The organism is Ruegeria sp. S263 (assembly GCF_056780525.1).
Genome location: NZ_CM165558.1, coordinates 1,197,700 through 1,253,512, shown reverse-complemented (window position 1 = coordinate 1,253,512; position 55,813 = coordinate 1,197,700). Strand labels below are relative to the sequence as shown.

Annotated in this window: 56 protein-coding genes and 1 pseudogene (2 of these 57 running past the window's edge); 20 read left to right on the top strand and 37 right to left on the bottom strand. The window is 58.8% G+C overall.

Annotation, left to right across the window (positions count from 1 at the left end):
* The 6 genes from ACT2B1_RS06250 to pdeM form a co-directional block, all read left to right on the top strand.
* On the top strand, positions 1-220 hold the end of the coding sequence (locus ACT2B1_RS06250; RefSeq protein WP_481668776.1) for a tetratricopeptide repeat protein. It extends 305 nt beyond the left edge of the window; the window shows 220 of its 525 coding nt (coding positions 306-525); its start codon lies off the left edge, out of view; the stop codon is at positions 218-220.
* 28 nt (positions 221-248) lie between these two features.
* Positions 249-1,100 (top strand): tetratricopeptide repeat protein, encoded by an 852-nt coding sequence (locus tag ACT2B1_RS06245; RefSeq protein WP_481668775.1) that lies wholly within the window; start codon positions 249-251, stop codon positions 1,098-1,100.
* 3 nt (positions 1,101-1,103) lie between these two features.
* Positions 1,104-1,649 (top strand): prepilin peptidase, encoded by a 546-nt coding sequence (locus ACT2B1_RS06240; protein WP_481668774.1) that lies wholly within the window; start codon positions 1,104-1,106, stop codon positions 1,647-1,649.
* Between the two features lie 118 nt (positions 1,650-1,767).
* On the top strand, positions 1,768-3,075 hold the full coding sequence (locus ACT2B1_RS06235) for an ATPase (protein ID WP_171125702.1): 1,308 nt from the start codon (positions 1,768-1,770) through the stop codon (positions 3,073-3,075).
* A 40-nt stretch (positions 3,076-3,115) separates the two neighbouring features.
* Positions 3,116-5,527, top strand: a complete 2,412-nt coding sequence (locus tag ACT2B1_RS06230) for a ligase-associated DNA damage response DEXH box helicase (RefSeq protein WP_171241094.1) — start codon at positions 3,116-3,118, stop codon at positions 5,525-5,527.
* A gap of 42 nt (positions 5,528-5,569) precedes the next feature.
* The gene (gene pdeM / locus ACT2B1_RS06225; RefSeq protein WP_171121845.1) at positions 5,570-6,232 is read left to right on the top strand and encodes a ligase-associated DNA damage response endonuclease PdeM; all 663 of its coding nucleotides are present in this window, start codon (positions 5,570-5,572) and stop codon (positions 6,230-6,232) included.
* Between the two features lie 4 nt (positions 6,233-6,236).
* Here the strand turns inward: pdeM and ACT2B1_RS06220 are convergent, their stop codons facing one another.
* The 18 genes and pseudogenes from ACT2B1_RS06220 to ruvC all read right to left on the bottom strand — a co-directional run bounded on the left by ACT2B1_RS06220 (position 6,237) and on the right by ruvC (position 22,677).
* Positions 6,237-6,986 carry a LytTR family DNA-binding domain-containing protein gene (locus tag ACT2B1_RS06220; protein WP_171121844.1) on the bottom strand — a complete coding sequence of 250 codons (750 nt, stop codon included), beginning with the start codon at positions 6,984-6,986 and terminating at the stop codon, positions 6,237-6,239.
* A 223-nt stretch (positions 6,987-7,209) separates the two neighbouring features.
* Positions 7,210-8,100, bottom strand: coding sequence for a bifunctional methylenetetrahydrofolate dehydrogenase/methenyltetrahydrofolate cyclohydrolase FolD (gene folD, locus ACT2B1_RS06215; protein ID WP_171125710.1), 891 nt, complete (start codon positions 8,098-8,100; stop codon positions 7,210-7,212).
* 47 nt (positions 8,101-8,147) lie between these two features.
* Positions 8,148-8,453: a chorismate mutase gene (locus ACT2B1_RS06210; protein ID WP_481668773.1), complete on the bottom strand. Its 306-nt coding sequence runs from the start codon at positions 8,451-8,453 to the stop codon at positions 8,148-8,150.
* A 58-nt stretch (positions 8,454-8,511) separates the two neighbouring features.
* Positions 8,512-10,188, bottom strand: a complete 1,677-nt coding sequence (locus tag ACT2B1_RS06205) for a formate--tetrahydrofolate ligase (RefSeq protein WP_481668772.1) — start codon at positions 10,186-10,188, stop codon at positions 8,512-8,514.
* A gap of 186 nt (positions 10,189-10,374) precedes the next feature.
* Positions 10,375-10,950, bottom strand: coding sequence for an MOSC domain-containing protein (locus ACT2B1_RS06200; RefSeq protein WP_171241092.1), 576 nt, complete (start codon positions 10,948-10,950; stop codon positions 10,375-10,377).
* A 96-nt stretch (positions 10,951-11,046) separates the two neighbouring features.
* A complete protein-coding gene (gene ftsH, locus ACT2B1_RS06195) occupies positions 11,047-12,963 on the bottom strand; it encodes an ATP-dependent zinc metalloprotease FtsH (RefSeq protein ID WP_171121839.1) in 1,917 nt (638 codons plus the stop codon).
* A 76-nt stretch (positions 12,964-13,039) separates the two neighbouring features.
* Entirely contained in the window at positions 13,040-14,293 is a 1,254-nt protein-coding gene (gene tilS / locus ACT2B1_RS06190) for a tRNA lysidine(34) synthetase TilS (RefSeq protein WP_481668771.1), read from the bottom strand.
* Positions 14,290-15,117, bottom strand: coding sequence for a tol-pal system protein YbgF (gene ybgF / locus ACT2B1_RS06185; RefSeq protein WP_171121837.1), 828 nt, complete (start codon positions 15,115-15,117; stop codon positions 14,290-14,292). The genes tilS and ybgF overlap by 4 nt, the downstream gene beginning before the upstream one ends.
* Before the next feature lie 4 nt (positions 15,118-15,121).
* The gene (gene pal, locus ACT2B1_RS06180) at positions 15,122-15,631 is read right to left on the bottom strand and encodes a peptidoglycan-associated lipoprotein Pal (protein ID WP_171121836.1); all 510 of its coding nucleotides are present in this window, start codon (positions 15,629-15,631) and stop codon (positions 15,122-15,124) included.
* Between the two features lie 88 nt (positions 15,632-15,719).
* Positions 15,720-17,039, bottom strand: a complete 1,320-nt coding sequence (tolB, locus tag ACT2B1_RS06175; RefSeq protein WP_171121835.1) for a Tol-Pal system beta propeller repeat protein TolB — start codon at positions 17,037-17,039, stop codon at positions 15,720-15,722.
* On the bottom strand, positions 17,036-18,130 hold the full coding sequence (locus ACT2B1_RS06170) for an energy transducer TonB (protein WP_171241089.1): 1,095 nt from the start codon (positions 18,128-18,130) through the stop codon (positions 17,036-17,038). The genes tolB and ACT2B1_RS06170 overlap by 4 nt, the downstream gene beginning before the upstream one ends.
* Positions 18,131-18,139: 9 nt before the next feature.
* Positions 18,140-18,615 (bottom strand): annotated as a pseudogene (tolR, locus tag ACT2B1_RS06165) (protein TolR).
* Between the two features lies 1 nt (position 18,616).
* Complete coding sequence (gene tolQ, locus ACT2B1_RS06160; protein WP_171121833.1) at positions 18,617-19,312, bottom strand: protein TolQ; 696 nt, start codon at positions 19,310-19,312, stop codon at positions 18,617-18,619.
* Between the two features lie 110 nt (positions 19,313-19,422).
* On the bottom strand, positions 19,423-19,806 hold the full coding sequence (gene ybgC / locus ACT2B1_RS06155; protein ID WP_171121832.1) for a tol-pal system-associated acyl-CoA thioesterase: 384 nt from the start codon (positions 19,804-19,806) through the stop codon (positions 19,423-19,425).
* The gene (locus tag ACT2B1_RS06150; protein WP_171241088.1) at positions 19,803-20,426 is read right to left on the bottom strand and encodes a hypothetical protein; all 624 of its coding nucleotides are present in this window, start codon (positions 20,424-20,426) and stop codon (positions 19,803-19,805) included. The genes ybgC and ACT2B1_RS06150 overlap by 4 nt, the downstream gene beginning before the upstream one ends.
* A 61-nt stretch (positions 20,427-20,487) precedes the next feature.
* Positions 20,488-21,507 carry a Holliday junction branch migration DNA helicase RuvB gene (gene ruvB / locus ACT2B1_RS06145; RefSeq protein ID WP_481668770.1) on the bottom strand — a complete coding sequence of 340 codons (1,020 nt, stop codon included), beginning with the start codon at positions 21,505-21,507 and terminating at the stop codon, positions 20,488-20,490.
* A 4-nt stretch (positions 21,508-21,511) separates the two neighbouring features.
* Positions 21,512-22,183, bottom strand: coding sequence for a Holliday junction branch migration protein RuvA (gene ruvA / locus ACT2B1_RS06140; protein ID WP_171121829.1), 672 nt, complete (start codon positions 22,181-22,183; stop codon positions 21,512-21,514).
* Complete coding sequence (gene ruvC / locus ACT2B1_RS06135; RefSeq protein WP_171121828.1) at positions 22,180-22,677, bottom strand: crossover junction endodeoxyribonuclease RuvC; 498 nt, start codon at positions 22,675-22,677, stop codon at positions 22,180-22,182. The genes ruvA and ruvC overlap by 4 nt, the downstream gene beginning before the upstream one ends.
* A 334-nt stretch (positions 22,678-23,011) precedes the next feature.
* Here ruvC and ACT2B1_RS06130 point away from each other — a divergent pair, with 334 nt between their 5' ends.
* On the top strand, positions 23,012-23,224 hold the full coding sequence (locus tag ACT2B1_RS06130) for a DUF1127 domain-containing protein (protein WP_171121827.1): 213 nt from the start codon (positions 23,012-23,014) through the stop codon (positions 23,222-23,224).
* A 110-nt stretch (positions 23,225-23,334) separates the two neighbouring features.
* Here ACT2B1_RS06130 and ACT2B1_RS06125 read toward each other — a convergent pair whose 3' ends face one another.
* The 4 genes from ACT2B1_RS06125 to ACT2B1_RS06110 all read right to left on the bottom strand — a co-directional run bounded on the left by ACT2B1_RS06125 (position 23,335) and on the right by ACT2B1_RS06110 (position 28,252).
* On the bottom strand, positions 23,335-23,679 hold the full coding sequence (locus ACT2B1_RS06125; RefSeq protein WP_171121826.1) for a hypothetical protein: 345 nt from the start codon (positions 23,677-23,679) through the stop codon (positions 23,335-23,337).
* Between the two features lie 104 nt (positions 23,680-23,783).
* A complete protein-coding gene (locus ACT2B1_RS06120) occupies positions 23,784-24,656 on the bottom strand; it encodes a 50S ribosomal protein L11 methyltransferase (protein ID WP_171125725.1) in 873 nt (290 codons plus the stop codon).
* Positions 24,657-24,720: 64 nt separating this feature from the next.
* Positions 24,721-25,953, bottom strand: a complete 1,233-nt coding sequence (locus ACT2B1_RS06115; protein WP_171121824.1) for an MFS transporter — start codon at positions 25,951-25,953, stop codon at positions 24,721-24,723.
* Positions 25,954-26,026: 73 nt separating this feature from the next.
* The gene (locus tag ACT2B1_RS06110) at positions 26,027-28,252 is read right to left on the bottom strand and encodes a primosomal protein N' (RefSeq protein WP_481669006.1); all 2,226 of its coding nucleotides are present in this window, start codon (positions 28,250-28,252) and stop codon (positions 26,027-26,029) included.
* A 59-nt stretch (positions 28,253-28,311) separates the two neighbouring features.
* On the opposite strand from ACT2B1_RS06110, the gene fsa reads away from it, so the two are divergent.
* From fsa to ACT2B1_RS06090, 4 genes are all read left to right on the top strand, one after another.
* A complete protein-coding gene (gene fsa / locus ACT2B1_RS06105) occupies positions 28,312-28,965 on the top strand; it encodes a fructose-6-phosphate aldolase (RefSeq protein WP_170332816.1) in 654 nt (217 codons plus the stop codon).
* A 197-nt stretch (positions 28,966-29,162) separates the two neighbouring features.
* Positions 29,163-29,870 (top strand): DUF484 family protein, encoded by a 708-nt coding sequence (locus ACT2B1_RS06100; RefSeq protein WP_171241085.1) that lies wholly within the window; start codon positions 29,163-29,165, stop codon positions 29,868-29,870.
* Entirely contained in the window at positions 29,867-30,787 is a 921-nt protein-coding gene (locus tag ACT2B1_RS06095; protein WP_171125727.1) for a tyrosine recombinase XerC, read from the top strand. The genes ACT2B1_RS06100 and ACT2B1_RS06095 overlap by 4 nt, the downstream gene beginning before the upstream one ends.
* A gap of 70 nt (positions 30,788-30,857) precedes the next feature.
* Positions 30,858-31,571 (top strand): CDP-alcohol phosphatidyltransferase family protein, encoded by a 714-nt coding sequence (locus ACT2B1_RS06090; protein WP_171121821.1) that lies wholly within the window; start codon positions 30,858-30,860, stop codon positions 31,569-31,571.
* Here ACT2B1_RS06090 and ACT2B1_RS06085 read toward each other — a convergent pair.
* The 7 genes from ACT2B1_RS06085 to ACT2B1_RS06055 form a co-directional block, all read right to left on the bottom strand.
* Entirely contained in the window at positions 31,556-32,023 is a 468-nt protein-coding gene (locus ACT2B1_RS06085; RefSeq protein WP_481668769.1) for a hypothetical protein, read from the bottom strand. The two genes, ACT2B1_RS06090 and ACT2B1_RS06085, sit on opposite strands and share 16 nt — an antisense overlap.
* 75 nt (positions 32,024-32,098) lie before the next feature.
* Entirely contained in the window at positions 32,099-32,554 is a 456-nt protein-coding gene (locus tag ACT2B1_RS06080) for a methylated-DNA--[protein]-cysteine S-methyltransferase (protein ID WP_171210971.1), read from the bottom strand.
* A gap of 117 nt (positions 32,555-32,671) precedes the next feature.
* On the bottom strand, positions 32,672-35,575 hold the full coding sequence (gene ileS / locus ACT2B1_RS06075) for an isoleucine--tRNA ligase (RefSeq protein WP_481668768.1): 2,904 nt from the start codon (positions 35,573-35,575) through the stop codon (positions 32,672-32,674).
* 238 nt (positions 35,576-35,813) lie between these two features.
* Entirely contained in the window at positions 35,814-36,524 is a 711-nt protein-coding gene (locus ACT2B1_RS06070) for a VIT1/CCC1 transporter family protein (protein WP_171125733.1), read from the bottom strand.
* 54 nt (positions 36,525-36,578) lie between these two features.
* Complete coding sequence (locus tag ACT2B1_RS06065) at positions 36,579-37,568, bottom strand: YcjF family protein (RefSeq protein WP_171125735.1); 990 nt, start codon at positions 37,566-37,568, stop codon at positions 36,579-36,581.
* The gene (locus ACT2B1_RS06060) at positions 37,561-38,016 is read right to left on the bottom strand and encodes a GNAT family N-acetyltransferase (protein ID WP_171241083.1); all 456 of its coding nucleotides are present in this window, start codon (positions 38,014-38,016) and stop codon (positions 37,561-37,563) included. The genes ACT2B1_RS06065 and ACT2B1_RS06060 overlap by 8 nt, the downstream gene beginning before the upstream one ends.
* Positions 38,013-39,425, bottom strand: a complete 1,413-nt coding sequence (locus ACT2B1_RS06055; RefSeq protein ID WP_481668767.1) for a YcjX family GTP-binding protein — start codon at positions 39,423-39,425, stop codon at positions 38,013-38,015. Before ACT2B1_RS06055 ends, ACT2B1_RS06060 begins: the two co-directional genes overlap by 4 nt.
* Positions 39,426-39,532: 107 nt before the next feature.
* Between ACT2B1_RS06055 and truA the strand changes: the two genes are divergently transcribed.
* Positions 39,533-40,297, top strand: a complete 765-nt coding sequence (gene truA, locus ACT2B1_RS06050) for a tRNA pseudouridine(38-40) synthase TruA (RefSeq protein ID WP_481668766.1) — start codon at positions 39,533-39,535, stop codon at positions 40,295-40,297.
* A 5-nt stretch (positions 40,298-40,302) separates the two neighbouring features.
* Here truA and ACT2B1_RS06045 read toward each other — a convergent pair whose 3' ends face one another.
* From ACT2B1_RS06045 to ACT2B1_RS06035, 3 genes are read right to left on the bottom strand one after another with little or no spacing between them, the layout of a single operon-like run.
* Positions 40,303-41,247 (bottom strand): nickel/cobalt transporter, encoded by a 945-nt coding sequence (locus tag ACT2B1_RS06045; RefSeq protein ID WP_171210978.1) that lies wholly within the window; start codon positions 41,245-41,247, stop codon positions 40,303-40,305.
* Complete coding sequence (locus ACT2B1_RS06040; RefSeq protein ID WP_371808257.1) at positions 41,232-41,948, bottom strand: DUF1007 family protein; 717 nt, start codon at positions 41,946-41,948, stop codon at positions 41,232-41,234. The genes ACT2B1_RS06045 and ACT2B1_RS06040 overlap by 16 nt, the downstream gene beginning before the upstream one ends.
* Positions 41,949-41,951: 3 nt before the next feature.
* Positions 41,952-42,758: a thioesterase family protein gene (locus tag ACT2B1_RS06035; protein WP_171121811.1), complete on the bottom strand. Its 807-nt coding sequence runs from the start codon at positions 42,756-42,758 to the stop codon at positions 41,952-41,954.
* Positions 42,759-42,999: 241 nt separating this feature from the next.
* On the opposite strand from ACT2B1_RS06035, the gene ACT2B1_RS06030 reads away from it, so the two are divergent.
* The gene (locus ACT2B1_RS06030) at positions 43,000-43,935 is read left to right on the top strand and encodes a 2-hydroxyacid dehydrogenase (RefSeq protein WP_171241081.1); all 936 of its coding nucleotides are present in this window, start codon (positions 43,000-43,002) and stop codon (positions 43,933-43,935) included.
* A 7-nt stretch (positions 43,936-43,942) separates the two neighbouring features.
* Here the strand turns inward: ACT2B1_RS06030 and ACT2B1_RS06025 are convergent, their stop codons facing one another.
* Positions 43,943-44,332, bottom strand: coding sequence for a hypothetical protein (locus tag ACT2B1_RS06025; RefSeq protein WP_171121809.1), 390 nt, complete (start codon positions 44,330-44,332; stop codon positions 43,943-43,945).
* A 140-nt stretch (positions 44,333-44,472) separates the two neighbouring features.
* Here ACT2B1_RS06025 and ACT2B1_RS06020 point away from each other — a divergent pair, with 140 nt between their 5' ends.
* The 3 genes from ACT2B1_RS06020 (at position 44,473) to ACT2B1_RS06010 (ending at position 46,760) form a co-directional block, all read left to right on the top strand.
* Positions 44,473-45,306 (top strand): bifunctional allantoicase/(S)-ureidoglycine aminohydrolase, encoded by an 834-nt coding sequence (locus ACT2B1_RS06020; RefSeq protein ID WP_481668765.1) that lies wholly within the window; start codon positions 44,473-44,475, stop codon positions 45,304-45,306.
* A gap of 89 nt (positions 45,307-45,395) precedes the next feature.
* Complete coding sequence (locus ACT2B1_RS06015; RefSeq protein ID WP_171121807.1) at positions 45,396-45,719, top strand: hypothetical protein; 324 nt, start codon at positions 45,396-45,398, stop codon at positions 45,717-45,719.
* 54 nt (positions 45,720-45,773) lie between these two features.
* Positions 45,774-46,760 (top strand): type I glyceraldehyde-3-phosphate dehydrogenase, encoded by a 987-nt coding sequence (locus ACT2B1_RS06010; RefSeq protein ID WP_171241079.1) that lies wholly within the window; start codon positions 45,774-45,776, stop codon positions 46,758-46,760.
* 36 nt (positions 46,761-46,796) lie between these two features.
* On the opposite strand, the gene ACT2B1_RS06005 is transcribed toward ACT2B1_RS06010, so the two are convergent.
* From ACT2B1_RS06005 to puuE, 3 genes are all read right to left on the bottom strand, one after another.
* On the bottom strand, positions 46,797-48,224 hold the full coding sequence (locus tag ACT2B1_RS06005) for a nucleobase:cation symporter-2 family protein (protein WP_481668764.1): 1,428 nt from the start codon (positions 48,222-48,224) through the stop codon (positions 46,797-46,799).
* A gap of 62 nt (positions 48,225-48,286) precedes the next feature.
* Positions 48,287-48,769 (bottom strand): ureidoglycolate lyase, encoded by a 483-nt coding sequence (locus ACT2B1_RS06000; protein ID WP_481668763.1) that lies wholly within the window; start codon positions 48,767-48,769, stop codon positions 48,287-48,289.
* Complete coding sequence (gene puuE, locus ACT2B1_RS05995) at positions 48,766-50,184, bottom strand: allantoinase PuuE (RefSeq protein WP_171241076.1); 1,419 nt, start codon at positions 50,182-50,184, stop codon at positions 48,766-48,768. The genes ACT2B1_RS06000 and puuE overlap by 4 nt, the downstream gene beginning before the upstream one ends.
* A gap of 209 nt (positions 50,185-50,393) precedes the next feature.
* On the opposite strand from puuE, the gene uraH reads away from it, so the two are divergent.
* A complete protein-coding gene (gene uraH / locus ACT2B1_RS05990) occupies positions 50,394-50,750 on the top strand; it encodes a hydroxyisourate hydrolase (RefSeq protein WP_171121802.1) in 357 nt (118 codons plus the stop codon).
* A 4-nt stretch (positions 50,751-50,754) separates the two neighbouring features.
* Here uraH and ACT2B1_RS05985 read toward each other — a convergent pair whose 3' ends face one another.
* Complete coding sequence (locus ACT2B1_RS05985) at positions 50,755-51,669, bottom strand: LysR family transcriptional regulator (RefSeq protein ID WP_481668762.1); 915 nt, start codon at positions 51,667-51,669, stop codon at positions 50,755-50,757.
* A 96-nt stretch (positions 51,670-51,765) separates the two neighbouring features.
* Here ACT2B1_RS05985 and ACT2B1_RS05980 point away from each other — a divergent pair, with 96 nt between their 5' ends.
* The 3 genes from ACT2B1_RS05980 to ACT2B1_RS05970 all read left to right on the top strand — a co-directional run.
* Positions 51,766-52,989: a urate hydroxylase PuuD gene (locus ACT2B1_RS05980; RefSeq protein WP_481668761.1), complete on the top strand. Its 1,224-nt coding sequence runs from the start codon at positions 51,766-51,768 to the stop codon at positions 52,987-52,989.
* Between the two features lie 158 nt (positions 52,990-53,147).
* Positions 53,148-54,953, top strand: coding sequence for an autotransporter assembly complex protein TamA (locus ACT2B1_RS05975; protein WP_481668760.1), 1,806 nt, complete (start codon positions 53,148-53,150; stop codon positions 54,951-54,953).
* Positions 54,950-55,813 carry the 5' end (the start) of a translocation/assembly module TamB domain-containing protein gene (locus ACT2B1_RS05970; protein ID WP_481668759.1) on the top strand. It continues 3,216 nt past the right edge of the window, so 864 of the gene's 4,080 nt are visible here — the first part of the coding sequence; it begins with the start codon at positions 54,950-54,952; its stop codon lies beyond the right edge, outside the window. Before ACT2B1_RS05975 ends, ACT2B1_RS05970 begins: the two co-directional genes overlap by 4 nt.

The window sequence follows — 55,813 nt, the reverse complement described above, 5'->3', positions numbered from 1 at the left end:
TCTGGGCGTTATTCTGGTGGAAAAAGGCGAATTCCCCGAAGCAGCGCAGGTCTTTCGGCGCGCCTTTGCATTGGACAATGGCGAAAGTGACGCAATTCGCGACAATCTTCGCTTAGCACTCGCAAAAATGGAAAATCCTGTTAATACTACACCCGAAGAACAAGAATACACACTGGAGCAGCAAGGCGACGGGCAATTCAAGCTGCGCAAGCTCCCGTAACTTAGGCAAGAGCAGTAAGGGACGCAAAATGCGCCAACAATTCTTGATTCCGGCAATGGTTCTGTGCGGGCTGACCCTGTCTGCCTGTGAAAAAGAAACCGAAGAGGAAAAGGTCGCGAAGACGTATCAGGAAGTGAACGTCATCGACGAGACAAACCTGAACGAAGTTCTGCTGACGGCGGCCGACCCGAATGAGGCTGTGACCTATTTCCAAGGTGCGGCTGCTAAGAATCCCGGCCGTATCGACCTGCAGCGCGGTTTGGCAATTTCGCTGGCACGCGCCAAACGCACGACCGAAGCAGCCGCCGCATGGAAAAAAGTGACAACCATGAAAGGTGCGGCCAACGTCGACAAGGTCGAATATGCCGACGCGCTTGTGCGTTCGGGCAACTGGACACAGGCAAAAACGGTTCTGGATTCCATCCCGCCAACGTACGAAAGCTTCAAGCGCTACCGCCTCGAGGCTGTCGTTGCGGATTCCAAACAAGATTGGAAGCGTGCGGATCATTTCTATGAAACTGCTGTCGGGCTGACCACGCGCCCCGGAAGCGTCATGAACAACTGGGGATACTCCAAGCTGTCTCGTGGCGAATTCGAAGAGGCCGAGCGTCTGTTCACAGAAGCCATTCGTCAGGACAACACTTTGTTTACTGCCAAGAACAACCTTGTTCTGGCGCGTGCGGCACAGGGAAACTACAGCATGCCTGTTGTCCCCCTGACGCAGGCGGAACGTGCTATGTTGCTGAATACGATGGGGATTTCTGCGGTCAAGCAGGGTGACGTCACGACGGCCAAGAACCTGTTCCGTGAAGCGATCGCGACGCATCCACAGCATTTCGAAGAAGCTGTCCGCTCGCTCCGGGCGCTCGAGGAAGCCTGATTGATGAGCATTCCCGCACTTGCCGCGGGCTGGTTCTTACCGTTTGTTCTGCCGATCTGCTTTTACGTGGCCTTCACAGACTTGCGTGACATGCTGATCAAGAACCACGCGGTGATCACGCTGGCCTTGGTTTTTGTTGTCGTAGGTCTGTTTGTTCTGCCGCCTTGGTCAACCGAATGGACCACTGGTTGGGTCGGCCCGTTTACCATCACGTTGCCCCCGTATGTTTGGCAATTGCTGCATATCGTGGTTGTCCTGATCCTTGGAATCTTCTTCAACGCGGCGGGCCTTATGGGGGCTGGCGACGCCAAATTTCTGGCGGCGGCTTCTGCATTTATCTGGCCGGGGGATTACATGACAGCGACCATGATCCTGGTATCCACGACACTGGCCGCGTTTGTAACCCACCGGCTTGCCAGAAACACAGCCCTTAGAACCATTGCTCCTGATTGGGAGAGTTGGAACCGCGCCAAGCAGTTCCCAATGGGCTTTTCGCTGGGCGGCGGATTGGCCATCTATATGATGTTGGGGACTGTTTACGGGTCGTAAACTATCATCAGACCGCCTTTTCCCTGCCTTGGTGATGACACAAAGCAGGACCAGATTTTCCGCAAGTGGCCCGGCATCGGGCAATTGGCGTGAATACTGGATAAGACGGGCGACGCTCATGAATATGCAGACGACTACGGTAATGGCCCCTCCTGCCCCCAAAGGGTTGGGTGAAATGCAGCTTCCCATCGTCATGATGCGGGACATCCTGCTGAAGACAATTTTCCGCAAAAACGTGGATACTGTGTCCGAGGTTGCCGCGGCAGTGTGTTTGCCCGGTTCGGTAACGCAGGAATTGATCGACATCGCGCGCGAACAAAAGCTTCTTGAGGCAACCGGTACGCTGAACGCGAACAGTGGCAACGAAATGGGATACCAACTGACGGATGCGGGCAAGGCACGTGCCTTGGACGCGCTAAGCCAGTCGGAATATTTTGGCGCAATGCCGGTCCCGCTGGATGTGTACCGCGAACAGGTCAAGCGCCAGTCGATCCGGAACATTCAGGTCACGCGTGATCAACTGACCGGAGCCATGGGGCATCTGGTTCTTCCCGACAGCCTTCTGGATCATCTGGGCCCTGCGGTCAGCGCGGGTCGGTCGATCCTCATGTATGGCCCCCCCGGTAACGGTAAGTCGTCAATCTCGAACGGTATTCGTGATGCTTTGGGGGACAGCGTGTATGTCCCGCGCGCCATTGAATATGCCGGTCAGGTGATCACCGTCTACGACCCGATCGTGCATACCGCGATCGAACAAGAAGCCGACGATCCAAATAGTTTGCGCCGCCGCAAACGGTTCGACACGCGCTATGTTCAATGCGAACGCCCGACTGTTGTGACTGGCGGTGAACTCTCGCTCAGCATGCTGGACCTGGTCTACAACCCCACCGCGCGGACCTATCAGGCCCCGCTGCAGCTTAAATCGACTGGTGGCATCTTTATCGTGGACGACCTTGGGCGTCAGGCTGAACCGCCACAGGCGCTGATCAACCGCTGGATTGTTCCATTGGAAGAAAACAAGGACATCCTCGGCCTGCAATCGGGTGAGAAATTCGAAGTCCCCTTTGACACGCTGGTTATCTTCTCGACCAACTTCCACCCGAATGAAATCTTCGACCAAGCGGCCCTCCGCCGGATTTTCTTCAAGATCAAGATCGACGGTCCAAACCAGGAGAACTTCTTGAAAATCTTTGCCATGGTTGCCCGTAAACGCGGTATGCCGTTGGATGAGGCCGCCCTGGTGCACCTGCTAAAAGTCAGATACCCGACCATCAACAATATCTACGCGAACTATCAGCCCATCTTCTTGATCGATCAGATGATCTCAATCTGTGAATTCGAGGGCATCCCCTATCAGATGAGCCCCGACCTGATCGACCGCGCCTGGGCCAACATGTTCGTCAAGGACGAGAAAATCGTCAAATAACGCCGTGCCATTTCGGGGCCGGGCCGAGTAATCTGCGCGTATGACGCAGATTCCCGCCCGGATCACCGACTGGTTCACCGCCAAAGGCTGGTCCTTCCATCCGCATCAGCAAGAAATGTTCGACCGGGCCGCTGATCCGGCAACCCTGCTAATTGCGCCCACGGGTGGTGGCAAGACCATGGCTGGCTTCCTGCCGACCCTGTCCGATTTGGCGGCGCGGGATCATGCCGGACTTCACACGATTTATGTCTCGCCCCTCAAGGCGCTGGCCGCTGATATCCGGCGCAACCTGCGCGGCCCGGCGGATGACATCGGGTTGAAAATTCGCATCGAAGACCGGACGGGAGACACCTCGGCCACACAGAAAAAGCGCCAGCGTGTCGACCCGCCGCATATTCTGCTGACCACCCCGGAAAGTCTGGCGCTGCTGACGTCCTATGAAGATGCGCCAAGGATGTTCCAAGGCGTGCAGCGCGTAATCGTTGACGAAATCCACGCGTTGGCCGAAAGCAAGCGCGGGGACCAGTTGATGTTGGCGCTGGCGCGACTGCAAAGCTTCTGCCCAGAATTGCGCCGCGTGGGACTGTCCGCCACCGTTGAAGACCCGGACGCCATCGCGCGATTTCTGGCCCGTCACCCTGACCCCTGCCCTGTTGTTCAGGCTGACCCCGGCCCGGATCCTGACATCCGAATGCTTAAAACGCAGGAAATGCCGCCGTGGTCAGGCGGTGGTGCAGCCTATTCCATCCCGGCTGTGCTTGAGCAGATCAACCAGCACAAGACGACGCTGATCTTTCACAACACCCGCGCGCAGGCCGAAATTTTCTTCCACAACCTGTGGCTCGCCAACGAAGACGGCTTGCCAATTGGCATTCACCACGGCAGCCTTGACCGGCAACAGCGTGAACGGGTCGAGGCTGCGATGGTACGCGGCGATCTGCGTGCAATTGTCTGCACGGGCAGCCTTGATCTGGGGATCGATTGGGGGGATGTCGATTTGGTGATCCAGATCGGTGCACCCAAGAACGTCAAACGGCTGGTGCAGCGGATCGGGCGGGCCAATCACCGGTATAACGCACCGTCCAAGGCCCTGCTTGTACCCGCCAACCGCTTTGAAGTGGTCGAATGCATCGCTGCGCTGGAAGCCGCCAAAGCGCACGATCTGGATGGAGAGCCGCGGGGGGCAGGGCCGCGGGACGTGTTGTGCCAGCATATCCTGATCGCTGCGGCTGCTGCCCCATTTGAGGCGGACGCGTTGTTTCAGGAACTGACGACGGCTGGCCCCTACGCTCGACTTGCAAGGACTGAGTTCGATGCCTGTTTGGATTTCTGCGCGACCGGAGGCTATGCCCTGCGCGCGTATGATCGCTGGCAACGCCTGCAACAAAGACCTGATGGCAAATGGCAACTGCGTGACCCGCGTGCCGCGCAGCGTATTCGCATGAATCTCGGGACGATTCAGGACACCGACACGCTGAAAGTTCGGCTCAGGCGCAATCGCGGCGGAAAACCACTGGGTGAGGTTGAAGAGGCTTTTGCCGCCTCATTGACCCCCGGTGATACGTTCCTGATCGGTGGACGGATCGTGCGATACGAAGGGTTACGCGACATGACGGTCGAGGTCAGCCGCCAAGCAAACCGCAAGCCAAAGATCGCAACATTTTCCGGAACCAAATTTGCCACCTCCACGCAGTTGAGCGACCGCATTCTGCGCATGTTCGCCCAAGCGGACTGGCCGCAATTGCCTGCGCATACCGCCGACTGGTTGGCCCTGCAGCGCGACATATCCCGATTACCGCAACGCGACAGGCTGTTGATCGAAAGCTTTCCCAGTGACGGGCGCGAACATCTTTGTGTCTACGGGTTTGCGGGCCGAAACGCACAACAGACGCTTGGGCTGCTGCTGACAAAAAGGATGGAGGAAACGGGCCTCGCCCCACTGGGTTTTGTCGCCACCGACTACGCGACGTTGATTTGGGGGCTGGACGCGGTGACCGACCCCAGCCCCTTGTTCCAAATTGAGGCCTTGCGAGAAGGGCTAGACGTCTGGTTGGCCGGAAACGCCGTGATGAAACGAACCTTTCGAGCGTCAGCAACAATTGCCGGGCTGATCGAACGCAACACAGGCGGCCAGCGCAAAAGCGGGCGGCAGGCGACGTTTTCCTCGGATATCCTCTATGACACGCTTCTGAAATACGATCCTGAGCACCTGTTAATGCAAATCACTCGGGAAGAGGCCATGCGTGGTTTGGTGGATTTTGGACGGATCGAAGCGATGATCGAGCGCATCGGCAACCGGGTCGACCTTTTGCGTCTGGATCGTGTTTCGCCTCTGGCCGCGCCTTTGTTTCTGGAGGTTGGAAAAGTACCCGTCAAAGGAGCCGCCGAAGAACGATTGTTGGAGGAAGAAAGCCTGCGCCTGTTACAAGAGGCAGGGTTGGACCCTGCATAAACCCTCTTGCACAACAGGTTTAAACTCTGCAAAGAACACAGCATGAACGACCTGACATTTTCCTTCGCCGGTCAAAGCCTTTGTGCGATGGGATCCGGGGCATTGTGGTGGCCGGATCAAGGCCTGTTATGTGTCTCTGACCTGCATCTTGGTAAATCAGAGCGTTTAGCGCGTCTGGGCGGGCCATCGCTGCCGCCTTATGACAGCCGGGACACACTGTCACGTTTGGCCGCAGATATCGCGCGGACCAATGCCCAAACTGTCATCTGCCTAGGCGACAGCTTTGACGATCTGGAGTCTCTAATTGGTTTGGACCCAGAGGAAAAGATCCGGATTACAACGTTGCAGGCGGGGCGGCGCTGGATTTGGATCGAAGGAAATCACGACCCCGGCCCCGTCGAACTGGGCGGTAGCCATCTGGCCGAGTTTGAGGTTGAGCCTTTGATCTTTCGCCACATCGCGCAGCCCAACGCCAAGGCCGAAGTTTCCGGCCACTACCACCCCAAAGCGCGTCTTCGGGCGCGCGGTAGTTCCATCACCAGACCAGCCTTTCTGACCGACAGTGAGCGGCTGATTTTACCCGCTTACGGAACGTATACGGGTGGGCTTTACAGTACTGCCGAGGTTCTATGCGACCTGATGCAAGATGATGCGATAGCGATTTTGACAGGCACCCACGCGCGGATGATCCCGATGCCACGGTGACGTCCTATTGGATGATACCGTCACATTCCAACTCAGGCTTATATTTCCTGCTTACTGGAACAAGCTCGCCGTTCTTGAGCCGCAGGAAAATCTTGCCGCCCTGCCGTTCAACACCGGACACGGCCGCGTCGACCACCCAATGCGAGCGATGCGTGCAATGGCCATTTACGGGCTCCATTTCGGCAATTGCGTCAGTAAACCGGGACCGAATAGTAAATGTGCCCTCGGACGTTACGACGTCAACCGAGTGATCCCTAACCGCCAGCCGAAACACCTGACCTTGGAAAGAATGTGGCAACCTGTTCAGCAGCCGTGGTTTCTGAGGTTCTGGGGCCTGATCCGGGCTGGTTTCCAAAGGTTTGCTTCGCACCAAAACAAGGCCGGTTGCGAACAAACCGCCATAAGACGCAACCGAAAGAATTCCCGGCGCCTGTTCCCCTTGGGCAGCAAGCAGAAGCCAGGCGAACAACCAGACTGACGGCACGAACAGGGCGAAGACCAAGGCGACTTGGGCAACATCACGCCCTCGGAACTCGACAAATGAAAGGTATTCGAAAAACAGCTTTCTAACGAACCACGTCAACGCCAACGCAAGGGCCATAGCACCACACCAAAACAGGAGGCGCGGCAAGAAAGACAGGGATATGCCCGGAAACGGTTGAAACGCGATCGCCAACAAGGGCAGGAACACCAAACCTGCCACGCCCCGTTGCAAGGTAAATTCGGCCAGAATTGAGCGAAGCGTCGTCTTCATGCTTGTTCGAACAAAACCTACAGTCACATTTCACAACACACCAAGCCACAACAAGATCAGATCGTAACTGGCTGGGAAAAATGAAATATCACCGATCGAAGAACATTCAAACCCCGAGGGAACAAACTTAATTTATCCTAATGAAACATTTAAGCCGATGAGCGTCATGCTCACCGGCCTAAATGTTTAGCTTATAAACTACCGAGGCCCGACCGTCAGGCCGTCAGGCCGTCAGGCCTTCGGGTTCCGACAAACCATTGGCACGGCAGCAGGCCGTCACCGTGTTGGCCAGCAGGCAGGCAATCGTCATTGGGCCGACACCGCCTGGAACCGGAGTGATCGCACCCGCGCGTTCCGCGGCGCTGGCATAATCCACGTCACCCACCAGCTTGTTCTTGCCGTCACGTTCGATCCGGTTGATGCCCACGTCGATGACGGTTGCGCCTTCCTTGATCCAATCGCCCGGCACCATCTCGGGGCGTCCCACGGCGGCCACAACGATATCGGCGCGGCGGACAACGTCCGGAAGGTCCTTGGTGCGCGAATGCGCAATGGTCACGGTGCAGCTATCTCCCAGCAACAGTTGCGCCATCGGTTTGCCCACGATGTTCGAACGGCCAATCACCACAGCGTCCATTCCGGACAATGAACCATGATGGTCGCGCAGCATCATCAGGCATCCCAGCGGGGTACAAGGCACCATCGACTTCTGGCCTGTGCCCAACAGACCCACATTCGAAATGTGAAACCCATCGACGTCCTTGGCCGGGTCGATCGAGTTGATCACCAAGTCTTCGTTCAGATGTTTGGGAAGCGGCAACTGCACCAGAATGCCATGCACCGCCGGGTCGGTGTTCAGCTTGTCGATCAGCGCCAGCAGGTCGTCTTCCGAGGTTTCGGCGTCCAGCTTATGCTCGTACGAGTTCATGCCGACCTCGACCGTCTGCTTGCCTTTCGAACGGACATAAACCTGGCTAGCGGGGTCTTCACCCACAAGAACCACCGCCAGACCGGGCGTGATTCCGTTTTCCTCTTTCAACTTAGTGACCTGATCAGCCACCTGCGCGCGAACCTTTGCTGCGAACGCCTTACCGTCAATAACCTGGGCTACCATCCTGTCATCCCTTCCTTGAAAACGGAGCGGGCGCTTGAAACGCCCGGTCAGTCAGAGCCGAGAACACGTTCCTCGCGTGCAATCGACCACTCTATCAGTATGCGCCACATCTGCTCGGCCAGGTCCGGGTCCATGCCCAGATCGTCCGAACTTGCGCGCACGCGCTGCACCACTTCTTCGACACGGTCCGGAATGCGGGCGGGCAGCCCCTCGGCCGGTTTCAACTGCGAGGCACGGTCGATAAATCCCGCGCGCGCCACCAACTTCTCGATCAGTTGACGGTCCAGCTTGTCGATCTGAGCCCGCAATTCCTGCATTGAATTGCAGTCCTGCGGTGGTGTCAGAGTGGGCATGTTCGTCTCCTCATGGCCCGGGGATGTCCCCGGACCACGAGATGTCTCATTTGGGGGCTTAGAACAAGCCCTCGATCTCACCTGCGTCGTTTAGGCAGATGGTTTCCGCAGCCGGTTTGCGGGGCAGACCGGGCATGGTCATGATCTCGCCGCAGACAACCACGATGAAGCCGGCACCTGCGGACAGGCGAACCTCACGCACCGGGACCGAGTGACCGTTGGGCGCGCCGCGCAGGGCCGGATCGGTCGAGAAGGAATATTGCGTTTTCGCCATGCAGACCGGCAAATTGCCATAACCCGCTTCTTCCCAATCGCGAAGCTGGTTGCGGATCTTATTGTCAGCCAGAACCTCGTCCGCGCGGTAAATGCGCTTGGCGATGGTTTCGATCTTTTCGAACAAAGGCATTTCATCGGGATAGATCGGCGCGAAGTTCGCGGAACCGCCTTCGACGATCTCGACAACTTTTTCAGCCAGCGGTGCAGAGCCTTCTGAACCCAGTTCCCAGTGACGTGACAGGATCGCTTCGACACCGTGTTCACCGCAATAGTCTTTGACAGCCTGCACTTCAGCGTCGGTGTCGGTGACAAAGTGGTTAATGGCAACCACAACTGGTACGCCGAACGACTTCACGTTCTCGATGTGACGACCCAGGTTGGCGCAGCCCGCCTGAACCGCGTCGACGTTTTCGGCACCCAGATCGGCCTTGGCCACGCCGCCGTTCATCTTCATCGCACGCACGGTGGCGACCAGCACCACAGCCGACGGAGCAATGCCCGCCTTACGGCACTTGATGTTCATGAACTTTTCGGCACCCAGATCGGCCCCAAAGCCCGCTTCGGTCACGACATAGTCGGCCACTTTCAGCGCGGTCTTGGTTGCGATGACCGAGTTACAGCCGTGTGCAATGTTCGCAAACGGACCACCGTGTACAAAGGCCGGGTTGTTTTCCAGCGTTTGCACCAGATTCGGCTGCATCGCGTCCTTCAGCAGAACGGTCATTGCGCCTTCGGCCTTGATGTCGCGGCAATAGACCGGAGTCCTGTCGCGGCGATAGGCCACGATGATATCACCCAGTCGCTGTTCCAGATCTTTTAGGTCGTTGGCCAGGCACAAGATCGCCATGACTTCGGACGCAACAGTGATGTCAAAGCCTGCCTCACGAGGAAAGCCGTTCGACACACCGCCCAGCGAAGCAGTGATCTGACGCAGCGCACGGTCGTTCATGTCGACCACACGACGCCATGCAACGCGACGGATGTCGATGTCGCACTCGTTGCCCCAATAGATGTGGTTATCAATCATCGCCGACAGTAGAGAGTGGGCCGAGGTGATGGCGTGGAAATCGCCTGTGAAGTGCAGGTTCATTTCCTCCATCGGAACAACCTGCGCGTAACCGCCACCTGCAGCGCCGCCCTTCATGCCAAAGTTGGGGCCAAGCGAAGCTTCGCGGATACAGATCATCGCGTTCTTGCCAATGCGGTTCAGGCCGTCGCCCAGACCAACGGTTGTGGTGGTCTTGCCTTCACCCGCAGGGGTCGGGTTGATCGCGGTAACAAGGATCAGCTTGCCGTCTTCCCGGTCCTGAACCGAGTTGATGAAGTCTTGGCTGACTTTCGCCTTGTCGTGGCCATAGGGCAGCAGATCGGCGGACTCGATGCCGATCTTGGCGCCGATTTCCTGAATCGGCTTCTTGTTCGCTTCGCGGGCGATTTCGATGTCGGATTTGTAGCTCATTGGGCAGGGTCCCTGATTGAATGCCGTGCAAAACCAACGCAGGGCGTCGGCGCTGATCAACCCATACAGTTGTGAACCCCGGCAATGAATGTGGATTCCGACATAATCAAGCCCCGAAACGGCGTAGCGTCACTTACAGGATGGCGTCACGTAACTTTGATCGTTTCCCATCGGAAAACCTGTGACTTAAGGTGCCCAGGCGCGCTGATCGGGAACGAACAGCTTCATACGATCGCCCAGCTTCAACACACCGGGTCGCTCGACCCATGCGGTCACACCCCGCCTCCCCTTCGCTGCGGGCTTGAACGCCGCACCGTGACCGGGCAGATCGGACTCGACCTCGCGACCAGGAATCACGCAGGGGCGGTTTTCCATATCTACCGTGATCGTGACGCCATCGGGCCCCTGAAGCCGCGAGGATGGCGGTACATGCGTAAAGTCCGGTATTCCACGCAACAGGATGCTGACCCCCAGAAAAGAGGGGTCCAGCGCGTCCAGCCCCATCTCAGCCGCCGTCGCCTGCATCTCATCTTCGGACAACACGGACAATTGCCGCACATTGCGGATCTCAGTGCCCTGTGGGTAGAGATTCTTCATCCGCACGCAAGAGGAACGGTTCACCCCCTCATGCCGCTCGCCCGCTGCACCTGCAAAACCCAAAGACATCTCAGGGACGGCAGATGCTCGGATCGACTGCCCCGCCTGAACGTGACCCAGCCAAACGATTTCACCCGTGAATTCTGTTTCTCGCAGGACCGGCATGTTCTGCCCCCTATAACCGCCACAATCTTCGGGCAACTAGCCGGCAGGTTTGCCGGAAAGAAAAGAAAAACCCGAGCCTTGGCTCGGGTTTTAGCGTTAAGTGGTCGGTTCCGGCTCCATGCCACCATCGGGCGGAGATTTCTTAACCTTGGTTTTCGGGATCGCCGTGACGCTTGGCGCACCGCCCTCATCCGGGCTGCCGCCTTCGTCGTCACCTTCGCTGGGCGATTCACCGTTCATAACGCGCTTGATCTCGTCGCCGGTCAGCGTCTCATATTCCAGCAGACCTTGCGCCAGACGTTCCCACGCCTCGTTCTTGTCGGTGAGGATCTTGTGCGCACGCTCATATCCTTGCTGGATCAGGCGTTTCACCTCTTCTTCGATCAGCTCTTTTGTATGGGCCGAGACCGAGAAACCAGCGGTGTTGCCCTGATAGCCCTCATGCGCTTCAGCATAGTCGATATTGCCAACCTTGTCCGACATGCCCCAGCGCATAACCATGGCGCGCGCAAGCTGGCTGGCTTGCATGATGTCACCGGCGGGGCCGTTCGACACATGGTCTTCACCGTATTTGATGACTTCGGCAGCCTTACCTGCCATGGTCATGGCCAGCTTTTGCTCACATTCGTCCCGGTGATAGTTCAGGCGATCCATTTCAGGCAAAGACACAACCATACCCAGCGCACCGCCGCGCGGAATAATCGTTGCTTTATAGACTGGGTCGCACAGCGGCAGCTCCAGACCAACTACGGCGTGGCCGGCCTCGTGATAGGCGGTCTTTTCCTTTTGATCCTGGGTCAGCACCATCGAGCGGCGCTCGGCCCCCATCATCACCTTGTCCTTGGCGTTCTCAAAGTCTTCCATGGTGACAAAGCGACGGCCTACACGCGCCGCCATCAGCGCGGCCTCGTTCACGAGGTTCGCCAAGTCCGCACCCGAGAAGCCCGGAGTACCGCGCGCGATGATGCGCAGGTCAACGTCAGGGCCCAGAGGCGTCTTGCGCGCATGCACACCCAAGATCTTCTCACGGCCTTTGATGTCGGGGTTGCCGACCGTCACGTTACGGTCAAACCGGCCCGGACGCAGCAGCGCAGGGTCCAGAACGTCCTTACGGTTGGTCGCGGCCAGAATGATCACGCCTTCGTTGGCTTCGAACCCGTCCATCTCAACCAGCAACTGGTTGAGCGTTTGTTCGCGTTCGTCGTTGCCGCCGCCATAGCCGGCACCACGATGGCGACCCACGGCGTCGATCTCGTCAATGAACACGATGCACGGTGCGTTTTTCTTGGCCTGTTCGAACATGTCGCGTACACGAGACGCACCCACACCCACAAACATCTCGACGAAGTCTGAGCCTGAGATGGTGAAGAAGGGCACGCCAGCCTCACCGGCAATCGCGCGGGCCAGCAGCGTCTTACCAGTGCCCGGAGGGCCAACCAGCAGCGCGCCTTTGGGGATTTTACCACCCAGACGGCTGAATTTCTGCGGGTTGCGCAGGAATTCGACGATCTCTTCCAGCTCTTCCTTGGCCTCGTCAATGCCGGCCACGTCGTCAAAGGTCACCCGCCCATGCTTTTCGGTCAGCATCTTGGCCTTGGACTTGCCAAAGCCCATCGCGCCACCTTTGCCGCCGCCTTGCATCCGGTTCATGAAATAGACCCAGACACCGATCAGAAGCAGGAATGGCAAAAGCGTGATCAGGAAGGACTGGAACCCGGATTGCTGCTGCTTTTCAGCGCGCACCGGAATATTTTCGTCGATCAACAGCTTGGTGACCTCGGCGTCACCCGGTTTGATCGTCACATAATTTGCGCCGCTTTGCGTGGTATAGCGAATCTGTTCACCATCCAGCGTCACATTCTTGACCTCGCCGCCTTCAACAGCGGTCACGAAATCGGAATAAGTTCTTTCATTGCTCTGAAGCGTTCCGCCTGGTCCGCTGAACAAATTGAACAGTGCAAGGATCAGCAGAAACAGAACGACCCAGAAGGCGATGTTACGAGCGTTGCCCAAGGAAAATCTCCCAAAAGATTTCGGCAGGTGGGGGTCTGCCGGGTTGCTCTATAAAATAGAGATGATTCAAGCAGGTTCAATGCGATAAAAACGAAGAATGAAAGTCGGACCTTTCCGCCGTCAATTCTGCCTGCCAACCGTTCGTAAAACCTGCCAAAGGCGCGGACAAAAGGGTTTCGCCGTCCCATACTGCGGGTGATGATACCAGCACCTCGCGGGGTTTTCCAAGAGCCCTCCACTCTGACACTGAACGTAGCCCTGCGTCGCCCAATGGCGCAATCGTTGCATTGGGCGCAGAAGGGCCGGTCAAAACCCAACGGTCATCCCAGTCTTGTCCAATTTCGCAGCGCATTTCCTTCACGGCGTTTAGCTCTCTGCAAATCCACGTTTTATTGCCCTTTGGGATCAGAATGCAGCCCCCAATCGTGCCCGGTTTTGCAAGCTCAATCGCCTCGACTGCTTGTTCGCTGGCTGTGTGTCGTGGGGGATAGCCGGGTCCGGCAATCCACGCCAAACTGCCCAGCACCAACCGGCGCTGAACCTCAGCAGGCAAAGCCGCGAATCCGGCTTGGTCGCAGCACACGGCCCCCGTATCCGCAACAAGAACCTGCCGTGCCGAGTCTTGCGTATATAGCGCCAAAGCTTCATCCGCCCGCGCCAGATTTTGCGCAACACGTGTCAGAGACTGGGCCGAAATTCCCAAGCCCCCAAGCGATTTCAGCGCGTCCCGCGCCTTGATCCGGTCGAATCTCATGTCGTGATTCGATGGGTCTTCTATCCAGTCCACACCGATTTCCGTCAGATAGTCGCGCAACTGAAGGCCCGTAACGCCCAGCATCGGACGCAGGAAAGTCGCGCCGTTCCGCTTGATTGAATCAGCCATTCCAGACAAGCCCGTCACACCCGCGGCCCGCCCCAGACGCATCAGAATGGTTTCGGCTTGATCATCTGCAGTATGGCCCAGCGCAATCGCGCCCAAGTCGTTTCTGCGGGCCCAGTCCGCCAGCAACCCGTAACGCTCCTGTCGCGCGCGGTCCTGAAGGTTTCCCCGGCCATCCCAGTTGTTCCAGATCAGAGTTTCGTGCGGCACGCCAAGCGATTTTGCCTGCTGTGCCACCCAGTCCGCCTCTGTTGAGGACTCGGGGCGAAGTCCATGGTCAACCGTCGCAACAAACAACGCCACCTGCTTTTGCCCGGCGATATCTTTCAATAGATGCAGCAACGCGACCGAGTCGCCACCGCCCGACACCGCAATGCCCAAACGGGCTGGAAAATCTGCTCCCAGCCGCGCCCTGATCTCGGATAGCAAAATGTCTGAAATTTCGGTCAAGAACAGCCCAGCGAAGCCATTTCCTGCGTCGCAGCCGAGGCCGCAGCCGAACCCGGAAAACGCACTCCAACCTCGCTAAGGGTTATGCAGGCCTGATCAATCTGCTCCAATCGTCCAAGCGCCGCGCCCAGTTCGAACAAGGCTTCGGGCGCAAACGTGCCTTCGGAATCGCCCGTAAAGCTGGCCAGAAACGCGCGCGCAGCCTCGCGGGTGTCACCCAGCCCCTGCAACGCATGTCCACGCTTCAGGTGGGCCTCTGGTGCGAGGGGGCTTCCGGGGTAGGACGTTTCAAACAGCGCAAACTGATCGGCCGCCGCCTGAAAATTACCGTCGGCCAGAGATTGTGCAGCGGCGTCAAAATCAGCGCGTTCACCAATGGCAAGTTCGCCTTGTTCGGCGATCAGCGGTGTCTCTGTTGTCACGGTCGGAGCCGCTGCGGTGATCTCGGTGTCCCCGCCCAGGGTCGATGTTTCGCCCAGCGTACTCAGATCGCCGCCTTCAAGTTCAACCAGACGAAACTCAAGATCACCAATCCGGTTGGTACCGTCGGTGACGACATTCTGGACCCGTTGATTCAATTGCTCGGTCTGCCGCGTCAGGCGTTGCAATTCAGCCTCGATCGCGTCGACGCGTTCCAGAATTGAACTGCCAGACAGGTTTGGCGCGGGGGAGCCCGTTGTGGAAAACTCGCGCTTGAGGCGCTGAATTTCCACGTGCAGCACCGTTAGCTCTTGCCGGATATCGGCCAAAGTCTGCTGATCCTGCGCTTGTGCCACTCCGGCGGTCGCTACCACCGCGGCCAGAACCCATCCTGCAATTCTCATCGTCTTACCCCAAGGTTGAACCGGTCAGCACCGTCACCGCGCGGCGGTTCTTGGAATAGCAATCCTCGGTGCTGCAAATCTCGATCGGGCGTTCCTTGCCGAAGCTCACCGTCGTTAGGCGATTACCCGCAACACCCCGCGAAATCAGATACTCGCGGGCCGCGTTTGCGCGGCGCGCTCCAAGGGCAAGGTTGTATTCACGCGTGCCCTGTTCGTCCGCATGTCCTTCGATGGTTGCGACAAAATCGGGGTTTGCCAAAAGCCAGTCCGCCTGCCCTTGCAGGACTGTTTGTGCCTGCGGTGTCAGCGTGGACTGGTCAACCGAGAACAGCACGCGGTCGCCCACGGTTTGTTGGAAATACGCCGGGGATCGCGGATCGCTTGGCGAACCGGGCGCGATGGCCCCGTTCGCGCCGCTGCCAAATCCACCGCCCAGTGCGGAAGGATCGTTGCTGGTACAGGCGGCCATCACACTCAGCGCGCCCAAAGCCAAAACTTTGCTCAATACGTTCATTTCAGGTGCCTCGTCATATTATCTGTTTATTGCCGTCTCTGTATCACAGTGCAGTTTTTTTGTGAACTTTTCCAACCCCCTGCCCTGATCAATTCTGCAATGGCCCCCATGACGGATCACTTCCGCCATCTGGGGTCCGTACCGGGCGCAGATTCCGTCCCGAAATATCCACCGAGTACAGCGTCGCGCGACCACTTGCACCCTGCGTTTCGCGGGTAAACATGATAACCCGACCGTTGGGCGACCATGTCGGCCCCTCGTCAAGGAAGGACGAGGTCAGCAGGCGTTCTTCGCTGCCGTCCGTGCGCATCACACCGATATGAAAACGGCCCTTGTTCTGCTTAGTGAAAGCAACCAGATCCCCACGCGGCGACCAGACAGGTGTGCCATAGCGCCCCTGACCAAAGCTGATCCGCGTCGCTTCGCCACCGTTGGCGGGCATGATATAAAGCTGCGGCGTACCCGAGCGGTCGCTTTCGAACACGATCTGCGACCCATCGGGCGAATAGCTGGGTGCGGTTTCGATGGCAGGTGTGTTCGTCAGTCGGACACTTTGCCCTGACGCCAGATCCATCTTCCACAGGTCCGTGTTGCCACCCTGAATCAGCGAATACACGATCGAGCGTCCATCCGGCGAGAAACGGGGCGAAAAGCTCATGGTGCCGCCCGGTGTATTCAGCTCGGTCCTGCGGACGCGGTCCACGTCCAGCACATAGATGCGTGGCTGGCCAGTTTCATAGCTGGTATAAAGCAGCCGGTCGCCCGTGGGCGAAAAACGCGGGGCAAGCACGATGGCGGCGCTGTCGGTCAAGTACTGCACATTCGCGCCATCATAGTCCATGATCGCCAGCCGTTTCAGTCGCTGGTCCTTGGGTCCGCTCTCGGACACAAAGGCGACACGGCTGTCAAAATAGGCTCCTTCTCCAGTCACCCGGCTGTAGACCTGATCCGCCACCTTGTGCGCCATTCGCCGCCAGCCGTCGGTGGTGCCTGCAAACTGTAGGCCATTACCCAGTTCCTGACCCGAAAATACATCCCACACCCGAAACCGAACTGTCAGGCGATTGCCCGACACATTCACAGCGCCGGTTACCAGCGCCTCGGCGTTGATGGCCTTCCAGTCGGCAAACTGAACCGGGGCATCAAAACTGCTGACCCGGCTGATGAACGCATCCGATGAAATCTCACGGAACAGACCGGTTCCCGTCAAATCAGCAGCAACCACCCGCGAGATGTCCTGCGCGAATTGGGCCGCAGCCGCGTTGTCGGGGACAAAACTGGGCACGGCAAAGGGCAAGGGCTCGATGATCCCCTGATCCAGTTCCAGACGCAGCGGTCCGTTCTGGGCATATGCAGGCGCCGTCAGTATCGTCAGGCCCAGCAACAAGCTGGTCAGAAATCTCATCATTTGATCCGCATCCTCTCGGGATTGAATGTAATCTCAATATCCTGCCATTGCGCGTATTTGTCAGCAGGCAGGTCGTATCCTTTTGCCCCACAGCGCAGAATTGCGCGTCTGGCGGCCTCATATGCCTGGCTCGCAGACCCGGCAGACCCGCCGGAACTGTCGATCATGCGTAAACTGCCGCCCACCACCTTACCATCCGGCGTCAGTGAAAACGCCACGACAACAACAGTCTGCAGCGCATCCGTTGACAAAGAGCCAACATTCCAGCACCGCGAAACGGCCAATCGCATCGCGTCCTTCTCGCCACTGGTCAATGGGGGACCAGAGGGTTCGTTGCCTTGACCCAATGCCTCGGCCAGAGCGTCCTGAATGGCGCTTTCGTCGGCTGCCGGTGGCTCTGGCTCTTCGGTTTCAGCGACTTCGGTCTGTGCTGGCGGTGTTGGCCTTCTTGGACGGACCTGAGGGCGCGGGGACGACCGGGGCGCGTATTCCTTGGCCTCTTCAGCCTCGGTCACGATCTCATCCGTGGCTTCCTCCGGGGCGGTTTGATCTTGCTGCTCTTGCTGGATTTCTGCGCCTTCGTCCAGTGACACAGCCGGTGTTTCGATATCATCCGGAGCTGCTTCGGGCGGCGGTGGGGCAACCGGCTCGGGCGCGACCTTGTCCGCGGAGCGCGGCTGCGCCTCGGGGCCGGGCGGGACCGGCAATGCCGCAATTTCAGTGTCAGGCGGAGGGTCCAGCGCAGGGGGCTGTTCCACTTCAACAGGCTCAGGCAACGGCTCGACCGCCTCTGGCGCGGCGTCGGGTTCAGGCTCAACCGCCTCTGAAACTTCCGAAGTTGGCTGTTCCTCTTCCACAGGTTCCGGGGGAGCCGTGTTATCTTGCGGTTCTTCAGGCTGCTGTAAGGACGAGGGTGTCGGCACCTCGGGCGCTTCGCGTTGGGCGGTCATCGCCGCGAACTGCTCAGCCGAGATCACGGAAACATCCTGAACGGCCATAGGCAAAGGCTCGGACCGAAAGGTGCCGCCGAACAAGGCCCATCCGATCAGAGATACGTGGGCGATCGCCGAGATCTTGGTGCCGGTATCCACCGCGCGGCCTCACTCTCCACCTTCGTCCAGTGTCGGGCCGCCGGTATCCGTCACCAGCCCGACATTGGAAAAACCGCCCGCATTCAGCGCGCCCATGACCTGCATCACTTGCGCGTAAGGGATTGCGCCATCTGCGCGCAAGAACACGCGGTCACTGCTCCGTTCTGCCGCGATCGCGCGCAGTTTACCAATCAACTCTTCGCGCAAGACATCCGTGGTCTGGATTTGTACCCGCCCGTCAGCCGTCAGCGTCACTGTTAGCGGTTCTTCGTTGTCACCGGGCAAAGCGCTGGCCGCAGTTTTGGGCAGATCAACCGGAACGCCAACAGTCAACAAAGGGGCAGCCACCATGAAGATGATCAGCAACACCAGCATGACGTCGACAAAGGGCGTCACGTTGATCTCGGCCATCGGCTGGGCGCGGCCCCGACGCCGCCCGCGCCGACGCCCGTTCCCCCCGAGGATTGCTGAACCGCAGCCCCCATGTCAGCTATCCAATTGGCGCGACAGGATGGTCGCGAATTCGTCAGCGAACGCCTCGTACCCGCCGACGATCCGGTCACTATCGGCGCTGAGTTTGTTATAGAAAATAACCGCCGGGATCGCGGCCAACAGACCCAGACCCGTGGCCAGCAACGCCTCGGCAATACCGGGGGCAACAACGGCAAGGTTGGTGTTCTGCTGCTCGGCAATCTCGATAAAGGCGTTCATGATGCCCCAGACGGTGCCGAACAAACCGATAAACGGCGCGGTCGAGCCAACCGTCGCAAGGATCGGTAGCCCCTTTTGCAGCGTTTCAGCTTCTTTCGCGATCGCCACATCCATCGACCGGTCGATACGCGCAGTTGCCCCGGCAATCAGCCCTCCATCGGTGCGATGGGACCTGCGCCATTCGATCATGCCAGCCGCGAAAATCTTTTCCGAGCTTCCGTCCGGCTGCGTGCCAATCTGTTCGAACAGCTCATCCAGCGGATTGCCTGACCAGAAGGATTCATCAAAAACCTGCGCCTCGCGCCGAGCCGCCCGATAGTTGATGATTTTCTGGATAATGATGCCCCATGACCAGATAGATGCCCCGATCAACATCAGCATCACCAGTTTTACGACAAAGGTCGCGCGGGCATACAGCCCCCACATGGAGAAGTCGATCTCCTGCGCCAGCGCCAGCGTTTCAGCTTCCATGAACCTGCTCTTTGTTTTTGCCTGACGGCCGTTCTTTTGGCCTTGTTTTGCCAAACGCTAACGCAGTTGGTTATGAAAAGCCAACAGAACCACCCCTACCCCGCAAATTGTTACAACAATGCGCGAATCTCTGCCGGAAGCCGCACCGGCTTGCCCTGCGCATTCATGCAAACGGCGGTCACCGTGGCGCGAAAAACCTCGGTCTCATCCCGTTTTACGATCTGATCCATGGTCAGGCGCACGCCCGACACAGAAGCAACCGTGGTTTCGACGATCAGGTCGTCTTCAAACTTGGCTGGTGCCAGATAGTCCGCCTCGATCCTGCGGACGACCCAGACAATACCAGCATCGCGCATGGCGTTCTGGTCGTTGCCGAGTTTACGCACATAATCGGATCGCGCACGCTCGATGAACTTCAGGTAGTTTGCGTGATAAACGACACCGCCCATATCGGTGTCTTCGTAGAAAACCTGAACAGGATACACGTGTTTCATTGCGGCTGCTCCATCCTCGCAAACAATCGCAGAGCGTGAGATGGGTCCTGTGCGACGCCCGGCAGGACCGGATCGTAGGCCGCACGGATCAGCCCGGCAATATCCGGCCGCAGGATCGTCGCGCCACCCGCAATCGCCAGCGGCGACGCACTGCGAAAAGCGGCGTCAGACCACAGCAAGATCGTCTGCACCACCTGACTTAGCGCCAAAGTTTCTGCCGGAACCTTGGACAGTTCCTTGTCCATCCGGAGAAACACAAACGCCGCCCTGATCGACCCGTCCTCTTCAAACCTGAAGATACGGTACTGATTGGCATCTGCCGCAACCAGCCGCTCGACCAACGGGGCCAGATCGGGCACCAAACGGTCCAGATCCGGAACCTCGAGCAATTCCTTCCAATCACGGAAGAAGAAGACCATGCAGTTTGCACCCAACTCCGGGTCGGTTTCGGCCATGTTGTGACCGGCAAGCGTGACGACCGCTTCAAACGCACCTTTGACGGTCGCCAGCGTTTCGTCTTCCACGCCGAAAACAATGGGTACGATAGGGCGACCCCAGCGTGCAAACAGGAACTCGCCGCTTTCGCGGGTGAACAACGCTTGGATATCTTCGGGTGTCACGCGCAATCCTCGGTGGTCACAAAAGGGTCGTTCGAACCCTTAAAAGCTATGACGCCCAGCTTCAACCAAACAGATCGCTTTGCCCCTTGGGCGCCGCCATCCCAAGATGAGTCCACGCCTTCCGCGCCAGCATTCGACCACGTGGCGTGCGTTGGATCAAACCCTGTTGCAGCAGATAGGGCTCGATGACTTCCTCAAGCGAGTCGCGGCTTTCCGACAGCGCCGCGGACAGGGTTTCGATGCCAACGGGTCCACCTGCGTAATTCTCGGCAATCAGCGTCAGGTATCGCCGGTCCGCACCATCCAATCCAAGATTATCGACCCCCAGCCGGGTCAAAGCACCGTCCGCCAGGTCGCGCGTAATGTGACCGTCACCTTCGACAATGGCAAAGTCCACAACGCGCCGCAGCAACCGACCTGCAATACGCGGTGTTCCTCGTGACCTTCGGGCGATTTCCCGCGCGCCGTCGTCATCAGCAGGGGCGCCCAGTTTGCGAGCATTTCGGGTGACGATCTCGTGCAATTCATCCACTGTGTAGAACTGCAACCGCGTCGGAATACCAAACCTGTCACGCAGCGGTGTGGTCAGCAGGCCCATCCGTGTTGTCGCACCGACCAGGGTAAAGGGTTGAAGCTCGATCCGAACCGTGCGCGCCGCTGGGCCTTCGCCGATTACCAGATCCAGTTCGAAATCCTCCATCGCGGGGTACAGAACCTCTTCGACTGCCGGGTTCAGGCGGTAAATCTCGTCAATGAACAGCACATCGCGCGATTCCAGATTGGTCAGGATGGCCGCCAAATCACCAGCCTTGGCCAGCACGGGGCCAGAGGTCATGCGGAAATTCACCCCCAACTCGCGTGCCATGATCTGCGCAAGCGTCGTCTTCCCCAACCCCGGAGGGCCATGGAACAGCGTGTGGTCCATCGCCTCGCCCCGCTGCCGGGCCGACTGAATGAACACACGCAGGTTCGCGCGCGCCTCGGCCTGACCGATGAATTCATCCAACCCCTGCGGACGCAGGGCACGGTCGTTATCCTCGGGCAGAGGATCAGGGCGCAGGGTGGGATCGGCGTCTACCATTCACTCAGCCTTTCGGGGCCAGCAGTTTCAGCGCTGCACGGATCAGTTCCGCCTCGCCAGCTTCGGGCTGACTGGCTGCAGCTTCGGCCACAGCGGACGCAGCTTCGGACGGGCCGTACCCTAAGTTTGACAAAGCCGACAACGCACCGGCAGAGGCCGCGGCGTTACCCGATGCAGGTTTAACAACCCGTTTGGGCGCAGGTTCGACCGCCTCAACAATCTCAAGATCAGGGCCGTCCATCGCCTCCGTCACCGTACCGCCCATCGCCATCACACCGGGCGCTTTGTCCTTGAGGTCCAGAACGACGCGCTGCGCCGTCTTCGGGCCGACACCTTTGGCGGATTTGACTGCGCCCCAATCACCCAGCGCAATGGCCCGGCTGACGCCATCAGGCCCCAGCGCCGACAGGATAGCCAACGACACCTTGGCCCCGACCCCCTGAACCGAGCACAGCAGGCGATGCCATTCCTTCTCGACCAGCGACAGAAACCCGTAAAGCTGCATCAGGTCCTCGCGCACGACCATGTCAGTGTAGATCGACACCGCCTCGCCCACACCGGGCAGCGCCGCCATTGTTCGATCCGAGCAATAGACGATATACCCCACCCCGCGCACGTCGATCAGAACGTGATCCGCCGCGCGGTAGTCCAAGCGCCCTGTCAGTTTGCCGATCATGCCCGAACCTCTTTCATCCGCGCCTGTGGCGCTGCGCCGTAATATGAGTGACAGATCGCAATAGCCAGTGCATCCGCCGCATCCGCGCCTTTGGGTTCGCACCCCGGCAGTTGAAGTTTGACCATATGCAGAACTTGCTCTTTCTCGGCGTGGCCAACGCCCACCACCGTTTTCTTCACCCTGTTGGGCGCATATTCACCCACTGCAAGCCCAGCCTGCGCAAGGGTCAGCAAAGCCACCCCGCGCGCCTGACCCAGCTTAAGCGTGCCCGCACCGTCCTTGTTCACAAAAGTCTGTTCGATTGCCGCCTGTTCGGGCCGGTATTCCGCGATGACCTCGACAATCTGATTGTGCAAAGACAGCAGCCGTTCGCCCAGATCATCGCCATCTGACTTGCACAAACCATTGGCGACGTGGCTCAGGCGGCTGCCACGCGATTCGATGACGCCCCATCCCAGGGTCCTGAGCCCCGGATCAATGCCCAATATCCGCATCTTTTTGCCTCGGCCTGCTCGGGTTTTTATGCTCTTTCCCTTCGATTAGCACGAAGCGTGAACATTTTCCAAGCGAATTGACCGAAAGTCTAAAAACGACACTTGTGTTCCGGGGCCGACAAACCTGCCAGTTTGCGACGCCAAAGCGTCTGTTTTCGACACGGAGATTACCGGTTAATGGCCTTAAAATTAAGGATTTTTCATAATTGGAAAGCCTTGCAAAAAACGCATAGGACACATGCAATTTCTGCGCTTGCGGAACCCGATCACCCTAACTAAATGCCGATCAGATCGAATGATCGAGACATGAAATTTAACCAGAAGGAAACAGGATATGGCTGCACTGGATACCACCCGCGCCACCACTGGCTCGTTCGGCCTTGCTGGCCGTATCGGCGCATTTTTTGCATCGGCAGTGACCGCCGTTGTCGAATGGAACGATGCCCGCGTTACTCGTAACGTGCTAAATCGTCTGACGAACCGCGAACTCGAAGACATTGGTCTTTGCCGGGGCGACATTGACGTCGTCGCGGAGGGTCGCCGGTAGGGATTAGCACAACCCTGCCACTCACTCGCCCCTTCCTCCTCCCTCGGGGGCAAAGAAAAACGCCGCGCATCTTTCAATGCGCGGCGTTTCTCGTCAAAGCGGACAAATGCTCAGTGCAGGTACTTACCCAACTGGGCAGAGAGACGTTCCGAGATGGGATCGATTTGCATCACCCAGGCACCGGCTTTTTCAACCGCTGTGCCTTCAGCCAGGCTATCGACCCGATATTGATAAGCAGACGCGCCCAGGCTGGTCAGCAAGAATGTTTTGAAGGCAAACAAGCCCACAAGACACAGCAGCAGAACCTTTGCAGGTACGGCGGACTGCACGCGCTGCGGCCGCATCACGACAAGACCATCCTTACGCATGGTCGCGCGATAGCCGCGGCTGAGCTTGGCATGTTTTTTGCTCAGGCGATGAATGCGCTGATCAAATTCAAGTTGTTTTCCAGTCATGGCAGCCTCCAAAAACCGCCCCCAGGTTGCATCTTTTCAAGGTAGAAAGAGATTGCGCCAAAAAAGTGGCGAAAATCTAGAAAACTCCTGTAAATGGCCCGAATTTAGCCCTGTTTGCTTAAGATTAGCGTCGTCCACTCACCAAATTCCGAACGATTGGCCAGATTAAATCCGTTTTGGAGATAAACAGTAACAACGTCATCCGCCTGTTCGTTGAGGATTCCCGAAAGGATTGCATAGCCGCCGACGCGCAGATTCGCGGCGATTTCCGGCGACAGGGCGACCAACGGTCCTTTTAGAATATTCGCAAAAATCAAATCGTACGGCGCAAGGGAATTCAGATCGGGATGGTCGAAACCAGCCGCTTCGACACATTGAACCTGTCCGGCCATGCCATTTGCCTTCAGGTTGGCCTCGGCGACGTCTACGGCGACCTGATCAATATCGCTTGCGATGATTTGCCCGTCCCAAACCCGCGCGGCGGCCATGGCCAAGACTGCCGTACCACATCCGATATCCGCCACTTTGTCTGCCGAAAAACCATCGTCCAGCAGGTAGTCCAAAGCCTTGAGACAGCCCAGAGTGGTTCCGTGATGACCAGTGCCAAACGCCATTGCCGCCTCGATCAACAGCGGGATGCGGCCTTCGGGCAGCTTGTCTGCGTCGTGGCTTCCATAGACAAAGAAACGTCCGGCCTCGACGGGGGCCAATTCGCGGCGCACGTGGGCAACCCAATCGGTTTCCGGCAATTCTGACACCACGAACGGTTTGGCTTCGAACGCGGCGGCGAGCACGGCCAGTGCGGTTTCATCCGGGGTTTCGGTGAAGTAACCGCCGACTTCCCACAGGCCCGAACCGTCTTCGACCTCGAACACGCCGACGCCGGTGGGTTCTGGCACCAGACGCTCCATGGCTTCGCCCAAACCTTCGGCAGCTTTCTTTCCCGTCAGAGTGGTCAGCGCGGTGAATGTGGGCATCTTGGCCTCCTGTGTCAGTTGCCACAGCGCCTAGGGCGACAGGCCGCCAAGGTCAAGCGCCGGCTTATTCCGCCGGGGCCGGAGCGTATTTCGACAGGATCGTTTCGTTTCCGGGTTCCGGGTGGCGTGGGATCAACAATGACAACGCAAGCGAGATCATGGCCATCGCAGCCGCCAGCCCGAACACGGCACCGGGCGAGACAACCCACAGCAGTCCCAGAAGCGCGGGCAGAAACACCGCCGCGATATGGTTGATCGTAAAGGCCACCGCAGCAGTGGGCGCAATGTCTGCCGGGTCTGCGATCTTTTGGAAATAGGTCTTCAACGCAAGCGCCAGAGCGAACAGAACATGGTCGATCACATACAGGATCGCGGCCAGCACCACACCCCACCCAAACCAGTAGATACCGCCATAGGCCGCAAAAACGATGGCGAGGCCCGCATACTCAAAAATAAGCGTGCGGCGTTCGCCGAAAACCGACACCGCTTTGCCCAGCATCGGCGCGGCGGCCATGTTGATCATCAGGTTAATCAGATAAAGCCCTGTGAGTTCGTGAACTTCAAACCCGAACTTCTCAACCATCATGAAGCCTGCAAAGACAACAAAAATCTGACGGCGGGCGCCCGCCATGAATTGCAGGGCATAATACAACCAATAACGGCGGCGCAGTATCAACTTCTTGGTTTGCGGTGTGGGCGCATCGAACTGCGGGTAAGCGAACAGACAGAACGCCGCCAACAATGCGGTTACCCCCCCAGTCGCCATGAAAACCATGTTGTAGGACAGCCCGAGCCGATCCCACGTCAGAACGATCAGCCCATAAACAACGGCTGTGGCCGCCGACCCCATTGCCACAAGCCAGCCCAGGATTTGCGGAGCGCGGTCCTTTGGCAGCCATTGCAGTTGCAGCGACTGGTTGACCGTTTCGTAATAATGAAACCCGATTGAGCTGAACAGCGTCACGAACAGCAACCCGCCAAGGCTGGGGAACCACGCTGTCACCGCGGTCGCAACACCCAACATGATCAATGAGATCATTGCCAGAACCTGCTCGCGGACGAAAATGATCACCGCAATCACCCCCACGGCCAGGAAGCCGGGGATTTCACGGACTGTGTGCAGTAGTCCGATATCCGCGCCGTCGAAATCGGCCACTTCGATGACGAAGTTGTTGAGCAGCGCGCTCCACCCGTTGAACGCGATGGGCATGGTCAGTGCCATCATGAACAACAGGGTTATCGGGCGGCGCCAGAACGGAAGTTTCTGCGCCTCGGATAGCGGCATGGGTTTCAGCATAGGATCGCTCTACGCCCATTTTGAGCGTTTGGCGAGGGGGCAGATGCACAACCGACCTGCACGAATGCAGAAGTCAGTAAAAACTCTGGGGGTCGATGTCGACAGTCAGGCGGATATCCCCCTTTAGACGCAACGGCGCTATCCACCGGGCGATAGCATCCTGAATCGGCGCGCCCTTGGGCGCCTTGACCAGCAGGCGAATGCGATGCCGCCCCCTGATGCGCGCAATGGGGGCTGGTGCAGGGCCAAAGACTTGCGCGCCTATTGCGCGCAAAGGCGCATCGTTGCGCGCCATCGCGTTTCCGATGTCAAAGACCGGCCCAACCTCGGGGCCTGACAGCACAATGCCGGCCATGCGCCCATAGGGCGGGACACCTGCGGCCTGACGCCCAGCGGCCTCGGCCTTCCAGAACCCTTCCTCATCGCCCGCCAGAATGGCGCGGATCACCGGGTGTTCGGGCTGAAACGTCTGCAGCAGCGCCTGCCCCGGCTTGTCCGCCCGTCCCGCCCGGCCTGCAACCTGCCGCATAAGCTGGAATGTGCGCTCCGCTGCCCGCAGGTCGGCCCCGTGCAGCGACAGGTCCGCATCAATCACCCCCACCAGCGTCAGCTTGGGGAAATTGTGCCCCTTGGCCACCAGCTGCGTGCCGATGACGATATCGGCATCGCCTTCCGCAATCTCCTCGATCTTCGCTTTCAGCGCGCGGGCCGAGCCGAACAGGTCGGAACTGAGCATGGCGATCTTGGCCTCAGGGAAGGTCGCCTCGGCCTCTTCCGCCAGACGTTCGATCCCGGGGCCGACCGGAGCCAGCTTGCCTTCGACCCCGCAGGACGGGCAGGTATCGGGCATCGGCTTCGTCTCGCCACATTGATGGCACATCAGGCGCTTGAGAAACCGGTGTTCGACCATCCGCGCATCGCAATGGTCACAGGCAATCTGCTCGCCACACGCGCGGCACAGCGTCACTGGCGCATAGCCGCGGCGGTTGATGAACAACAGCGACTGTTCCCCGCGTTCGATCCGCTGTCGCACCGCCTGCCGCAGCGACGGCGAAATCCATGTCCCCGGCTGCATCTGTTCGGCCCGCATGTCGATGGGCTTCATCTCGGGCAGCACCGCCGATCCAAAGCGCGCTGTCAGGTCCACCCGCTCATACTTCCCGGCCTCGGCATTGGCCCAGCTTTCCAGCGAGGGCGTCGCGCTGGCCAGAATCACCTGTGCGCCACAGATCGACGCGCGAAGCACTGCCATATCCCGCGCGCTGTAATGCACGCCATCTTCTTGTTTGTAGGACGTATCGTGTTCCTCATCGACCACCACCAGCCCCAGATCGCGGAACGGCAGAAACAAGGCCGAGCGCGCGCCGACGACCAATTGCGCCTCCCACTGCCCAACCATCCGCCAAACACGGCGACGCTCGGTCATTGTCGCGCCCGAATGCCATTCCGCCGGGCGCGCTCCAAAACGCGCCTCAACCCGCGTCAGGAATTCGGCTGTCAGAGCGATCTCGGGCAGCAGAACCAGCGCTTGCCGCCCCAAGCGCAACGCCTCAGCCACGGCTTCCAGATAGACCTCGGTCTTGCCTGAGCCGGTCACACCTTTCAGCAGCGTGGTCCCATAATCCCCGGTCCGCTGCCCGGCCTGCAACCGCGCCACCGCCGCCGCCTGATCCCCGGTCAGTTGCTTGCCCGGCAGGTCAGGGTCCAAACGCGGATAGGGCAGATCACGCGGGCTGTCCTCCTCGCGCACAGCGCCTTGCTTGACCAGCCCTTTGACGACCGAGGACGTGACCCCCGCCTGCTCGGCCAGTTCCTTCAGGGTAAAAGCCAAGCCACCGTATTCCCGCAGCACCTCCAACACGCGGGACCGCGCATCGGTCATGCGGTCGGGCTCTGCACTGCCCAACCGATACACCTTGCGCATCGACGGCGGATCGCCCAGCCCCGGCGCGCGGGTTGCCAGCCGCAACATCGCGGGCATCGGCGTCAGCGTATAATCGGCCACCTTGCCCAGAAACAGCCGCATCTCTTCGCGCATCGGCGCAACCTCAAGCACCCGGATCACCGATCGCGCCTTGGCCAGATCAAATCCGCCCTGCCCCGGTCCCCAGACCACACCCAGAACCTTGCGCGGGCCTAAAGGCACTTCGACAAACGCACCCAGAAAACACCCGCCCTCGGGCGCTTTGTAATCCAGCGTCCGGTCCAAGGGCTGCGTGGTCAAAACCGCCACCAGCTCACCGTGGTCGAAATACTCCTGCGCGCTCACCGCATCTCCTCGGGTCGGGGGTTTCAGCATCGGTGTTATTGGGGTAAAGGCATCCGCGACCAAGGCCAACCCATCAAAGGACTGCCCTCATGAAATTCTTCGTAGACACAGCCGAGATCGACGCCATCGCCGAACTGAACGATCTGGGCATGGTGGACGGTGTGACCACCAACCCCTCGCTGATCCTGAAATCGGGCCGCGATATTCTGGAAGTCACCAAAGAGATCTGTGATCTGGTCGACGGCCCGGTATCCGCCGAAGTTGTCGCCACCGAGGCCGACGACATGATCGCCGAAGGCCGCAAGCTGGCCAAGATTGCCCCCAACATCGCCGTCAAGGTTCCGTTGACCTGGGCCGGCCTGAAAACCTGCAAAACCCTCAGCGACGAAGGCCAGATGGTCAACGTGACCCTCTGCTTTTCGGCCAATCAGGCGCTGCTGGCCGCCAAAGCGGGCGCAACCTTCATCTCGCCCTTCATTGGACGTCTGGACGATATCAACCTTGATGGCATGGACCTGATCGCGGATATCCGCCAGATCTATGACAATTACGGGTTTGAGACCGAAATCCTCGCTGCCTCGATCCGCACGGTGAACCACGTGACCGACAGCGCCCGCATCGGTGCCGACGTGATTACCGCGCCTCCGGGCGTGATCAAGAAGTTGGCGGATCACCCGCTGACCGACAAGGGCCTTGAAACATTCCTTGCTGACTGGGCTAAAACCGGTCAGAAAATCCTCTGATCCTTTGCGCGACCGCGCGGTGCCGACAGGCGCCGCGCCCGGCCCAACTGCCTTGGACCTGATCTTTGATCAGGACCCGGCAGGCGGGAGCTCTCTCCCCAAACACACGAAATCCGGTCACGTTGGCATTTTTCCCAAGGCAAATTCGCCAAGCCGTGTTATAACGCGGCAAAACATAAAAAACGACCGGACAGGACATGAGCAGTAGCACCAAACTCAAGGACACTCTCCGCGAGGCGATTCTGGCCGAGCCTTACGCCGTGCTGGATGACAAGGACCTGATGCAGGCCCTCGTCGCCGCCAACGAGGAAGCGCGCGGAGACAACATCATCGACCTGCGCGGCATTGCCATGCAAAGGCTTGAGGCCCGACTGGACAGGCTTGAGGACACGCACAGGTCTGTTATCGCCGCAGCCTATGAAAATCTGGCAGGCACCAATCAGGTTCACCGCGCCATCCTGCGCCTTCTGGAGCCAGTGGATTTCGAGGATTTTCTCAAGGCGCTTGGCACCGAAGTCGCCGAGATATTGCGCGTTGATCGCATCACCTTGATTTTGGAAACCACCGTGGTCCAGCAAGACCCGGCAATCGAAAAGCTGGGGGGCGTTCTCACTGTCGTTGAACCCGGCTTTGTCGACAATTACCTAACCTTCGATCGCAGCGGCCCTGCCCGCGAAGTGGTCCTGCGTGAGATCATTCATCCCACGCACCGCATTTTTGGCGAACAAGCCGACCACCTGCGATCCGAGGCATGTCTGAGGCTGGATTTGGGCGAAGGCCGACTACCCGGCATGATCATCATGAGCGCCAAGGACCCAAACCATTTCTCGCCACAACTGGGCACCGATCTGCTGACATTCTTCGCCGGTGTTTTTGAACGGTCCATGCGCAACTGGCTGTCATGAGCCTGATCTCTCCAGCCTGCCGCGACGCGTTGCAGCACTGGCTGGAGGGTCTCGTGGCGCTCTCAGGGCGTTCAGAAAACACTCAGGCCGCCTATCGCAGCGACGTGACCGAATTCCTGTCCTTCATGACCCTGCACCATAATCAGCCTCAGGGGCTGACGGCACTGGCACGTATCAGTGTGTCGGACATGCGGGCCTGGATGGCGGATCAACGCGGTTCTGGTGTCGGCGCGCGATCTCTGGCACGAAAATTGTCGGCGGTAAAAAGCTTCTACCGTTGGCTGGCCGAGCGGGAAGGCTTCGAACCGACCGCAGTCCTGTCAACCCGCGCGCCCAAATTCACCAAGAAACTCCCGCGCCCAGTCGCCGAAGACGCTGCGCGCGCCCTGATAGAAACGGTTGACCTGCAATCGACCAATGATTGGGTTTCGGCCCGCGACGTCGCCGTGGTGACATTGCTTTATGGCTGCGGGCTGCGGATATCCGAGGCGCTTTCACTAACCGGCGCAGATGCGCCCTTGCCGCAATCCCTGCGGATCGTCGGCAAAGGCAATAAGGAACGCATCGTCCCAGTCCTGCCCGCCGCCCGCGCCGCCGTTGATCGTTACCTGACGCTCTGCCCCCATCCGCGCGCCAAAGACAAGCCGCTGTTTCGTGGCGTGCGCGGCGGGGCACTGAACCCGCGCGCCATTCAGGCGGTCATGGCCAAGGCCCGCCAACAACTGGGCCTGCCCGCGACCGCTACCCCTCATGCGCTGCGCCACAGCTTCGCAACCCACCTGCTGTCAGCGGGCGGCGATCTCCGGGCAATACAGGAATTGCTGGGGCACGCCTCGTTATCGACCACACAGACCTATACGGCAGTTGACACCGCCCGGTTGATGGAAGTCTACGACCGCACGCATCCCAAAGCCTGACACAAATGCAATTTCAACAAATGGGGCGTTTTGCTTTGCATCTTGTCCACGCATCGTACATGACACGCGCATGACACTCAGATTCAAAGCTCTCTCCGTCCATCTGTTCACTGCGACCGGTGCCGTTTTCGCAATGTTGGCCATGTTGGCCGCCGTCGAAGAAAAATGGAGCCTGATGTATCTGTGGCTTGTGGTGTCCTTCATCGTCGATGGCATCGACGGCCCACTGGCACGTCACTACCACGTCAAGAAAAACGCCCCCGAGTTCGACGGCGTGCTGCTGGATTTGATCATCGACTACCTGACTTACGTATTCATCCCGGCCTTTGCCCTGTTCAAATCCGGTCTGATGGACGGCTGGACCGGCTGGTTCGCGATCATTGTCATAACCTTTGCCAGCGCCATGTATTTTGCAGATACGCGGATGAAGACCAAGGACAATTCGTTCTCCGGCTTCCCCGGCTGCTGGAACATGTTCGTCATCGTAATCTTCGCGCTCGAACCCAATTTCTGGGTCATCCTTCTCATGGTTTCGCTGCTGTCACTGGCCATGTTCCTGCCGCTCAAATTCGTACACCCCGTCAGGACCGAGCGCTGGCGCGGCGTGACCCTGCCAATGGCCTTTGCGTGGACGTTTTTTGCCGGCTGGGCCGCATGGGTAGACTTCCACCCCGAAAGCTGGGCGCACTGGGGGCTGGTCGTAACAAGTTTATATCTGGTCTCAGCAGGCATTGCGCAGCAGGTGGTCCCGCCGCGCAGAAGTCGAGACTACAAGACTTCCTGAACCTCGAATTCAGTCCCGTTATGGGTGAACACATCGCCCTGCTGAAGCCCGGCCATTGCCAGATAAATCGGGCTTTGGGTCGAAATCCCCATATAAGTCTTGCCATCGACATCAAAACGAGTGGTTGAGACACACACCACGAAACGACGGTTGTTGAATTTGACAACAGCGCCGGGTTGCACCGTATCCGTCACGCTGAAATCGGTATTTTCGATCACATCAATCTTGGCATGATGGGCATGCACCGGCGCGTCAAAAGCCGCGGCCAAGTCCGCATTCTCTCGCGATGCCGCAATATCATCCTTGTCGTGCCCTTCACGGTCGTCCAACTGCGAATCTTTCAGAAACGCGTCATAATGCGCCTGCGCAGTCGCAAGTTCCTGCGCTTCCAGCGACATCAGGCGGTCGATAATTGCCTTCTTGCGGGCAGCCGAGTCTGATTGAGCAGCCATACCATTCGGTCCTTTGAATCTCTATCTGATACAAGTTGGGCCTCAAGCACCGGGATTGCAACAGAAATCCGTCCCTTAGATCAGCAAACCGGCGGCCCGTTCATGGCGCAGCAAAGCGACCTTGGTCTCAACTCCACCCTCACCTGAGAACCCACCAAGCCCGTTTGCCGCCAGCACACGATGACAGGGGATGATCACCGGAATCGGATTCGCACCGCAGGCTTGTCCAACCGGTTGCGGTGGTTGCCCCAACTCTTTCGCGATCTCGCCATAAGTTCTGGTCTCACCCAAGGGTATCGCAAACATCAGATCACAGACCTGCCGCTGGAACTCGGATCCCGCAATACGATAGGGCAGATCAAACCGCTCCAATCGCCCTTGATCATAAGCCTTCAGTTGCGCCGCTGCCTCCTTCAGCACTGGCGTCGCCTCGCCCGCGCTTCGCCCATTCCAAACCAGACGCGTAATCGCCCCGTCCGCCTCCTCGACCCCGAGGCATCCAAATTGAGTTTCAACAGCAATCATCGGCATAGCGAAATGCTGACAGCGTTTTGACAAAGGGCGCAACCCCAATCAGGTCGCGCCCCTTGCTTCTTCTGTTCAAAAATACTTCGGAGCGCGAGGCAGAGCCTCGCAAAATCCCGAAACTTATCCCAATGCCTCGTTACAGCGTCCGCACACGCCGTCATGCGCATGGCGCCCCACATCCGGCAGGATTTTCCAGCAGCGTTGGCACTTTTCACCCTCGGCTTTTTCAAACACCACCGCGACCCCCTCGATCTCGGGCACGCGAAATGCCTCGGCCGGGGCTGGATCGCCGGTAACGGTCAGGCCCGAGGTGATGCACAGATCATCCACGTCGAAAGTCGCCAGCAGGTCACGAACCTCGGTGTCTTCAACATACACAATCGGCGCGGCCTCAAGGCTGGAACCGATGACTTTCTCTTGGCGCTGAACCTCCAGCGCGGCAGTCACGGCGCGGCGGACGCGGCGGATTTTGGCCATGCTGGATTCAAGATCAGCATCGCGCCAGTCGGCTGGCGTGTCAGGGAAGTCCACCAGATGAACCGAGCTGTCATCGCCCGGGAACCGCTCCAGCCAGACCTCTTCCATGGTGAAGACCAGAACCGGGGCCAACCATGTAGTCAGACGGTGGAATAGGATGTCCAGAACAGTCCGCGCAGCGCGGCGGCGCAGGTTGTCGCCGTCGCAATAGAGCGCATCCTTGCGCACGTCGAAATAGAACGAGGACAGATCAACCGTGGCAAAGGTGAACACGGCGCTAAACACACCCTGGAAATCGAACGCGGCATAGCCTTTGCACACCTGTTCATCCAGGTCGGCCAGACGGCTCAGAACCCAACGCTCCAGACGCGGCATGTCTTCGGGCGCGACCCGGTCGGCTTCGGTGAAATCCGCCAGCGATCCCAGCATAAAGCGCGTCGTGTTGCGCAGACGGCGATAGCTGTCGGCGGTGCCTTTCAGGATCTCCGGCCCGATCCGCTGGTCGGCGGTATAGTCGGTCTGGGCCACCCACAGACGCAGGATATCGGCACCGTATTGCTTGATGACCTCTTCCGGCACGATGGTATTGCCCAGTGATTTGGACATCTTGTTGCCTTTGGCATCCAGCGTAAAGCCATGGGTCACCACGTTCCGGTAGGGCGCGCGGCCCTTGGTGCCGCAAGCCTGCAGCATGGACGAATGGAACCACCCGCGGTGTTGGTCGGTGCCTTCCATATAGACGTCAGCAATGCCGTCCTCGGTCCCGTCCTCACGATCGCGCAGAACGAAAGCGTGGGTCGAGCCACTATCGAACCACACGTCCAGCACGTCAAACACCTGATCATAGTCGTCGGGGTTGGCGATGCCGTCCAGCATCTGTTCCTTGAACCCGTCGGTATACCAAATATCCGCGCCATTTTCCTCGAACGCCGCTTTGATGCGCGCGTTCAGATCAGCATTGCGCAGCAGGTAATCCGCGTCGGTGGGCAGAGCGCCCTTCTTTGTGAAACACGTCAGCGGCACACCCCAGGCGCGCTGGCGGGACAGAACCCAATCCGGGCGCGCCTCGATCATCGAATACAGACGGTTGCGACCAGTCTGCGGCGTCCACTTCACCAGTTCGTCGATGGAGCGCAGGGCGCGTTCACGGATGGTATCCCCCATCTCGCCCATGCCGTCGTCCAGTTTGCGGTCGACGGATGCAAACCACTGCGGCGTGTTCCGATAGATGATCGGAGCTTTCGAGCGCCACGAATGCGGATAGCTGTGCTTGATCTTGCCCCGCGCCAGCAGCCCTCCGACCTCGACCAGCTTGTCGATGACCGCTTTGTTCGCGTCACCCTCACCGCCCTTGCGGGACAGGATGTATTTGCCACCAAAGAACGGCAGGTCAGCACGGAAAGAGCCGTCGTCCATAACGTTATAAGTGATGACCTGCTCAAGCATGCCCAGATCGCGATAAAGCTCGAACTCCTCCATCCCATGCGACGGCGCACAGTGGACGAAACCGGTCCCTTCGGTATCGGTCACGAACTCAGCCGCGCGGAAATCGCGGATGTCGTCCCATTCGCCATTGCCGCCCTCCGCCCCGGCCAACGGGTGCGTCAGTTGCACACCTGCCAGCTCATCCGTGGTCACGTCACGGACGCGAGTCCACTGGTCGTCGTTCAGACGCGCACGACCCAGCACATCGGCGGCCAGATTGTCGGCCAGCAGGAACTTGTCTCCCACACTGGCCCAGCATTCGTCCGGCGCGCCGGTGACTTCGTACAGTCCGTAGGAGATGTCCTTGCCATACACGACCGCCTTGTTCGACGGCATGGTCCAAGGGGTCGTGGTCCAGATCACGACACACGCATCATCCAGATCGCCCGCATTCACGACCTTGAACTTCACCCAGATGGTGAAGCTTTCCTTGTCGTGATACTCAACCTCGGCCTCGGCCAGCGCGGTCTTTTCGATGGGCGACCACATCACGGGCTTGGACCCCTGATACAGAGTGCCGTTCATCAGGAACTTCATGAACTCATCGGCGATCACGGCCTCGGCGTGATAGTCCATAGTGATATAGGGATCGGCCCAGTTGCCGGTGATGCCAAGACGCTTGAACTCGTCCCGCTGGATGTCGATCCAGCCCTCGGCGAACTTGCGGCATTCCTGACGGAAATCGACGACGTTCACTTCGTCCTTGTTCTTGCCCTTCTTGCGGTACTGCTCCTCGATCTTCCATTCGATCGGCAGACCGTGGCAGTCCCAGCCCGGCACGTAACGCGCGTCGAAACCCATCATCTGATGGGACCGCACGATCATGTCCTTGATGGTCTTGTTCAACGCGTGACCGATATGCAGGTGGCCGTTCGCATAGGGGGGGCCATCATGCAGAGTAAAGGGCGTGCGGCCCTGTTTTTCACGCAGGCGGTCGTAAACGCCGATTTTCTCCCACCGTTCCAACCATGCGGGTTCGCGCTTGGGCAATCCGGCGCGCATGGGGAAATCGGTTTTGGGCAGGTTCAGCGTATCTTTGTAATCAGGTGTTTCGGCGCACATTGGGGGCGTCCTTTGGATCATCTGTTCGTCGTATGGATCGAAGCGGTCGGTGCGAGGTCTCAAACACCTTTGCCCGGCGTCTCAGGATATCAGAGCGCCGGGGATATAATTCGAATAATGATGGCCATCTGGTCATACATGGCCGCGCTTATAGGACGCCCGCTTCGGATGGTCCAGAGGTTCCGCCCCCTGCGGCGAATGGCGCGGGTTCCATTGCCCGTCGATACACAAGCCCCCGTTATGGGTGGAATAACGACCCCACCAGATACGCGATCAACGCGGCTGCACCACCAATCAGCAGCGTTTCCATCCCTGACCGCCACCAAGGGGCCAGCGACCATCGGCTTTTCAACGCGCCTATCGCAAAGAACACACCCATCGTCATCCAGACAGACACCGTGAACGCGTTCTCGACCGACAGTAAAAACGGCAAGAGCGGAATCATCCCTGCAACCAAAAAGGCCATGAACGTGGCCATCGCAGCCTTGAACGGGTTTGGATCAACGGTTCCGAGGCCATATTCGCCCTCGATCATTAGGTTTATCCAGTTTTCGTGGTTGTCCGTGATCGCATCGGTCGCCTCGTCCAGCACGCGCCCGGACAAGCCTTTCTGGGCAAGAATTTCGCGGACCTCGCGACGTTCTCCATCGGGATAAAGGTCAATATGACGTTCTTCGATGGCCCGAATACGGCGGATGTTGTCCAGTTCGGCCTTGGTACCCGAATAGTTCCCTGCTGCCATGGAAAACCCGTCGGCCAGAACATTGGCCAATCCCAGAACAACAATGACAAACGGTGACAAACCCGCCCCAGCCACGCCGGCAATGATCGCAAATGTCGTGACCGAACCGTCAATACCGCCATAGACAACATCACGCAGCACGCCGCGGCCCGGAGGGGCATTGATCCTCTCGGAAATTTCCTGCTGGCTGTGTCCGTGCTCGGTCATGGCTGGCTCCGGCGCTTTAATGCGGACCAGCAGACAGGAAATCTTTGCGTTAGGTCAAGTCTTGGTGAACAAACCTGTCAAAGCCCGCTTGATCATCGTGCGCGTCGACGGTTTATGACGGTCCGAGAACGGCAAAGGACGGCAGACATCCATTGCGGCAACACCGACGCGGGCGCTCAGGGCTCCGTTCACCAACCCTTCGCCAAATCGGCGGGACAGTTTGCTAAGGACCGAGCCACCCAAAACCGGCTCTAGCAGATCGTCGCCAACCGCCACGGCGCCAGTGGCCACCAAATGCACGAATACGGCACGCGTCAGCCGCCACCCCCCCAGAAACCCGGAACGTCCGCCATAGATTTCAGCAATGCGCCGGATCATCCTAAGCGACGCTGCCAGCGCCGTCACAACGTCCGCCAAAGCCAGCGGGACCAGAGCCGTCACGGTTGCGACCTGACGCGCCGCGGCTTCGACCTCGCGGCTGGCGGCCGCATCGAGTGGGACAAGCAATTCATCTTCGGCCAGTTCAAACAAGCCCGAGGCGTCGAATTGCTCGGCCATACGTTCGTTCAATCGGTCACGCCCCCATTTCGTATCGTCGCGGCCTTTGTAGAAATTGATCAGTTTTTGGGTAACGTCGCGGGCCTTTTTCAAGTCTTCATCGGCCAGCGCCTCGTCAGCGGCCCGGCGCAGGCCGTCAATACGAGACAACCGCCCAATCGCGGCCAACTCGCGCAGGGCAATAAGCAGCGCGACCAGAGCCAGCGCGCCAAACAGACCGGTTACGATCCATCCCAGAACAGGCGCGCGTAGCACCAGTGAAGTGACAAAATCCCACGCGGCTATGGAAACGACGGCACCAACTGCTGCCGTTGCCAGCCCCCAAAACCACCGGGACAAGACCGAGGGCTTTCTGGCCGCCAACCTGACCGCCGTTTGCATGGCCTGCCCTTGCACTGGCGCGACATCCGGCACCGGCGGCGCAGCGGACACGTCAACCGAGGGCTCTTCGGCATCGAGATCGAAAACAACGGGACCTTTAGCCATCAGCAGCCTCGCTTCGCTTCCAGACGTATTTGATGTCCGGCAGGTGTTCGTCGTTGTCCGCTCCGTCGCTTCGGGCGACTTCGGCAAATCCGTTGCGTTCATAAAATTGGCAGGCCCGGTGGTTTGACTGAAAGGCGAACAGGGACAGTTCTGACCGCATAGACTTGGCGTGGTCCAGCAGGCGCTGCCCGATGCCGCGCCCGCGGGCCTTGGGTGCAAGGTACAGGGAATGAACTTCGCATTGGTTCAAAGCCAGAAATCCCACGACGCTGTCATCGGTTTCCGCCACAGTCACCCAGTCCTGATCAATCATCCGACCGCAAAAGGCTATGGTCTCGGCGCGCGAGTGCAGTTCCGGCATCCAGTCATGCTCGCGTGCGAAACCGTGCAGGATTTCACCGGTCGCCCCGGCGTCTGTGCTACGGGCCGGACGAAGGATCACGGTCATATTCGGTCTCCTATCAGAAACTGCGCCGCCCGGTCCAACCTGATATGGGGTGGGCCGTCGCCCGGCCGCAATGTCAGTTGGGCAGGCTCAAACGCCATGAAACCATAATCGGCGTCCAGCCATGCGCCTGCCCCGTCGCGGGCCGGCCCCAACAGGCGGGCAGGGTCTTCGGGCAACTCACCAGGATAGAAAGCCGCGTGCTTGCCATCAGGCAGAGTACCGCGCACGCAAGGAAGGTCTGCCCCCTGATGGGACCGGATTTCTTCGGTTGTCGCGCGCAGCGCCGCCAGTGACAAGGCCGCCGTTTGCGCTCCGGCAAAGTTCGCCCGGTCGCGGGCGTCGCGCGTTAAGGCCTCCATGATGTTGGTCAGGCGGGGGTGCTGCAGATGATGCAGGTGATCGGCCTTGGTCGCCGCAAAAAGGATACGCTCGACCCGTTTGCCCACAAGCAATTGGCTCAACCACGCATTGCGGCCCGGTCGGAACGCGGACAGGATATCGGCCATGGCACGGCGCATGTCTTCGACCGCCTGCGGCCCCTTGTGAATTGCGCCCAACGCATCGACCAACACGACCTGTCGGTCAATTCGGGAAAAATGGTCGCGAAAGAACGGCTTCACGACCTGAGATTTATAGGCCGCGTACCGGCGCGCCATCTCGTGATGTAGGCTGCGCCGATGGGGCTTTCCCTCGACCGGCACGGGCGCAAAGGTCAGAACCGGAGAGCCCGACAAATCACCGGGCAACAGGAACCGCCCGGGCGTGCAGTCATAGTATCCTGCATCCCGCGCCGCGTTCAGGTAATCTGAAAACGCTTTGGCCAACGACTGCGCGGTGGATTCGTCATGATCCGCTCTGGGCTCTGCGGCCTTGGCCAACGTCAGAAACGCGTCAGCCTCGGCGCGCCCTGCTATGCGGTTCAATGTCTCGGCCGACCACTCCTCATAAGACTTGTCCAACAGAGCCAAGTCCAAAAGCCACTCACCCGGATAGTCAACGATATCCAGATGAACCGTCCGCGGCCCTTGCAACCCCGACAGCAAACCAGCGGGACGCACTTTGAACGACAAGCGCAGTTCCGACACGGCGCGGGTGCTGTCCGGCCAATGAGGTCGCGGTCCGGTCAGGGCCGCCAGATGGTTTTCATAGTCGAACCGGGGCACCGTGTCGTCGGGCTGCGGCTGAAGATAGGCGGCGTTAATCCGCCCCTCACGCTGGGCCACAAGACCAGTCATGCGGCCACGGTCCTGCAAATTGGCGACAAGCGAGGTGATAAACACCGTTTTTCCAGATCGCGCCAGTCCTGTAACGCCCAGACGGATGACCGGCTCGAACAGGGCTTCGGACACGCTGTCGCCGACAGTTTCAAACCCGCGCACCAGACTGTCTGACAGGGAAGAGATGACCAAATTGTCGCCCCGCTGTTTTCGTTTCTTTCAAAATAGGCAGCGAGGACCCGACATACCAGCGCTTTCCCACCCTTGCCCGTTGCGTTGCAGGACGTTACCAGCAGCCCATGCCAAGATACGCACTGAAAGTCGAATACCAAGGAGAGCCGTTCGCCGGGTGGCAACGGCAGAAAGAGTTGCCTTCCGTTCAGGGGGCGATCGAACAGGCGTTGTCGCGTATCCAGCCCGGCGCGCATACGATTGCTGCAGCCGGTCGAACGGATGCAGGGGTGCACGCGCTGGGACAGGTTGCCCATTGCGACATGGCTAAGGAATGGGATCCGTTCCGCCTGTCAGAGGCGTTGAATTATCACTTGAAACCGCAGCCTGTAGCGATCGTGAAAGCCGCACATGTCGAGGATGACTGGCACGCCCGGTTTTCCGCGGTGGAGCGGCAGTACCTGTTCCGCATTCTGATGCGCCGCGCGCCCGCAACCCACGACGCGGGGCAGGTCTGGCAGATCAACCACATGCTGGATGTGGACGCCATGCAAGCAGGCGCAGACATGCTGATCGGCCGACATGACTTTACGACGTTTCGATCCTCGATCTGTCAGGCTGCCAGCCCGGTCAAAACTCTGGACGAATTGCGCGTTGAACAGGATCAGGGTTTTTCCGGCCCCGAAATCCACTTTCACGTCCGCGCCCGGTCTTTCCTGCACAATCAGGTGCGCAGCTTTGTCGGCACGCTGGAACGTGTTGGCGCGGGCGCTTGGACGCCCGAAGATGTGCGTGCCGCGCTGCAAGCGGCTGACCGTGCGGCTTGTGGCCCGGTATGCCCTCCGCAAGGGCTCTATCTGGCGCAGGTCGGTTATCCCCAGCCAGTTTTTTGATACGGTCAGATAGCGCGCAGCAACAGCCCGCTGGCAATCACGGCAATCATCAGCCCAGCAACCAGTTCGATGGTCGGGGCCAGCACTTGTGCGAACCGCGTTGCCGAGGCCGAGGCCAGCAAACCACCGCGTAGCCCCAAAGAGGTCCAACCGACCAGAGTCGTGACCATCGCCGTTCCCAATGCCATTGCAAACGCACCCGCAATCCCCACCATCGCGATGCCCATCTGCCACGTCAGGATCAGCACAAACAACGCGCCAGTGCAGGGGCGCGCCGCGATACCCGCGATTAGAATCAACGCCTCGCGTAAGCTACCGACATTAGCAACTTCCTCGGCGGTGGGGCCGTGGCGGTGGCCACAATCCGAACAGACTTCGCCTTCATGGTGATGATGGTCGTGATGGTGGTCGCCATGGTTGTGATGATGGTGATCGTGATGGGCTGTTTGGGACTTGTGCCGCCTTGCAAAGCTCCGCAAGGCTCGGAAAACCAGCCACAGCCCGATTGCTGCAATGGCGCCATAGCTTATAGGTGCCATGACCTGTTCGGTCGTCCCCACAAGGCTTTCCCGTGACATCTGGAACACCAGAACACCCGCATAGACAAGCACGATCGCGGTTACAGCCTGTCCCAAGCTCGACAAAACGCTGATTGCCGACAAGCGCCAGAACGCAACGCGGCGCCCCAAGCCGTACCCCCCGATCAACACCTTGCCATGCCCCGGACCAATAGCATGGAAAAACCCATAGGCGAAACAAACGGTTAGCAATGTCGCAACCGCCTCGGGCTGCTCGGCTCGGGCGGCCCTTAAAGAGCGAGCGATCTGGTTCTGGAAAGCGCGCTGTTCGCCAGCCGCCCAAGCCGCAAGCTGATCGAAGCCTCCGCTGCCCCAGAACCAAAGCAGCAATCCAATGGCCAGAGCGACCGGTACAATCAGGTATTTGGACATGAAATACGGATCTCGGTCGCAAAGTTTTCGCCGACAAGCGGGATATCGTTTTCCTCAAGATCATAGTCGGCGTCCAATGTGCGCAAAAACGCCTGCATCTGGGCCAACTGCCCGTCAATATCCGGCTCGATCCGGTCAATCTGGCATGAATGCGGCCCGGAAACGGTAACGGGTCGCGTTACTTCGTATGCGGTGTAATACGTTTCATCAAAAGCTTTGGCCGTCAGGTTCGCCGCCGGTGCCGCCGCATCCTCGACCGCCCTCAGATGAGTTGTGACGATGCGACCATCCTCAGTCCTGGCAGACGCCTCTGCCGGGCCAGACAGGGCAACTGGCTTCCCATCCGCCCAAACCAAAAGATCGCCGTTGTATCCTTCGACCCATTGCGCATCAAACCCTGCAAGAAAACCTTCTTCTGCTGGGGTCAGTATGCCGTCCGCGTCCTGATCCAGCTTCATGTCTTCAAGGATCAGAAGCGAATAGAATTCATCATAGGCCCATGTGACGCGGACATGTGTCAGGTTTCCGGTTTCATCCACGATGAACTCTAACCCCGTGTCGATAAAGACATGAGGGTGAGTCAGGGCCGGAATCGGGGCACAACAGGCCAAAAGGGTCAAAAACCAACGCATATGCGAAAGATAGGATGACCATCTGCGCCCGGCAATGCGTTTCGTAGCATGAGCGCGGTTTTCGGCCATCAATCAGGGCTGCGGGAACAGAACCAGCGTCTGCAACGCCGCACCGATCGGACCTTCGGTGTCATAAAGCACCGCCTGAGACAGGCCGATTCCAGACGGCTGCCAGTGGCAAATTGAATCGGACGCCAGCCAATCTGATACCGGTTCGCGGTGAATTTGCACGGTCAGGTCCGTGTTCATAAACCCCATTTCGGTCGTGGGCGCATTCCATGATAAGCCGTTGGCGCAATCGGCCAAAGGACACAGCGCCTGAATCGGCGACTGGACCTCATCAGACAACAAGGACGGCGCGCGCATCCAAATCGCCTTGGGCCCGGGTCCAAAACTGACGCCCTTGGGATACAGAATCTCGGTGTGGTTGGCAAAGCCGCCAAGGTTGTGACGTGTCTCGCCTATCGGGAAAGGGCCGATAACCGCACCTTCAAGTTGGGGCGGAGGTACAGCTACATTTGGGACAGGCCCGAGATTTCGACGAACCAGATGCATGGTCGTTGCAGTGGCACAAAGCGTATCGTCCAAATCATGCACGGTGACCCGGGTCGTTGCCATCGTCTTGGTATGGCGCGTGGTTTCCGCCGCCACGCGCAACCCCGCCAAGGGCATCGGGCGCAGCATGTCGATGGTCAAGCGGGTCAGCATCTTTTCCGGGCCGACTTCGGTTTCAGCGGCCCGCGCAACAAGACCCGTGACTGGCCCGGCATGACAATGATCTGGCGACCAGGGACCGCGCGCAGCTTCGTTGCCGACAAATGCCCCATCTGAACGAATGTGAAAAAACGACTGCTGGTTCAGATCAGGGTTGCCGCTCATGTTCTTGTCTATACCTTTTCCCCAAAAACAATTCTCCAGCCGGTCCGGGCGGCCTGACATCTGTGTATCGCATACGGCCCACCAGCCAAGCACTGAGTTTGCACAAAGTGCGAAGAAAATTTCTGCTCAAACCCCGAGACCAGTCTTTACGTTCCCGAAGAGAATGAATTAGCTGCCAGTACACCGTCCGGTTGGTGGTCAGAACGTCACCACACCTGGAATAAAAACTACGGAGCGCAAAATGGCCTTGCTGATCGAAACAGGACTTTCCGACTGGATGAGTGATGGCGACATAGTTCGTGAAATTAAGCGCTTGCGCCCCGGTATGGACGTCAGGACGCCAGACACCATCGGCGACCCCGCCGACATAACGATGATTGCCGTCGTCGGCTTGAACGATACACACCCAACGCAACTTCCCAATCTGAAACTGGTTCAGAAATTGGGTGCAGGGGTTGAAACGATCATCAACAATCCAAACCTGCCCGATCGCGTTCGGGTGGCGCGCCTGAAACCGGATGCCCCTGCACAAGGCATTGCCGAGTGGTTCGTGACCTACATCCTGCATCGCCAAAGAAACGTTTCTTTCTACGAAACAGCCCAGCGCAAGGCGGAGTGGCTGCCCAAGGCACCGGGCTATACTCCCGAGAAAACCGTCGGCGTTCTGGGTTTGGGACATATCGGTGCACGCAGCGCCCTGATGCTGCGTGCGATTGGGTTCAACGTCATGGGCTGGAGCCGATCACCCAAACAACTTGACGGGGTGACTTGCGTGCACGGGGACGCAGCCTTGCCCGACCTATTGGGCCAATGCGACCATGTCTGCGCGATCCTGCCGTCGACCCCGCAGACCATCGGATTGTTCGATGCCGAAATGCTGGCGGCCATGAAGCCGGGCAGTCAACTGCTGAATGCTGGACGTGGGGATCTGATAGACGAAACAGCGCTAATCTCGGCTTTGGACAAGGGCACATTGGGGCACGCTGTTCTTGATGTCACGTCCACTGAACCGCTGCCATCGCAAAGCCCTCTCTGGGCTCACCCGAACGTGATGATCACCCCGCATGTTTCGGGTTGGCATCTGGGCGAGGCCCTTGGGGATGTGGCCGAGAATTTTCAGCGTCTGACCGACGGAAAACCCCTGCTGCACGAAGTGGACCGCGCGCGGGGGTATTGATCGTTGGTCAGGGGGTCAGAATCCAGGCGCCACCAGCGTCCTGACATCTGCGAGTTCTGACCTCGCGCACCTGCTCGGTGCCTTCAGGCTGGATCAAGTGTTGGAAATGCACACAATTGTCCCGCACATCGCGCACACGAATGGTTCCTTTTGACCCCGAATCCTGACTGGTCCAATTGCGTTCCGTTCCGACCAGAGGCGCGCCATTTTCCAGCATCGAATCCGCTGTCGCGTTCACCACGTTGAAGTCCGCTGGGCTTAGGCCCATTTCAGCAATGATTCTCGACAAGGGCTTGGCGTGACCGCCTGTTCCAAAACCCACCATAGCTGCAAAAACAAATGCCGTGACCGCCAGAGGTTTCATGAATACCTCGCCTTTCAAAAATGACTTCGTCATTCAGACTATACCGCCTGCAATGGGCGGCCAAGTCCTCTTGCGACCTTCAAATAAATCCGAACAAACCTATCGCGACTCTGCCGCTAGAGGCGAAAGTGCAATCCCAGCATAGTGCCCGAAACACGAGTTAGAGGCACGAAATGGCACAGCCAACATACTATGCGCCAACCGGGGGTCACCCGGGGCAGGATCAGCTTTTGACTGACCGCGCCATGTTCACCGACGCATATGCCGTGATCCCCAAGGGCACGATGCGGGATATCGTAACCAGCAATTTGCCGTTCTGGGAAAACACCCGCCTTTGGGTCCTGTCCCGCCCCCTGAGCGGATTTGCCGAGACGTTCTCTCAGTACATCATGGAGGTTCAGCCGGGCGGCGGCAGCGACCAGCCCGAGACAGACGCAAACGCACAAGGTGTTCTGTTCGTGGTCGAAGGGGCCGTGGCGTTGACCTTGGACGGGGCTGTCCACGTCCTTGAAACCGGAGGATACGCTTATATTCCGGCCGGATCGGACTGGACCCTGCACAACCGTGCCGATGAAACCGCGCGTTTTCACTGGGTTCGCAAAGCCTATGAAGCGGTCCCCGGCCTGCCAGCCCCCGACCCGATCATCACGAACGAGCGCGACGTTGCGCCGATCCCCATGCCCGGAACCGACGGGCGCTGGGCGACCACCCGGTTCGCGGACCCTCAGGACTTGCGCCATGACATGCACGTCAACATCGTGACGTTCGAACCCGGCGGCGTCATCCCGTTTGCCGAAACACACGTCATGGAACATGGCCTGTATGTGTTAGAAGGCAAAGCCGTCTATCGGTTGAATCAGGACTGGGTCGAGGTCGAGGCGGGCGACTATATGTGGCTGCGCGCGTTCTGCCCTCAGGCCTGTTACGCCGGTGGGCCGGGCAGATTTCGCTATCTGCTTTACAAGGACGTAAACCGGCACATGCCGCTGTCGTTAACCAAGCGTTGACGGCAAATCGGCTTTTTCCCGCGCAGGGCTTCACAGAAGCGCTTGAATCTGGTGAAATAACACCTGTTTTTAGCACTGGAGATTGTTCAATGGTACTGCGCGGATCAATGCTGGCACTGGCGGCAACAGTTGGCCTGACTGCTTTTCAGGCAACCCCTGTTGTAGCCAAGGAAGAAACCAAACAGGTTTTCGTCATGAGCCGCACTTGGGCGGTGACGCAGGTGTCGGATGCGCCGGTCGTGTACCGCGCGACGCGGGACAACAACAATCTGAATCCCTTTGGCCCGCCGCCGCGCCTGCGGACGCTTCAGGCCGCAACCGCGATTCAGCAGGCCACGGGATGCAGACCAATTGTTGGCAGCATGTATCAAAACATCTCGGGGCAGTTCTTCTCGCAAGTCAGCTGCAACTGACCCCGGCACCAAACGGGCATTGAGGTCAGCGCAACGCACTGCCATAGCTTGCGCATGAAACTCGCGATTAACGGATTCGGTCGGATCGGCCGCACGATCCTGCGGCAGCTTCTGGCACAGCCGCAGGACAACGACGTTGAGCTGGTGCTGATCAACGATATCGCACCGCTTGAGACCTGCGCTTATCTGTTCAAATACGACAGCACGTTTGGCCCCTACACCGGTACGGTCGCGCAAGGTGACGCGGAACTGGTGGTAGACGGGCGCGCAATCCCGGTCACGCATAGTTCGGACTTGTCACAGGTGGACTTGACCGGCGTTGATGTCCTGATGGACTGCACCGGTGTTGCCAGAACGTCGGATGTGGCCAGCCAGGGTCTGACTGCTGGGGCCAGCAAGGTGCTGATCTCTGGCCCGTCCCCCGCAACCGAAATCACGATTGTTCTAGGCGCGAACGAAGATCAACTGGGTGCCGCGCGGATTGTTTCAAACGCATCCTGCACGACCAACGGGCTTGCGCCCTTGGTCAAGGTTCTGGATCGAATTGGGGGCGTGGCCTCGGCGCATATGACCACCATCCACTGCTATACCAACAGCCAGCCGATGGTCGACGCGCCGCGCGGTGATCTGGCCCGTTCTCGCGCGGGAGCGTTGTCGATGGTGCCGACCACCACAAGTGCCACGCATCTGATTGATGAGGTTCTGCCCCACCTCGCAGGGCGCATTTCCGGGGCCGCTGTTCGGGTTCCGACAGCCAGTGTTTCAGCGGTTGATCTGGTTGTGACACTGGAACGAGGTATGACACCCAAGGCGTTCGATAAGGAATTGCGCGCGGCAGTGTCGTCCTCGCCAGTATTGGGTTGGACGGACGAACCGTTGGTCTCGTCCGACCTGCGCACGCGCCCCGAGTCTCTGGTTATCGCAGGCCCCGAAACACGCCAGATCGGTGAGTGTCAGGTTCGCGTTTTCGGATGGTATGACAACGAATGGGGCTTTTCAGCCCGGATGCTGGACGTGGCGCGGTTAATGGCCCGAGGGTAAGCGGACCGCAGAACACTGCAATCCGCCTTCTTTTGGCTATTCGCCCGGCAGGCTGCCCGATCCATGCCCGGACATTCCGCCCGAGACTTCTTCGGTCGCCTCATCTGCCAGTTCGTGCGGCAGGATCAGGTTCAAAACGATAGCGATCAGTGCTGCAGGCAACAGGCCGCTTTTCATCAGGATGCCCAACGTGTCAGGCAGGTGCTGAACCGCATTGGGCTCGAGCTGTAAGCCAAACCCGATCGACAGCGAGATTGCAAAGATCACCATGTTGCGCCGGTTCCAGTCCACATCTGACAGCATCGAAACACCGGCTGCGACGACCATCCCAAACATCACAATCACACCACCACCCAGGACTTCGATGGGAACGGTACGGATGATCGCCCCGACCTTTGGAACAAGACCGCACAGGATCAGCAACAGCGCGCCAATCGTAACCACGTTGCGGCTCATCACACCGGTCATGGCGATCAGCCCGACATTCTGGCTGAAGGAGGTATTTGGCAAGCCACCAAACACACCAGCCAAGGCTGACCCGAAACCGTCCGCATAGGTGGCCCCGGCGATTTCCTTGTCAGTGGCTTCGCGCCCTGCCCCACCCTTGGTGACACCGGACACATCGCCCACGGTTTCAATCGCCGACACAAAGGCCATCAGGCAGAAACCGATGATCACCGCGAACGAGAACTCGAACCCGTATTTGAACGGCACCGGCAACGCAAAGGAAGCCGCGCGATCCCAACTTGTGCCAATCGCTTCGAACGTGACCATTCCAACCATCAGGGCGTACCCATAGCCAGCAACTAGGCCAATCAAAACAGCCGAGACAGAGAGCATCCCGCGCGTGAAGAACTTTAGCGCCAGCGTGACGATGATCACGACCAGAGCCGCCGACCAGTTCAGGGCCGACCCATATTCAGGCGTCCCGATGGCCGGAACACCTCCTGCCGCGTATTGAATGCCGACCTTGACCAGTGCCAGACCGATCATTGTGACCACCAGCCCGGTCACCAGAGGCGGCAGCGCAAAGCGGATTTTTCCGATCACAGTCCCCAACAAAGCATGGAAAAAACCGCCGACGATCACCCCACCGAACAAGGCCGCCAGGCCATCGACGCCTTTACCCGCGACCAGTGGAATCATGATGGGCAGAAAGGCAAAACTGGTGCCTTGCACGATGGGCAAAGCGGCACCGACCGGCCCGAGCGTTACTGTCTGCAGCAGCGTCGCGACGCCGGCAAACAGCATCGACATCTGGATCAGGTACAGCAACTCAGGAAAGTCCGGTGAGTTGGACCCAAATCCGAACCCGGCCGCCCCTGCCACGATGATCGCGGGCGTGACGTTGGATACGAACATCGCCAAGACGTGCTGGATGCCCAGCGGAACCGCCTTATGCAAAGCCGGAGTATAGTTCGGGTCCCGAAGCTGTTCGGGGGTCCCTATGGAAGTGTCAGCCATGAGTTACTGTCCTCTCTGTCAGGTTCACGGGGGTCTTGCCGCTTATCCTGCGGCTTCAACGGTCACGACATGACTTCGTAGAGCGTGTCGAACCAAAATTCCTCAAGGTTGGTGCCTGTGCCGATCCGATCGACAACCGCGAACAGGCCGGGGCCGTGCAGTGGTGTTAGAACGCCATGCCACGTGCCCCTGTGATAGTTCACCGCCTGCCCCGGAGTGGTAATGAACGCCACCGGCTCGCCCGGCTTACCGTTCTCGTCCAGGGCAACGATGACCAGAAAAGGCTGATGGGTCATGGGGATAAAGGCTTGGCTGCCATCAGGATGCCGCTCTACCATATCAAGCTGATATGGCAGGGCACGCGGGTTGGCGTTAAACAGGCTGATCCCTGCACGGCCATCCGAAAAATCCATCTCAGCACGGTCATGGAACCGGCCGCATTGACCCTGATTGATGATCTTGTCCGGGTCGCCTGCGACTTCGATCACATCCCCAAAAGGCGCGAACGCGGCGTGCGTCAGAGGGGTTGCCGCGATCCGCTTCATGAAGGCAGCACGTCTTGCAACCGGAACTCGGCAATACGTTCAACCTGACGACAGGCTTCGGCAAACTCCGTGTCTCGGTCCTGTTCAATCCGGCGTTGGAATGCGTCCAGAATCGAAGCCTTGTTGTGATCACGCACCGCAATGATGAAGGGAAATCCGAATTTCTGCGTATAGCGCGTGTTCAGATTCGTAAAAGCGTCGCGCTCAGCATCCGTTAGCGCGTCCAATCCGGCTGATGCCTGCTCGGACGTACTTTCCTGCGTCAATCGCTTGGCCTGCGCCAGCTTACCTGCGAGGTCCGGGTGCGCCGTCAGGACGTCCAGCCGCTCTGGTTCCGATGCGGATCGGAACATGCGAGTCAGCGCATTATGCAAGCCGCCAGCCGTGTCGTGGGCCGGACCCAGTTCCAGATCATAAGCACGTTCAGCGATCCAGGCAGAGTGTTCGAATATCCCGCCATAGGCTGTGACAAAGGCGTCCCGGTCCATCTCGGACGGTTTGGGCCGTGAGGCAGGGGGATGCTGTTCCGCCCAATGCGCGGCGATTTGCTGGCGGGTCGCGAACCAGACATCCGAATGCCCCTGCGCGTAGTCCAAGAACCGCTTCAGGGCCACGACCCGGCCCGGACGACCGATCAGACGGCAATGCAGGCCGATCGACAGCATCTTTGGCGAACCCGCCTCACCTTCTGCATAAAGCGCATCGAAACTGTCCTTGAGATACGCATAAAACTGATCGCCCGAGTTAAACCCCTGCGGCGTGGCAAAACGCATATCATTGCAATCCAGCGTGTAGGGGACGATCAACTGGTCCCGCCCACCAGCGTTCATCCAATAAGGCAGATCGTCAGCGTATGTGTCAGCCACGTAGGAAAAGCCGCCTTCTTCGGCGACCAACCGCACGGTGTTTTCGGAACAGCGCCCGGTGTACCACCCCACCGGGCGTTCACCGACAACCTCGGTATGAAGACGGATCGCCTCGGCAATCTGGGCGCGTTCCTCACCCTCGGGCATGTCCTTATGTTCAACCCACTTGAGGCCGTGGCTCGCGATCTCCCACCCTGCGGATTTCATCGCTGCAACCTGATCCGGGGAACGGGCCAAGGCCGTTGCGACACCGTAGACAGTGATCGGCAAGCCCTTCATCAACCGGTGCAAGCGCCAGAACCCGGCTCGCGATCCGTATTCATAGATCGACTCCATGTTCCAATGGCGCTGTCCCGGCCACTGGGCGGCTCCGACGATCTCGGACAGGAATGCCTCGGACGCGGCGTCCCCGTGCAGCACGCAGTTCTCTCCGCCCTCTTCATAATTCAGCACGATCTGAACCGCCAATTTCGCCCCACCTGGCCATTTGGCGTCTGGTGGGTTGGCTCCGTATCCGATCATGTCGCGGGGGTAACGAGGGGGCTGCATGATGTCTTCCGTCTTGTCTTTGTCACATTACCTACGCTTTACCGCAGAAACGCAGCGATGATTATCAAATCAATCCGAACGCTGTTTCCATTTCTTTCGGCATTCCCAAAGTTTCGGAATTCAAACCAGACTGTGTCAAACAAAACATGTGCGCTTTATGTGATAAGCATCAGCAAACCAATGAGACGATTAGAAATTAGGAGATTCCCGTGGCAGGTTATCTGACAACCCATGTTCTGGACACCGCGCGCGGCTGCCCGGCAGAGGGGCTGAAAATTGAGCTGTTCGAAATCACGGACGGAAATCGCCGTAAGCTGGCCGAGACCAAAACCAACGAGGACGGGCGCACAAACAGCCCGATCCTGCCGCAGGACGACTTTACAACCGGTACGTATGAACTGGTTTTCTTCGCCGGTGACTATTTGCGCGCAACCGGTCAGTCCGCAGAAGAACCGCTGTTTCTAGACGAAGTTCCCATCCGGTTCGGCATGTCCGATGCCGAAGCCCACTACCACGTGCCGCTTTTACTGTCGCCTTACGGGTACTCAACCTATCGCGGCAGTTGAGGGCTCAAACCTCGGAATTGCGGACAACGTCCCCGATCCGGGCAATCATGAAATCCATAAACAACCGCGCCTTAGGGTCCTGATGCCTGCGGTGCGTATAAAGACACGCCATCTGGACGGAAACCGGTGGCGTGTCTGTGGCGACGGGGACGAGACGCCCCGCTTTCAGGTGGTCCGTCACCTCAAAAACGGGCTTCATCGCGATACCTTGCCCTGACAAGGCCCAGTCCGTCAGAACGTCCCCATCATCACATTCAAACCGACCGGTCACCGCAAAGCGTTTGGCCCCCTCGGGTGTTCCCAGTTGCCACTGAAATTCAGCAGCACCCGGAAACCGCAAGTTCAGGCATTCGTGCTTTTCCGAAATCAGGTCCGATCCGGTTTTGGGCATGCCCCGACGTTTTATGTATTCCGGGGCAGCACACAGGACGCGCTGACAATCCGCGATCTTCCGGATGCGCAAAGTGCTGTCTTCTGGCTGACCTATGAAAAACGCTAAATCCAACCCTTCAGTCGTCAGGTCAACGGATCGGTCCGTCAGGCGCAGCCGAACGTCGATCTCGGGGTATGCTGCAAGAAAATCAGGTACATGTGGGGCAAGCAGCCTGCGCCCTACACCCAGCGGTGCCGCGACGAACAACGACCCGCGCGGTGCTTCGGTCAGATGAACCACCTGCGCCTCAGCCTCATCAACCGCGTCCAGAACTGCCACCGCGCCGGGATAAAATGCCCGCCCTTGCTCAGTCGGGCTGAGGTTGCGCGTCGTGCGCTGGAACAGGCGGACACCCAGATGATCCTCAAGCTGGGAAATCCGCGCCGAGGTGACCGCAGGGGAAATGCGCAGGTCGCGCCCTGCGGCGGACATGCTACCCAAATCATAGACCCTGACGAAGGTTCGGATATTGTCGAGATAGGACATCTTATCGTTTTTTTTGATACAGTTTGACAATATACGGGAATACCGAAGAAAACCGCGTTTGCCTAGTGTGGCGGCAACCAATCGGAGAGACCTCTCATGTTCGAATTCGCCGTGTTCTGGGACTGGATGGCATTTGCCCTGCGCTGGCTGCACGTAATCACCGCAATCGCCTGGATCGGATCATCCTTTTATTTCATCGCGCTGGACCTTGGCCTGAACCGCAATATCCCCGGACCTGCAGATGGTGAGGAATGGCAGGTCCATGGCGGTGGTTTCTACCACATTCAAAAATACCTGGTCGCGCCCGAACGGATGCCGGACCACCTGACCTGGTTCAAATGGGAAAGCTACGCGACCTGGCTCAGCGGTGCCGGATTGCTGATGATCGTCTACTGGGTCGGCGGAGAGCTGTATCTGATCGACGCGGAAAAGGCGGATCTCGCCTTATGGCAGGGTATTGCGATTTCGGCAGCTTCCCTGACCGTCGGCTGGCTGATCTACGATTTTCTCTGCAAGTCAGGCCTGGGCGAGCGTCCAACGCTGCTGATGGTGCTTCTGTTCGTCCTGCTTGTGGCGATGGGCTGGGGGTACAATCAGATTTTCACTGGTCGGGCGATGATGCTGCATCTGGGCGCGTTCACGGCGACGATCATGACCGCCAATGTGTTTTTCATCATCATGCCGAACCAGCGCATCGTGGTGGATGACCTGAAGAACGGCCGCACTCCGGACCCGAAATACGGAAAAATCGCAAAGCTGCGCTCGACCCACAACAACTATCTGACGCTGCCTGTCGTATTCCTGATGCTGTCGAACCACTACCCGCTGGCCTTTGCGACGGAATACAATTGGATCATCGCTGCACTGGTCTTCTTGATGGGCGTCACGATCCGCCATTACTTCAATACACGCCACGCACGCGCGGGTGATCCCACATGGACATGGCTGGTCACAGCCTTGCTGTTCATCGCGATCATGTGGCTGTCCACGGCACCAATGTATAAACCGCTAGAAGAGGCAGAGGCGCAGCCCCTTACGCCGTATGAGCAGAAGTTTGCAGCCGCTGAAGGGTTTGAAGAGGCCCATGATGTCGTCTTGGGTCGATGCTCGATGTGTCACGCCCGCGAACCCGTGTGGGAGGGCATCCAATGGGCCCCTAAGGGCGTGCTGCTGGAAACCGAAGGTGACATTGCCCGAAACGCAAAACAGATATACCTGCAATCGGGTGTCAGCCACGCCATGCCCCCGGCCAATGTGACCTATATGGAACCAGAAGATCGCGAAGCTATCATCCGTTGGTTCCGCAACGTGGGATCATAAGCCCGAGACTGGTCGACCACACAAATGCGAATTCGACAGGTCCGGCCAAAAATTCTCTTCCCTGCGCGAAAATTGATGCTCTAACATGGCTTTAACGAACCGTCGCGTTGCACAAGGCGGTGACCTAAAACTCGATTTGGGGCAGTTGGAGCCAAAAGATGCAGGGAAACGGGCGGCACGCCGTTTTTAGGAATTGCCTTTTTGGTGCTCTCTCGCTTGTTTTACCCACATCTGTTGCGGCGCTTGAAACGACCCTGACCGCGCCGGGTGCGCCAAGCAAGTTGGTGGAACGGATCGAAGAAACCTCTTCGGTTGCAACGGCCGAGTCTCGCGGTCTGGACACTCCGCTGGAAATTCTGTCAGCCGCATTGTCAGATTACCGGACCATCGTTCAAATTCTCTATGACGAAGGGTATTTCAGCCCGGTCGTCAGCATCAAGCTGGACGGTCAGGAAGCGGCGGAAATCAGTTCACTCAGCGTCCCCGCGCAAATCAACCGCGCGGTAGTTACAGTAAACACGGGCCCCACCTTCAAGTTCGGCGAAGCCGTCGTTGTTCCATTGGCCCCTGAAACCGAGTTGCCCGAAGATTTTGCAACAGGCCAGTTGGCCACGACCGGCGCCATTCAACGCGCGGCCTCTGCCGGTGTGCAGGGTTGGCGCGACGCGGGTCACGCCAAGGCCGGGGTTGAGGACGAACAGGTCATCGCGCGGCATGCGCAGGCCAGGCTGGATGCGCGTGTCGATCTGGCACCGGGGCCACGCCTGACCTTCGGGAAAATGTTCATCAAGGGCGACTCGGACGTGCGCCACAGGTCCATCGAAAAAGTTGCCGGATTCCCGTCGGGCGAGGTTTACTCGCCCGAGCAAATTCAAAAAGTTGGAACACGCCTGCGTCGGACCGGAACGTTCAACGTGGTTTCCATCGAAGAACATGAAACCCCGAACCCAGATGGGACGCTGGATTTTGACGCCTATTTCGAAGATTTGCCGAAACGTCGCCTGACTTTCGGGTTCGAGATCGCCTCGCGCGATGGGATCGACGTGACCGCAACCTGGACGCATCGTAACGTATTCCGGCGTGCCGAAAGGCTGCGTTTCGAAGCTGCGCTTCGCAATATTGGCGGGGCCGAGGACTTGGACGGACGTATCGGTCTTCGTCTGGATCAACCCGACAGGCTGGGCCCGGACGACAACACATTCTGGAGCGCGTTGATCGAACGTCGGAACACCGACAACTACAACGTAACAATCACGTCACTGGCCTATGGTGCACGGCGCACATTCTCAGACCGCCTTTATGCCGAAGCCTCGGCCGGCTTTCAGTGGTCAAATGCCGATGACGCCTTTGGGGATGGTCGCAAGTTCCGTTACTTCATTATACCGACGCGGTCCGAATGGGACCAACGAGACAGCAAGGTCAGCGCGACGCGCGGGTTCTATCTGGATTCTCAGATCATGCCATTCGTCGGGCTGTCTGGCACGGAAACAGGCATTCGATTCTTCTTTGACGGACGCGGCTACACCAGCCTAAACACCGAAGGACGCATCGTTCTGGCCGGTCGGGTTCAGGTCGGGTCGGTCCTTGGCCCCTCGCTGGATGGTGTGACGCCCGACTTCCTGTTTTTCTCGGGCGGGGCCGGTACCGTACGCGGGCAACCTTTTGAAAGCCTCGGCATCCCGGTTGGAAACGAAGTTGCTGGCGGTAAGTCCTTTCTTGGCCTCTCCGGCGAGGTGCGTGGGAAAATAACCGAGACGATATCGCTGGTCGGATTTTATGACTATGGTGTGGTGGACTCCTCGTCTTTTGTCACCAGCGCCGCGGCTTCTCATTCCGGTGCGGGTTTGGGGGTCAGGTATGACTTGGGCGGATTTGGCCCGCTACGTCTGGATCTAGCGGTGCCTGTTCAGGGCGACACAGGCGACGGCCTGCAGTTTTATATCGGGATCGGACAGGCATTTTGATACGGCGATATTCATATCCTGTGCTGGCCGCGACACTTATCCTGACCGCGCCGCCTGTGGTCGCGCAGGAAGATGGCGGCGGCAGTATGCTGGAGAACTTTCTCCAGGACACGCTGTCGGGCGACAATCAGAACGTAACGGTGACCGGCCTTCAGGGTGCACTTAGCGCGCGCGCGACAATCGAGGAAATTACCATCGCAGACGACGAAGGCGTCTGGCTGACCATCAAGGACGCGCAGCTTGACTGGAACCGTCTGGCGCTGATCCGTGGCAGGTTTTCGGTCAACTCCCTAACCGCGCAAGAGATCGACATTGCCCGCGCACCCGGTGCGACGACGACAGACGAACCAGCGGCAACCGTCGAAACGCAGCCCTTCCAACTGCCAGAACTGCCCGTCGCAATTGAAATCGGAGAAATCCGCATTGACGAAGTGTCTTTGGGTGAACCTCTGATCGGGGTCGCTGCGGACCTTTCGATCAACGGCAACCTGTCTCTGGCGGACGGAACGCTTGATACATCGCTGGATGTAACCCGTCTGGACCGCGCAGGGGATGAGATCAAGCTGACGGCAGGATTTGAAAACGCCACGAGCGAGATCAATCTGGACCTGCAAGTGACCGAGGCTGCAGGCGGGTTGATTTCGACCGCCTTGAAAATCCCCGACAGCCCCCCGATTGGCCTGACCGCCAAGGGATCAGGGCCGCTTACCGATTTCACAGCCGATATCGGGTTGAGCAGCGACAACCAACAACGCGTTTCAGGGCAAGTGCGCCTGCGTGCGGCTGATGGTGGCGCGCAACAAGGGATCGCCTTTACAACAGACCTGAGCGGCGATCTGACCCCGTTCCTGACCCCAGAA

Excerpts from the sequence above, each read along its gene's own strand:
- ACT2B1_RS06115 (WP_171121824.1), bottom strand. The coding sequence starts at position 25,953 with ATGCTGAAACCCATGCCGCTATCCGAGGCGCAGAAACTTCCGTTCTGG.
- ybgF (WP_171121837.1), bottom strand. The coding sequence starts at position 15,117 with ATGAGAATTGCAGGATGGGTTCTGGCCGCGGTGGTAGCGACCGCCGGA.
- ACT2B1_RS06085 (WP_481668769.1), bottom strand. The coding sequence starts at position 32,023 with ATGGCTGCTCAATCAGACTCGGCTGCCCGCAAGAAGGCAATTATCGAC.
- ACT2B1_RS06130 (WP_171121827.1), top strand. The coding sequence starts at position 23,012 with ATGGCTGCACTGGATACCACCCGCGCCACCACTGGCTCGTTCGGCCTT.
- ACT2B1_RS06110 (WP_481669006.1), bottom strand. The coding sequence starts at position 28,252 with ATGCTGAAACCCCCGACCCGAGGAGATGCGGTGAGCGCGCAGGAGTAT.
- ACT2B1_RS06020 (WP_481668765.1), top strand. The coding sequence starts at position 44,473 with ATGGCACAGCCAACATACTATGCGCCAACCGGGGGTCACCCGGGGCAG.
- ACT2B1_RS06100 (WP_171241085.1), top strand. The coding sequence starts at position 29,163 with ATGAGCAGTAGCACCAAACTCAAGGACACTCTCCGCGAGGCGATTCTG.
- ybgC (WP_171121832.1), bottom strand. The coding sequence starts at position 19,806 with ATGAAACACGTGTATCCTGTTCAGGTTTTCTACGAAGACACCGATATG.
- ACT2B1_RS06035 (WP_171121811.1), bottom strand. The coding sequence starts at position 42,758 with ATGAGCGGCAACCCTGATCTGAACCAGCAGTCGTTTTTTCACATTCGT.
- puuE (WP_171241076.1), bottom strand. The coding sequence starts at position 50,184 with ATGCAGCCCCCTCGTTACCCCCGCGACATGATCGGATACGGAGCCAAC.
- ACT2B1_RS06210 (WP_481668773.1), bottom strand. The coding sequence starts at position 8,453 with ATGCCCACTCTGACACCACCGCAGGACTGCAATTCAATGCAGGAATTG.
- ACT2B1_RS06090 (WP_171121821.1), top strand. The coding sequence starts at position 30,858 with ATGACACTCAGATTCAAAGCTCTCTCCGTCCATCTGTTCACTGCGACC.
- ACT2B1_RS06235 (WP_171125702.1), top strand. The coding sequence starts at position 1,768 with ATGAATATGCAGACGACTACGGTAATGGCCCCTCCTGCCCCCAAAGGG.
- folD (WP_171125710.1), bottom strand. The coding sequence starts at position 8,100 with ATGGTAGCCCAGGTTATTGACGGTAAGGCGTTCGCAGCAAAGGTTCGC.
- ACT2B1_RS06045 (WP_171210978.1), bottom strand. The coding sequence starts at position 41,247 with ATGTCCAAATACCTGATTGTACCGGTCGCTCTGGCCATTGGATTGCTG.
- ACT2B1_RS06025 (WP_171121809.1), bottom strand. The coding sequence starts at position 44,332 with ATGACGAAGTCATTTTTGAAAGGCGAGGTATTCATGAAACCTCTGGCG.
- ACT2B1_RS06000 (WP_481668763.1), bottom strand. The coding sequence starts at position 48,769 with ATGAAGCGGATCGCGGCAACCCCTCTGACGCACGCCGCGTTCGCGCCT.
- ACT2B1_RS06010 (WP_171241079.1), top strand. The coding sequence starts at position 45,774 with ATGAAACTCGCGATTAACGGATTCGGTCGGATCGGCCGCACGATCCTG.
- pdeM (WP_171121845.1), top strand. The coding sequence starts at position 5,570 with ATGAACGACCTGACATTTTCCTTCGCCGGTCAAAGCCTTTGTGCGATG.
- ACT2B1_RS06220 (WP_171121844.1), bottom strand. The coding sequence starts at position 6,986 with ATGAAGACGACGCTTCGCTCAATTCTGGCCGAATTTACCTTGCAACGG.
- ACT2B1_RS05975 (WP_481668760.1), top strand. The coding sequence starts at position 53,148 with ATGCAGGGAAACGGGCGGCACGCCGTTTTTAGGAATTGCCTTTTTGGT.
- truA (WP_481668766.1), top strand. The coding sequence starts at position 39,533 with ATGCCAAGATACGCACTGAAAGTCGAATACCAAGGAGAGCCGTTCGCC.
- ruvC (WP_171121828.1), bottom strand. The coding sequence starts at position 22,677 with ATGCGGATATTGGGCATTGATCCGGGGCTCAGGACCCTGGGATGGGGC.
- ACT2B1_RS05980 (WP_481668761.1), top strand. The coding sequence starts at position 51,766 with ATGTTCGAATTCGCCGTGTTCTGGGACTGGATGGCATTTGCCCTGCGC.
- ACT2B1_RS06205 (WP_481668772.1), bottom strand. The coding sequence starts at position 10,188 with ATGAGCTACAAATCCGACATCGAAATCGCCCGCGAAGCGAACAAGAAG.
- ACT2B1_RS06120 (WP_171125725.1), bottom strand. The coding sequence starts at position 24,656 with ATGCCCACATTCACCGCGCTGACCACTCTGACGGGAAAGAAAGCTGCC.
- ruvB (WP_481668770.1), bottom strand. The coding sequence starts at position 21,507 with ATGGTAGACGCCGATCCCACCCTGCGCCCTGATCCTCTGCCCGAGGAT.
- ACT2B1_RS06200 (WP_171241092.1), bottom strand. The coding sequence starts at position 10,950 with ATGCCGGTCCTGCGAGAAACAGAATTCACGGGTGAAATCGTTTGGCTG.
- ACT2B1_RS06095 (WP_171125727.1), top strand. The coding sequence starts at position 29,867 with ATGAGCCTGATCTCTCCAGCCTGCCGCGACGCGTTGCAGCACTGGCTG.
- ACT2B1_RS06065 (WP_171125735.1), bottom strand. The coding sequence starts at position 37,568 with ATGGCTAAAGGTCCCGTTGTTTTCGATCTCGATGCCGAAGAGCCCTCG.
- ACT2B1_RS06070 (WP_171125733.1), bottom strand. The coding sequence starts at position 36,524 with ATGACCGAGCACGGACACAGCCAGCAGGAAATTTCCGAGAGGATCAAT.
- ACT2B1_RS06005 (WP_481668764.1), bottom strand. The coding sequence starts at position 48,224 with ATGGCTGACACTTCCATAGGGACCCCCGAACAGCTTCGGGACCCGAAC.
- ACT2B1_RS06030 (WP_171241081.1), top strand. The coding sequence starts at position 43,000 with ATGGCCTTGCTGATCGAAACAGGACTTTCCGACTGGATGAGTGATGGC.
- ACT2B1_RS06245 (WP_481668775.1), top strand. The coding sequence starts at position 249 with ATGCGCCAACAATTCTTGATTCCGGCAATGGTTCTGTGCGGGCTGACC.
- ACT2B1_RS06040 (WP_371808257.1), bottom strand. The coding sequence starts at position 41,948 with ATGGCCGAAAACCGCGCTCATGCTACGAAACGCATTGCCGGGCGCAGA.
- ruvA (WP_171121829.1), bottom strand. The coding sequence starts at position 22,183 with ATGATCGGCAAACTGACAGGGCGCTTGGACTACCGCGCGGCGGATCAC.
- ACT2B1_RS06060 (WP_171241083.1), bottom strand. The coding sequence starts at position 38,016 with ATGACCGTGATCCTTCGTCCGGCCCGTAGCACAGACGCCGGGGCGACC.
- ACT2B1_RS06125 (WP_171121826.1), bottom strand. The coding sequence starts at position 23,679 with ATGACTGGAAAACAACTTGAATTTGATCAGCGCATTCATCGCCTGAGC.
- ACT2B1_RS06240 (WP_481668774.1), top strand. The coding sequence starts at position 1,104 with ATGAGCATTCCCGCACTTGCCGCGGGCTGGTTCTTACCGTTTGTTCTG.
- ACT2B1_RS05985 (WP_481668762.1), bottom strand. The coding sequence starts at position 51,669 with ATGTCCTATCTCGACAATATCCGAACCTTCGTCAGGGTCTATGATTTG.
- ileS (WP_481668768.1), bottom strand. The coding sequence starts at position 35,575 with ATGTGCGCCGAAACACCTGATTACAAAGATACGCTGAACCTGCCCAAA.
- fsa (WP_170332816.1), top strand. The coding sequence starts at position 28,312 with ATGAAATTCTTCGTAGACACAGCCGAGATCGACGCCATCGCCGAACTG.
- ACT2B1_RS06015 (WP_171121807.1), top strand. The coding sequence starts at position 45,396 with ATGGTACTGCGCGGATCAATGCTGGCACTGGCGGCAACAGTTGGCCTG.
- pal (WP_171121836.1), bottom strand. The coding sequence starts at position 15,631 with ATGAACGTATTGAGCAAAGTTTTGGCTTTGGGCGCGCTGAGTGTGATG.
- tolB (WP_171121835.1), bottom strand. The coding sequence starts at position 17,039 with ATGATGAGATTTCTGACCAGCTTGTTGCTGGGCCTGACGATACTGACG.
- ACT2B1_RS06080 (WP_171210971.1), bottom strand. The coding sequence starts at position 32,554 with ATGCCGATGATTGCTGTTGAAACTCAATTTGGATGCCTCGGGGTCGAG.
- ACT2B1_RS06230 (WP_171241094.1), top strand. The coding sequence starts at position 3,116 with ATGACGCAGATTCCCGCCCGGATCACCGACTGGTTCACCGCCAAAGGC.
- tolQ (WP_171121833.1), bottom strand. The coding sequence starts at position 19,312 with ATGGAAGCTGAAACGCTGGCGCTGGCGCAGGAGATCGACTTCTCCATG.